55 protein-coding genes and 2 tRNA genes (1 of these 57 only partly in view) are annotated in these 54,300 nt (G+C 45.6%); 17 read left to right on the top strand and 40 right to left on the bottom strand.

Annotated elements, in window-relative coordinates; all coding sequences use genetic code 11:
* Nucleotides 1–23: 23 nt before the first annotated feature.
* From QTO06_RS02715 to mutY, 5 genes are all read right to left on the bottom strand, one after another.
* A tRNA-Thr gene (locus QTO06_RS02715) sits at nt 24–99 on the bottom strand.
* A gap of 51 nt (nt 100–150) precedes the next feature.
* Nucleotides 151–226, bottom strand: a tRNA-Phe gene (locus tag QTO06_RS02710).
* Between the two features lie 109 nt (nt 227–335).
* Complete coding sequence (mltC, locus tag QTO06_RS02705) at nt 336–1,466, bottom strand: membrane-bound lytic murein transglycosylase MltC (protein WP_038863707.1); 1,131 nt, start codon at nt 1,464–1,466, stop codon at nt 336–338.
* A gap of 86 nt (nt 1,467–1,552) precedes the next feature.
* Entirely contained in the window at nt 1,553–1,825 is a 273-nt protein-coding gene (locus QTO06_RS02700; protein ID WP_005425792.1) for an oxidative damage protection protein, read from the bottom strand.
* A 19-nt stretch (nt 1,826–1,844) separates the two neighbouring features.
* Nucleotides 1,845–2,921: an A/G-specific adenine glycosylase gene (gene mutY / locus QTO06_RS02695; protein WP_331406795.1), complete on the bottom strand. Its 1,077-nt coding sequence runs from the start codon at nt 2,919–2,921 to the stop codon at nt 1,845–1,847.
* A 203-nt stretch (nt 2,922–3,124) separates the two neighbouring features.
* Here mutY and trmB point away from each other — a divergent pair, with 203 nt between their 5' ends.
* The 3 genes from trmB (at nt 3,125) to glsB (ending at nt 5,906) form a co-directional block, all read left to right on the top strand.
* Nucleotides 3,125–3,844 (top strand): tRNA (guanosine(46)-N7)-methyltransferase TrmB, encoded by a 720-nt coding sequence (trmB, locus tag QTO06_RS02690; RefSeq protein WP_211915940.1) that lies wholly within the window; start codon nt 3,125–3,127, stop codon nt 3,842–3,844.
* Nucleotides 3,845–3,855: 11 nt separating this feature from the next.
* On the top strand, nt 3,856–4,884 hold the full coding sequence (locus QTO06_RS02685; protein ID WP_331406794.1) for a TRM11 family SAM-dependent methyltransferase: 1,029 nt from the start codon (nt 3,856–3,858) through the stop codon (nt 4,882–4,884).
* 101 nt (nt 4,885–4,985) lie between these two features.
* Nucleotides 4,986–5,906 carry a glutaminase B gene (glsB, locus tag QTO06_RS02680; RefSeq protein ID WP_211915942.1) on the top strand — a complete coding sequence of 307 codons (921 nt, stop codon included), beginning with the start codon at nt 4,986–4,988 and terminating at the stop codon, nt 5,904–5,906.
* A 206-nt stretch (nt 5,907–6,112) separates the two neighbouring features.
* On the opposite strand, the gene hemW is transcribed toward glsB, so the two are convergent.
* The 7 genes from hemW to QTO06_RS02645 all read right to left on the bottom strand — a co-directional run bounded on the left by hemW (nt 6,113) and on the right by QTO06_RS02645 (nt 11,063).
* A complete protein-coding gene (gene hemW / locus QTO06_RS02675; protein WP_331406793.1) occupies nt 6,113–7,285 on the bottom strand; it encodes a radical SAM family heme chaperone HemW in 1,173 nt (390 codons plus the stop codon).
* Nucleotides 7,286–7,303: 18 nt separating this feature from the next.
* A complete protein-coding gene (locus QTO06_RS02670) occupies nt 7,304–7,906 on the bottom strand; it encodes an XTP/dITP diphosphatase (protein WP_005436525.1) in 603 nt (200 codons plus the stop codon).
* 105 nt (nt 7,907–8,011) lie between these two features.
* Nucleotides 8,012–8,443: a DUF4426 domain-containing protein gene (locus QTO06_RS02665; RefSeq protein WP_331406792.1), complete on the bottom strand. Its 432-nt coding sequence runs from the start codon at nt 8,441–8,443 to the stop codon at nt 8,012–8,014.
* A 59-nt stretch (nt 8,444–8,502) separates the two neighbouring features.
* A complete protein-coding gene (gene yggU / locus QTO06_RS02660) occupies nt 8,503–8,793 on the bottom strand; it encodes a DUF167 family protein YggU (protein ID WP_005425805.1) in 291 nt (96 codons plus the stop codon).
* Nucleotides 8,793–9,350, bottom strand: coding sequence for a YggT family protein (locus QTO06_RS02655; RefSeq protein ID WP_005425806.1), 558 nt, complete (start codon nt 9,348–9,350; stop codon nt 8,793–8,795). The genes yggU and QTO06_RS02655 overlap by 1 nt, the downstream gene beginning before the upstream one ends.
* 53 nt (nt 9,351–9,403) lie before the next feature.
* On the bottom strand, nt 9,404–10,222 hold the full coding sequence (proC, locus tag QTO06_RS02650; protein WP_331406791.1) for a pyrroline-5-carboxylate reductase: 819 nt from the start codon (nt 10,220–10,222) through the stop codon (nt 9,404–9,406).
* Between the two features lie 130 nt (nt 10,223–10,352).
* Nucleotides 10,353–11,063, bottom strand: a complete 711-nt coding sequence (locus QTO06_RS02645) for a YggS family pyridoxal phosphate-dependent enzyme (RefSeq protein ID WP_331406790.1) — start codon at nt 11,061–11,063, stop codon at nt 10,353–10,355.
* Nucleotides 11,064–11,091: 28 nt separating this feature from the next.
* On the opposite strand from QTO06_RS02645, the gene QTO06_RS02640 reads away from it, so the two are divergent.
* On the top strand, nt 11,092–12,132 hold the full coding sequence (locus QTO06_RS02640) for a type IV pilus twitching motility protein PilT (RefSeq protein ID WP_005425810.1): 1,041 nt from the start codon (nt 11,092–11,094) through the stop codon (nt 12,130–12,132).
* A 31-nt stretch (nt 12,133–12,163) separates the two neighbouring features.
* Nucleotides 12,164–13,270: a PilT/PilU family type 4a pilus ATPase gene (locus QTO06_RS02635; RefSeq protein WP_331406789.1), complete on the top strand. Its 1,107-nt coding sequence runs from the start codon at nt 12,164–12,166 to the stop codon at nt 13,268–13,270.
* 61 nt (nt 13,271–13,331) lie between these two features.
* Here the strand turns inward: QTO06_RS02635 and ruvX are convergent, their stop codons facing one another.
* From ruvX to metK, 8 genes are all read right to left on the bottom strand, one after another.
* Nucleotides 13,332–13,757 carry a Holliday junction resolvase RuvX gene (gene ruvX / locus QTO06_RS02630; protein WP_005436506.1) on the bottom strand — a complete coding sequence of 142 codons (426 nt, stop codon included), beginning with the start codon at nt 13,755–13,757 and terminating at the stop codon, nt 13,332–13,334.
* Between the two features lie 51 nt (nt 13,758–13,808).
* Nucleotides 13,809–14,372, bottom strand: a complete 564-nt coding sequence (locus QTO06_RS02625) for a YqgE/AlgH family protein (protein WP_331406788.1) — start codon at nt 14,370–14,372, stop codon at nt 13,809–13,811.
* Between the two features lie 129 nt (nt 14,373–14,501).
* Nucleotides 14,502–15,452: a glutathione synthase gene (gshB, locus tag QTO06_RS02620; protein ID WP_005425823.1), complete on the bottom strand. Its 951-nt coding sequence runs from the start codon at nt 15,450–15,452 to the stop codon at nt 14,502–14,504.
* Between the two features lie 14 nt (nt 15,453–15,466).
* The gene (gene rsmE, locus QTO06_RS02615) at nt 15,467–16,198 is read right to left on the bottom strand and encodes a 16S rRNA (uracil(1498)-N(3))-methyltransferase (RefSeq protein ID WP_331406787.1); all 732 of its coding nucleotides are present in this window, start codon (nt 16,196–16,198) and stop codon (nt 15,467–15,469) included.
* Nucleotides 16,199–16,344: 146 nt separating this feature from the next.
* Complete coding sequence (gene endA / locus QTO06_RS02610; protein ID WP_020197218.1) at nt 16,345–17,040, bottom strand: deoxyribonuclease I; 696 nt, start codon at nt 17,038–17,040, stop codon at nt 16,345–16,347.
* 150 nt (nt 17,041–17,190) lie between these two features.
* Entirely contained in the window at nt 17,191–17,688 is a 498-nt protein-coding gene (locus QTO06_RS02605) for a SprT family zinc-dependent metalloprotease (protein WP_331406786.1), read from the bottom strand.
* A 65-nt stretch (nt 17,689–17,753) separates the two neighbouring features.
* On the bottom strand, nt 17,754–18,551 hold the full coding sequence (locus QTO06_RS02600) for a DUF2189 domain-containing protein (protein ID WP_331406785.1): 798 nt from the start codon (nt 18,549–18,551) through the stop codon (nt 17,754–17,756).
* Nucleotides 18,552–18,834: 283 nt separating this feature from the next.
* Nucleotides 18,835–19,989: a methionine adenosyltransferase gene (metK, locus tag QTO06_RS02595; RefSeq protein ID WP_005436492.1), complete on the bottom strand. Its 1,155-nt coding sequence runs from the start codon at nt 19,987–19,989 to the stop codon at nt 18,835–18,837.
* A gap of 369 nt (nt 19,990–20,358) precedes the next feature.
* On the opposite strand from metK, the gene tkt reads away from it, so the two are divergent.
* On the top strand, nt 20,359–22,368 hold the full coding sequence (tkt, locus tag QTO06_RS02590; RefSeq protein WP_047512970.1) for a transketolase: 2,010 nt from the start codon (nt 20,359–20,361) through the stop codon (nt 22,366–22,368).
* Nucleotides 22,369–22,493: 125 nt separating this feature from the next.
* Here tkt and QTO06_RS02585 read toward each other — a convergent pair whose 3' ends face one another.
* The 3 genes from QTO06_RS02585 to aroG all read right to left on the bottom strand — a co-directional run bounded on the left by QTO06_RS02585 (nt 22,494) and on the right by aroG (nt 26,690).
* A complete protein-coding gene (locus QTO06_RS02585; RefSeq protein ID WP_331406784.1) occupies nt 22,494–24,056 on the bottom strand; it encodes a methyl-accepting chemotaxis protein in 1,563 nt (520 codons plus the stop codon).
* Nucleotides 24,057–24,277: 221 nt separating this feature from the next.
* A complete protein-coding gene (locus tag QTO06_RS02580) occupies nt 24,278–25,450 on the bottom strand; it encodes an MFS transporter (protein WP_331406783.1) in 1,173 nt (390 codons plus the stop codon).
* 187 nt (nt 25,451–25,637) lie between these two features.
* On the bottom strand, nt 25,638–26,690 hold the full coding sequence (gene aroG / locus QTO06_RS02575; protein ID WP_009706150.1) for a 3-deoxy-7-phosphoheptulonate synthase AroG: 1,053 nt from the start codon (nt 26,688–26,690) through the stop codon (nt 25,638–25,640).
* Between the two features lie 460 nt (nt 26,691–27,150).
* Between aroG and QTO06_RS02570 the strand changes: the two genes are divergently transcribed.
* Nucleotides 27,151–28,131, top strand: a complete 981-nt coding sequence (locus QTO06_RS02570; protein ID WP_331406782.1) for an OmpA family protein — start codon at nt 27,151–27,153, stop codon at nt 28,129–28,131.
* A 458-nt stretch (nt 28,132–28,589) separates the two neighbouring features.
* Here QTO06_RS02570 and cyoE read toward each other — a convergent pair whose 3' ends face one another.
* The 4 genes from cyoE to QTO06_RS02550 form a co-directional block, all read right to left on the bottom strand.
* Nucleotides 28,590–29,504 carry a heme o synthase gene (gene cyoE / locus QTO06_RS02565; protein ID WP_331406781.1) on the bottom strand — a complete coding sequence of 305 codons (915 nt, stop codon included), beginning with the start codon at nt 29,502–29,504 and terminating at the stop codon, nt 28,590–28,592.
* Entirely contained in the window at nt 29,497–30,462 is a 966-nt protein-coding gene (locus tag QTO06_RS02560) for a COX15/CtaA family protein (RefSeq protein WP_443088827.1), read from the bottom strand. Before QTO06_RS02560 ends, cyoE begins: the two co-directional genes overlap by 8 nt.
* A gap of 66 nt (nt 30,463–30,528) precedes the next feature.
* Nucleotides 30,529–31,065, bottom strand: a complete 537-nt coding sequence (locus tag QTO06_RS02555; RefSeq protein WP_331406779.1) for a cytochrome oxidase biogenesis cluster protein — start codon at nt 31,063–31,065, stop codon at nt 30,529–30,531.
* Nucleotides 31,062–31,829: an SURF1 family protein gene (locus QTO06_RS02550; RefSeq protein WP_331406800.1), complete on the bottom strand. Its 768-nt coding sequence runs from the start codon at nt 31,827–31,829 to the stop codon at nt 31,062–31,064. Before QTO06_RS02550 ends, QTO06_RS02555 begins: the two co-directional genes overlap by 4 nt.
* On the opposite strand from QTO06_RS02550, the gene QTO06_RS02545 reads away from it, so the two are divergent.
* The gene (locus QTO06_RS02545; protein WP_331406778.1) at nt 31,828–32,064 is read left to right on the top strand and encodes a DUF2909 family protein; all 237 of its coding nucleotides are present in this window, start codon (nt 31,828–31,830) and stop codon (nt 32,062–32,064) included. The genes QTO06_RS02550 and QTO06_RS02545 overlap by 2 nt on opposite strands.
* Nucleotides 32,065–32,066: 2 nt before the next feature.
* Here the strand turns inward: QTO06_RS02545 and QTO06_RS02540 are convergent, their stop codons facing one another.
* From QTO06_RS02540 to coxB, 4 genes are read right to left on the bottom strand one after another with little or no spacing between them, the layout of a single operon-like run.
* Nucleotides 32,067–32,951, bottom strand: coding sequence for a cytochrome c oxidase subunit 3 (locus QTO06_RS02540; RefSeq protein ID WP_009706156.1), 885 nt, complete (start codon nt 32,949–32,951; stop codon nt 32,067–32,069).
* 11 nt (nt 32,952–32,962) lie between these two features.
* Nucleotides 32,963–33,568 carry a cytochrome c oxidase assembly protein gene (locus QTO06_RS02535; protein ID WP_039988422.1) on the bottom strand — a complete coding sequence of 202 codons (606 nt, stop codon included), beginning with the start codon at nt 33,566–33,568 and terminating at the stop codon, nt 32,963–32,965.
* 21 nt (nt 33,569–33,589) lie between these two features.
* Complete coding sequence (gene ctaD, locus QTO06_RS02530; RefSeq protein WP_331406777.1) at nt 33,590–35,230, bottom strand: cytochrome c oxidase subunit I; 1,641 nt, start codon at nt 35,228–35,230, stop codon at nt 33,590–33,592.
* The gene (gene coxB / locus QTO06_RS02525; RefSeq protein WP_331406776.1) at nt 35,227–36,390 is read right to left on the bottom strand and encodes a cytochrome c oxidase subunit II; all 1,164 of its coding nucleotides are present in this window, start codon (nt 36,388–36,390) and stop codon (nt 35,227–35,229) included. The genes ctaD and coxB overlap by 4 nt, the downstream gene beginning before the upstream one ends.
* Before the next feature lie 329 nt (nt 36,391–36,719).
* Between coxB and QTO06_RS02520 the strand changes: the two genes are divergently transcribed.
* Nucleotides 36,720–38,414, top strand: coding sequence for a phospho-sugar mutase (locus QTO06_RS02520; RefSeq protein WP_331406775.1), 1,695 nt, complete (start codon nt 36,720–36,722; stop codon nt 38,412–38,414).
* A gap of 95 nt (nt 38,415–38,509) precedes the next feature.
* Here the strand turns inward: QTO06_RS02520 and QTO06_RS02515 are convergent, their stop codons facing one another.
* Both QTO06_RS02515 and QTO06_RS02510 read right to left on the bottom strand, forming a co-directional pair.
* A complete protein-coding gene (locus QTO06_RS02515) occupies nt 38,510–38,929 on the bottom strand; it encodes a GNAT family N-acetyltransferase (protein ID WP_199455348.1) in 420 nt (139 codons plus the stop codon).
* Nucleotides 38,930–39,017: 88 nt separating this feature from the next.
* Nucleotides 39,018–39,650 carry a LysE family translocator gene (locus QTO06_RS02510; protein ID WP_020194801.1) on the bottom strand — a complete coding sequence of 211 codons (633 nt, stop codon included), beginning with the start codon at nt 39,648–39,650 and terminating at the stop codon, nt 39,018–39,020.
* Between the two features lie 250 nt (nt 39,651–39,900).
* On the opposite strand from QTO06_RS02510, the gene QTO06_RS02505 reads away from it, so the two are divergent.
* The 3 genes from QTO06_RS02505 (at nt 39,901) to QTO06_RS02495 (ending at nt 41,851) form a co-directional block, all read left to right on the top strand.
* Nucleotides 39,901–40,728 (top strand): AraC family transcriptional regulator, encoded by an 828-nt coding sequence (locus tag QTO06_RS02505; RefSeq protein ID WP_331406774.1) that lies wholly within the window; start codon nt 39,901–39,903, stop codon nt 40,726–40,728.
* 71 nt (nt 40,729–40,799) lie between these two features.
* Nucleotides 40,800–41,543 (top strand): AzlC family ABC transporter permease, encoded by a 744-nt coding sequence (locus QTO06_RS02500; protein ID WP_331406773.1) that lies wholly within the window; start codon nt 40,800–40,802, stop codon nt 41,541–41,543.
* Nucleotides 41,540–41,851, top strand: coding sequence for an AzlD domain-containing protein (locus tag QTO06_RS02495; protein ID WP_199455346.1), 312 nt, complete (start codon nt 41,540–41,542; stop codon nt 41,849–41,851). The genes QTO06_RS02500 and QTO06_RS02495 overlap by 4 nt, the downstream gene beginning before the upstream one ends.
* 8 nt (nt 41,852–41,859) lie before the next feature.
* Here QTO06_RS02495 and QTO06_RS02490 read toward each other — a convergent pair whose 3' ends face one another.
* Nucleotides 41,860–42,474 (bottom strand): fumarylacetoacetate hydrolase family protein, encoded by a 615-nt coding sequence (locus tag QTO06_RS02490; protein ID WP_331406772.1) that lies wholly within the window; start codon nt 42,472–42,474, stop codon nt 41,860–41,862.
* 206 nt (nt 42,475–42,680) lie between these two features.
* On the bottom strand, nt 42,681–43,706 hold the full coding sequence (locus QTO06_RS02485) for a porin (protein WP_039840311.1): 1,026 nt from the start codon (nt 43,704–43,706) through the stop codon (nt 42,681–42,683).
* 568 nt (nt 43,707–44,274) lie between these two features.
* Between QTO06_RS02485 and QTO06_RS02480 the strand changes: the two genes are divergently transcribed.
* The 3 genes from QTO06_RS02480 to QTO06_RS02470 all read left to right on the top strand — a co-directional run bounded on the left by QTO06_RS02480 (nt 44,275) and on the right by QTO06_RS02470 (nt 47,165).
* Entirely contained in the window at nt 44,275–45,243 is a 969-nt protein-coding gene (locus QTO06_RS02480) for a porin (RefSeq protein ID WP_005435562.1), read from the top strand.
* A gap of 405 nt (nt 45,244–45,648) precedes the next feature.
* Nucleotides 45,649–46,488: a DMT family transporter gene (locus QTO06_RS02475; protein ID WP_078609793.1), complete on the top strand. Its 840-nt coding sequence runs from the start codon at nt 45,649–45,651 to the stop codon at nt 46,486–46,488.
* Between the two features lie 62 nt (nt 46,489–46,550).
* Nucleotides 46,551–47,165, top strand: a complete 615-nt coding sequence (locus QTO06_RS02470; protein WP_331406771.1) for a glutaredoxin — start codon at nt 46,551–46,553, stop codon at nt 47,163–47,165.
* 67 nt (nt 47,166–47,232) lie between these two features.
* Here QTO06_RS02470 and QTO06_RS02465 read toward each other — a convergent pair whose 3' ends face one another.
* The 3 genes from QTO06_RS02465 to QTO06_RS02455 all read right to left on the bottom strand — a co-directional run bounded on the left by QTO06_RS02465 (nt 47,233) and on the right by QTO06_RS02455 (nt 49,163).
* Nucleotides 47,233–47,367 (bottom strand): hypothetical protein, encoded by a 135-nt coding sequence (locus tag QTO06_RS02465; protein WP_009706169.1) that lies wholly within the window; start codon nt 47,365–47,367, stop codon nt 47,233–47,235.
* A gap of 134 nt (nt 47,368–47,501) precedes the next feature.
* Nucleotides 47,502–47,849 carry a hypothetical protein gene (locus QTO06_RS02460; RefSeq protein WP_005435558.1) on the bottom strand — a complete coding sequence of 116 codons (348 nt, stop codon included), beginning with the start codon at nt 47,847–47,849 and terminating at the stop codon, nt 47,502–47,504.
* Between the two features lie 123 nt (nt 47,850–47,972).
* Complete coding sequence (locus QTO06_RS02455) at nt 47,973–49,163, bottom strand: multidrug effflux MFS transporter (RefSeq protein ID WP_331406770.1); 1,191 nt, start codon at nt 49,161–49,163, stop codon at nt 47,973–47,975.
* Between the two features lie 111 nt (nt 49,164–49,274).
* Here QTO06_RS02455 and QTO06_RS02450 point away from each other — a divergent pair, with 111 nt between their 5' ends.
* A complete protein-coding gene (locus QTO06_RS02450; RefSeq protein WP_041056995.1) occupies nt 49,275–50,162 on the top strand; it encodes a LysR family transcriptional regulator in 888 nt (295 codons plus the stop codon).
* Between the two features lie 257 nt (nt 50,163–50,419).
* Nucleotides 50,420–52,240 carry a putative bifunctional diguanylate cyclase/phosphodiesterase gene (locus QTO06_RS02445; RefSeq protein WP_331406769.1) on the top strand — a complete coding sequence of 607 codons (1,821 nt, stop codon included), beginning with the start codon at nt 50,420–50,422 and terminating at the stop codon, nt 52,238–52,240.
* A gap of 34 nt (nt 52,241–52,274) precedes the next feature.
* On the opposite strand, the gene QTO06_RS02440 is transcribed toward QTO06_RS02445, so the two are convergent.
* Nucleotides 52,275–53,561: a peptidoglycan DD-metalloendopeptidase family protein gene (locus QTO06_RS02440; protein WP_038895479.1), complete on the bottom strand. Its 1,287-nt coding sequence runs from the start codon at nt 53,559–53,561 to the stop codon at nt 52,275–52,277.
* A gap of 123 nt (nt 53,562–53,684) precedes the next feature.
* Nucleotides 53,685–54,300 carry the 3' portion of a hypothetical protein gene (locus tag QTO06_RS02435; protein WP_331406768.1) on the bottom strand. It continues 14 nt past the right edge of the window, so 616 of the gene's 630 nt are visible here — the last part of the coding sequence; its start codon lies off the right edge, out of view; its stop codon occupies nt 53,685–53,687.

Below are 54,300 nucleotides of genomic sequence, written 5' to 3'. Positions count from 1 at the left end.
GAGCTATCGAGGCAAAAGAAGAATGGTGCCGACTACCGGAATCGAACTGGTGACCTACTGATTACAAGTCAGTTGCTCTACCTACTGAGCTAAGTCGGCGTACCGTTTTCTTTTTAACTGTTCGTGCTAAGCACCAACAATTTTAAATCGTGGTGCCCGGAGGCGGAATCGAACCACCGACACGAGGATTTTCAATCCTCTGCTCTACCGACTGAGCTATCCGGGCAACGGAGCGCTATTAAACGGATTTTCCCGCTTTCCGTCAACCACTTTTTTTAAATAATTTCAAAAAAGTGGTTGTTCGAACGCTTTTTATTCAACTGTCGGTAAAAAGTTTACCCTGCGTTAAATTCCTTTTTGAAATTTGTAACTTTTTCTAGGTAACGGCGTGCTTCTGCATTCGGATGTTTCTTCGTTAGAGCCCAATAAACTTGGTTTGGCTGTAAAGAATTCAAATCTTGCATCGCACGTTTGCGATCTGTGCGGTGGAAAGTGTTCAAAACACCACCAGTTCCGCCGTTGTAAGCAGAAATCATGCTGTACTCCAACGAGGTTGGGTGTTGTACATCTTTCAAATAACGGTTCTTAAGGATGTAAAAGTAAGCCGTTCCAGTATCAATATTGTTTTCTGGGTTAAACAAATACTCAGGGCTTGGTTGTCCTGAACGATTCTTCACTAGTTTAAACACATCACGACCCGCTGTTTTTGGTACAACTTGCATCAATCCATACGCATTTGCCCAACTTACCGCATATGGGTTAAAGCTACTTTCGGTTTTGATGATGGCGTAAATCAGATCTTCAGGAATATCGTATTTCTTCGAGGCGCGGCGCACGATGTCTGCGTATTGGTAACTACGTTGTGAGAAGTGATCTTCTACCATTGGGATTTCAACATAGTAGGCTTTCTTGAAATCGACATCCTTGGTTTTGACTTGGTTAGCAATCAAATAATCGGCAAAACGATTTGCGCGCCATGACCATTGAATGGGCTTTTTGTCTTGATCAACGACCTGATTGTAAAGAAAGGGTTGGCCTTCCAGTTTGATCTCTTTAGACGAGAATAGGTCGACACTGGCTGGATCGTCCGGTGTCAAAAGGGTTGTGATGATAGCGTTCTTGAGGTGTTTTTGTGGTTCGGTTGGAGAAACCGTCTCGATAGTAATCACACCTTTTTGGAAATCGACTTCGGCACGGCTCAAATAGTTATCGATATATTTGACGTAATTGCTTTTACCCGCGACTTTAACTTCACGTTGGCCCCAGCGCTTTTTAATGTTGCCAGAGAAGCTGCTGATCAGTGCATCGAGAGCATCGGTGTCTTTTTCAAACTGTCCCGGCAGTTCTGCTAGATTGTTGGCAAAACGGTTGGTTGGCTCGTAATTGACATCGTAAATTTGCTCGACGAATTCGCGGCTACAACCTGCCATTAAGAGTGCGGTAGCAATAAAGGCAATTTTTTTCATAACTATTGAGATGGCTTTGTGGGCTCTAATATAAAAATGACACCACAAGGTTGGTTGTGATGTCATTGTTTTAAAACAAGTTTGCTTTATTCGCTTGGTGGCGTGTAGCCTTCGATGTGAACATCTTTACCTTCGAACAAGAAATTCACCATTTCAGTCTCAAGTTGTTTGCGATGTTCAGGATCCATCATGTTGAGCTTTTTCTCGTTGATCAACATCGTTTGTTTGTGTTGCCACTGAGCCCACGCTTCTTTCGAAATATTGTCGAAAATACGTTTACCTAGTTCACCAGGGTAAAGTTGAAAATCTAAACCTTCACCTTCTTTTTTTAGTCGAGCACAAAAAACAGTGCGGCTCATAATGACTCCTTGCAATTAATTAACGAAGTTCGTGGGGTAGTGCTTCCAGTAGTAGTTTTACTGGAGCAGCCAAACCGACTTCTTCAGGTTTAGATAAGTTATACCAAAGACCTTTGTTACCTTCCATTACCACATTGGGTTGCTTTGACAGGTCAATCAAAATCGGAGTGATATCGAGATGATAATGACTGAAAGTATGACGGAATGTAATCAGTGTCTCTTGATGTTTAATATCGCAGGTTGGAATACCACGTTGTTCTATCAGCAATTCAATATCGCTTTCAACATCGATATGCTCGGTTTGCGGGAAACAAAACAACCCGCCCCAAATACCTGTTTGTGGTCTTTGTTCTAGCCACACTTCATGGCCATTTTCATTTTTGTAATGAAGCATGACGAAACGAGTTTGCTTCACTGGCTTGTCTTTCTTCGGCTTCTTACCGGGATAATCAAGTACATTGCCTTGTTTCTTTGCTACACAAAGATCGCTGACCGGACACAATGTACATTTTGGTTTGCTGCGGGTACACATCATTGCGCCCATGTCCATCATAGCTTGATTGTATTTGTCGACATCGGTTTGTGGTGTATGCGCTTCTGCTATTTCCCACAGTTTATTTTCAACTTTCTTTTGTCCCGGCCATCCATCTACGGCAAAGCAGCGTGAAAGTGTGCGCTTTACGTTGCCATCTAATATCGCATGTGGCTGTTTATAGACAGACGACAGAACTGCTGCTGCGGTGGAGCGGCCTATACCCGGCAGGGCATTCATCTGCTCTAGGTCTAGCGGAAACTCTCCATTGTATTTGTGGGCGACCTCTTTTGCGGCTTTGTGAAGATTACGAGCTCGAGCGTAATAACCTAAGCCGGTCCATAGGTGCAGCACTTCATCTTGCTCGGCATTAGCAAGATCGACCACGGTCGGGAAGCGCTCTAAAAAGCGTTGGTAATAAGGAATAACCGTAGTGACCTGAGTTTGCTGAAGCATGATTTCAGACAACCAGACACTGTAAGCGGTCTTGTTTTGTTGCCACGGAAGATCTTTTCTTCCATATGCGCCATACCATTCTAAGATGGCGCTTGCGAAAGGTGTCACGACTTGCTCTGTATTCTATTATTGGTTAGGAGCAAAATTGCACCACAGATTGTGGTGTAAGTACAACAGATAAACTGTGGGGATATTGTGTCTGGTTTGTTTGCTTTTGGGCGGCCATAGTCCGATAGCTCAACAAATACTTGCACCTAAGTGAATTCTTTGGATAATCCCCGCTTTGATTAATCAATGTGCAGGCAAAATCAATGAGTGAAGTAACCACTAACGAATACAACGAAGACGGTAAAATGATCCGTAAAATCCGCAGTTTCGTGCGTCGCGAAGGCCGTCTAACCAAGGGCCAAGAGAATGCGATGAACGAGTGCTGGCCAACAATGGGTATCGACTACAAAGCAGAACTTCTTGATTGGAAAGAAGTGTTTGGCAACGATAACCCAGTGGTACTAGAGATCGGTTTTGGTATGGGTGCTTCATTGGTTGAAATGGCAAAGAACGCGCCAGAGAAAAACTTCATCGGTATCGAGGTTCATAGTCCAGGCGTTGGTGCTTGTCTTGCAGATGCTCGCGAAGCAGGTATCACTAACCTACGTGTAATGTGTCACGATGCGGTAGAAGTATTCGAACACATGATTCCAAATGGCAGCCTAACAACGCTACAACTGTTCTTCCCAGACCCTTGGCACAAAAAGCGTCACCACAAACGTCGTATCGTACAGCTTGAGTTCGCTGAAATGGTTCGTCAGAAGCTTATCCCTAACGAGGGTATTTTCCACATGGCGACAGACTGGGAAAACTACGCGGAACACATGATTGAAATCATGAACCAAGCGCCTGGTTTCGAAAACATCGCAGAAGATGGCGACTTCATTCCTCGTCCAGAAGAACGTCCTCTGACTAAATTTGAAGCTCGCGGTCACCGTCTAGGTCACGGTGTGTGGGATATCAAATTCAAGCGTACTGCTTAAGGAGCCAGTAGATGTACCACTACGCGATATTAGCGAATCCGGGTCATAACCGTATTTACTTTGATAGCGCTATGACGATTGCATGTTCTGAGCTGAAAGCGATTTTGGAGTCGGAAGGTGTTGAAGTAACTGAAATTGGCAACAAAGATGTGGGTCTTCCTGCTGCACTGGTGTTCTCTTGTGAAACAGAACTGAGTGAAGCACAGGCAGGCAAGATTGCTGCGTCATCTATCTATTACGCGCTGTTTGAAGTGCGTGAAGATGGCCTGCTACGTCCAATTCAGGCGCCTGCATTCAATACTTTCCCTGAGAGCATGAGTCAGATCCTGCGTTACACGGGTAAAACAAACGAGCAGTTTACGCGTTTGATGGTGAACCTAGGCGTAAGTGCTGCCAACACGGGCAGTGCGCAATTAACGCTGATGGATCCTATGTGTGGTAAAGGTACAACACTGTTTGAAGGTTTGATCCACGGTTTGAATGTTGTGGGTGTTGAGATCAACCAGAAATGGGTTCAAGAGATCCAAACTTTCATCGTTAAGTTCATGAAGAACGGTCGCTTTAAGCACAAAGTGAGCAAAGAAAAGCGCACTTCTGGCGGTAAAAAAGTGGCAGATGGCTTCGTGGTTGAGGCCGCAGCAGACAAAGATGATTACAGCAAAGGTAATCTGCAAACAATGAAGCTGTACTCGGCAGATACGCGTATTGCAGACCAAGTTGTGAAGAAAAACTCGGTAGATGTTATGGTCTCTGACTTGCCTTATGGTGTGCAACACGGTAGTAAAAACGCGAAAGACAGCAAACTGAATCGCAGTCCACTTGAGCTTCTTAAAGAGGCTCTGCCTGCATGGAAAGTGGTATTGAAAAAGCAAGGTTCAGTGGTGTTGTCTTTCAATGAGTTTACGTTGAAGTGGAAAGACGTCGCCGCTCTATTTGAAGAACAAGGGTGGAAGGTACTTTCCGAAGCGCCTTACATCGGTTATCTTCACCGTGTTGACCAGTCGATTAACCGCAATATCATTGTGGCCATAAAACCATAATCGACAAAGTAAAACAAACTCTATGGAAAAGCCAACGTCTGCGTTGGCTTTTTTTACCTCTGAGTTCTGGTATTTGGGTTCTTGTGACAAGAAGGTAGAAAATGAAACCTACAGCGCAAATTTTGACGGACATTCTAGCGGAAGTTCGCCCTTTGATAGGCCAAGGAAAGGTTGCCGATTACATTCCTGCATTGGCTAAGGTACCGCACACCAAGCTTGGTATCGCGGTGTACACAAATGAAGGAGAAGTGATTCAAGCTGGGGATTCACAAGAACCGTTTTCAATTCAATCAATCTCAAAAGCATTGAGCCTGACACTTGCTATGTGTTTATACAAGCAGGAAGAGATTTGGGCTCGAGTAGGCAAGGAACCGTCCGGTCAAGCATTTAACTCGATGATCCAGTTAGAGATGGAGCAGGGCATTCCACGTAACCCGTTCATTAACGCTGGTGCTATTGTGGTTGCTGATTTACTTCAAAGCCGTCTCTCTGCGCCTCGTCAGCGTTTATTGGAATTTGCTCGTCAGCTGTCAGGCGATACTCATATTGTGTATGACAAAGTTGTAGCGGCTTCTGAAATGATGCATGGTGACCGTAACGCGGCGATTGCTTACCTGATGCGCTCGTTTGGTAACTTCGAAAATGAGGTGATCCCGGTATTGCAAAATTACTTTCATGCCTGCGCACTGAAGATGAGTTGCGTGGATTTAGCTAAGACGTTTAGTTACCTAGCTAATAAGGGCACGTCTGTTCAAACGGGTAAGTCAGTGGTGACGGCAATGCAAACGAAACAGCTCAACGCGCTGCTTGCCACGTGTGGTTTGTACGATGGTGCTGGTGAGTTTGCGTATCGTGTTGGGATGCCGGGTAAATCAGGCGTGGGCGGCGGTATTATCGCTGTTGTACCGGGGGAGATGACAATAGCGGTTTGGTCACCAGAACTTGATGCATCAGGTAACTCTCTTGCGGGCACGAAAGCGCTTGAATTACTTTCCGAGCGCATTGGTCGTTCGATTTTTTAAAAGCGCTTTGCACTTGGATATGGGAACGGACTTCGTCCTTGTGGATTCGGGACTTAGGAACGCTTCGCTTTAGATAAGTGTTGTTACGAATAAAAGAAAGGGTTGGCGTTTGAGCGTCAACCCTTTTTGTTTCTATCTAGGTAAATGTTGTCATACATCTCGCTTCTCGAAGGACGCAGTCCGCTCCCGAATCTCGATTCTGTTACCTATTCTTCTTCCGCCATAAAGGCTTCAAGCAAATCATTCAAGAACAGTTTACCTTTCTCGGTAATTTGCCATTGGGTCTCTGTTTCACTCAGGAAACCCATCTCAAGCGCCCAATCGATAGTCTCTTGAATTGAGCTCAACGGCAGACCTGTTGTATCGATGTAGTCTTGTTTCGGGCACGCTTCCATTAAGCGGAAACGGTTCATAAAGAACTCAAACGGACGATCTTCATCAGCCACAAGCTGTTCACTATCCAAGTACGGCTTCACCATGTTTTGGTATGCCATCAGATAGCCACGCGGGTGCTTGACCTTAGTGGTGCGAACGATGCGGCCATCGGTAAAGCTCAGCTTACCGTGTGAGCCGCAACCAATGCCAAGGTAGTCACCAAAGCGCCAATAGTTCAGGTTGTGCTGGCACTGATAGCCCGGCTTGCTGTAACCAGAAATCTCGTACTGAACGTAACCTGCCGCAGCAAGTTTCTCATGTCCTTGCTCGAAGATATCCCACAAGTCATCGTCATCTGGCAGAGTCGGTGGCTTGTAGTAGAACATGGTGTTGGGCTCGATGGTCAACTGATACCAAGACAGGTGTGGCGGCGCCAACTCAATCGCTTTGTCCAAATCAGCTAAGGCTTGTTCGATGCTTTGATCTGGTAAGCCGTGCATGAGATCGAGGTTAAAGCTGTTCAAACCGATTTGGTGCGCCAGCTTAGCAGCATTGACAGCTTCGTCTTGACCGTGAATACGCCCCAAACGCTCAAGCTTCTGTTGCTCAAAGCTTTGCACGCCGATAGAGATGCGCGTTACACCAGCCTTGCGATAGCCAACAAAACGCTCAGCTTCAATGGTGCCTGGGTTGGCTTCCATGGTGATTTCGATTTCAGGCTTGAACGGAATACGCGCTTCAATGCCCTTAAGCAGACGCTCGATACCTTCTGCCGAAATCAAACTCGGCGTACCACCACCAATGAAGATTGAATGCAGTGGACGTGGCGCTTCGTTAAGACGGTATTTATCAATGTCAGTATCCAAGTCTTCAAGAAGGGCATTGATGTACTCTTCTTCTGGGATCTCGGCTTTAAGTGCGTGAGAGTTAAAGTCGCAATATGGGCACTTTTGTACACACCACGGGATATGTACATACAAGCTCAGTGCTGGGGGCGTTAACATGGTCTAATTCGCTCGCGATTACTGAGACACTTGCTCAGACAGCTGAGCAAACAGCGACTTGAGTGCTTTACCGCGGTGAGACAGTTGCTTTTTACGTGCTGGCTCAAGTTCGGCAGACGCGCAGTTGTCTTCGGGTACGAAGAAGATTGGGTCGTAGCCAAAGCCATTTTCACCGTGTGCTTCAGTTAGAATGCGACCTTCCCACTTACCGTGACAAACGATAGGGGTTGGATCGTTCTCGTGACGCATCAAAACCAATACGCAGTGGAAACGAGCGGTGCGCTCTGCTTCTGGTACGCCTTCCATTGCTTTAAGTAGCTTCTCTAGGTTCTCTTGGTCAGAGGCTTTTTCACCTGCATAACGCGCAGAGTAAATGCCCGGAGCGCCTTTCAAGAAATCGACTTCTAAGCCAGAGTCGTCCGCAATCGCAGGAAGACCTGTTTCTTGTGCTGCATGGCGAGCTTTGATGATCGCGTTTTCGATGAAAGTGGTGCCAGTCTCTGCTACTTCAGATACGTTGAATTCACTTTGCGCCAATACTTCAAAACCGAAGTCAGACAGCAGATCTGCCATCTCACGAACTTTGCCTTGGTTGCCTGTTGCTAGCACTATCTTTTTCATGGTCGTCTCTTTCTGTAGCGATAAAGGGAGAACGCAGTGTTCTCCCTGATTAAATTGGTTCTAGAGTTATGATGTTCTAAAAGCTTTTAGATCATCACAACCTAATTACTCTTCGACATAAAATTTCTGGGTGAATTTAAGCTTACCTGAGCCTTTGTTTCCAGCTTTAACGTCAATATCGAAGGTAAAAGTTTCTTCGTTAGTAATACCGAGCTCAGCTAGGTAGTAAATCGCATCACCTTCTTTCACTTCACGGAAGGTGAGCTTTTGCGTTTGACCGATAAGGTTCTTCGCCTGACCACTGATTTTAGCTTCAACGGCAGGTTTACCCAGAGAGGCGCTGTCGAGCACACTGATGTTCAGTACGGCATTGTAGCCATTACGCTTGATGTCGTAGCTACGGGCGATCTTGGGAGTTAAAAAGGTCGAGTTAAACGCGATGTAGTGGACCTCGATGTCTTTCATGGTTTTGAACTGACCTGCCATGCCTGGTAAAGACAACAGGCTGATCAGTAGGGCGGTAATCCATTTGCTCATTATCACTTCCTCGAATCGGGCGTTTTATTATTGGTACGAATTTCGTAAATAAAAAGCCATCAAATGATGGCTTTAATTTCTGTTGGTATTTGTACTGGGGATTCTATCCGAATTTGTTTATGACGTCCCAGTTCACCTTTTTCTATGTGAACCAAACCTTTAGCAACTTTAAATTGTTTGGCTAAAAACTTGGTAAGGTGTGCATTCGCTTTACCATCGACAGGCGGTGCGGTGATGGCAATTTTGAGCTCTTCACCATGCAAGCCGACGATCTTGTCGCGGCTTGCTTTTGGTTGGATGTAGAGCCGAAGCACCACATCCTCGCCATCATGCCAAACTGCTTCTGACATTATAGTTGGTACCAGATAGGACCAATCATGTCGCCCATCAGGAAGTTAGCAAATTGCAGACCAATGAACAGCACAAGAACGCTCAAGTCGAAGCCACCCATTGCAGGGATGATGCGACGGATTGGCGCTAGCATTGGCTCAGTTAGCTGATGGAATACGTACTCGATAGGGCTGCGACCTTGGCTAACCCAGCTTAGGATTGCGCGGATCAATAGTACCCAGAACAACAAGCCGCCAGCGGCTTTAATCAGAGACAATAAGCCTAGGAATAGGAAATCCATGCTGAATGACACCGAACCACTAGAAGCGATCAGGATCAGTGCAACAAACTTAAGCACACACAGTACGTAAGCGAACAGTACCGTCGCTAGGTCGATGCTGCCGATGGATGGGATCACGCGGCGCAGCGGTCCTACAACCGGTTGGGTTGCTTTGACGATGAACTGCGAGAATGGGTTGTAAAAATCTGCACGAGCAGCTTGCAACCAAATACGCAAAATCACGACCATGATGTACAGGTCAAATAGGGTTGAGATGAGAAAACTCATAGAATTCATAAGGTACCCTTAACAAGTAAGTGAGTGACACAGAGTGGGTGCCACTCAAGTCATTAAAACAGTTTTTCCATTTCTTCAGCACGAGCAACCGCAGCTTGCATTGCTTTTGCCACAATATCAGACAGTTGGTGCTCGTTGAACGTACGTAGCGCTTCTGCCGTTGTGCCACCTTTTGATGTCACGTTCTCGCGTAGCGTTGAAAGCTCAGTTTCTGGATTTTCCACTACCATGCTTGCTGCGCCAAGTGCTGCTTGCTGAACCAACGTGCGAGCCGTGTCTTTATCGAAGCCTTGAGCAATCGCTTCTGCCTGCATCGCTTCCATAAACAGGAAGAAGTAAGCCGGTGCGCTGCCTGCCGCTGCAATTACGTTATTGATGCCAGATTCTTGCTCAACCCAACATACCTTACCGCAGGCTTGCATTAGCTCTGCCGCGAAAGCTTTATCTTGTTCTTGCACATGTTCAGGCGCGTAAAGCCCACTCATGCCCAAGCCAAGTTGCGATGGTGTGTTTGGCATCACGCGAACCAAGTTGAGCTTAGTCGCTAGCATGTCATCCAAACGTGAACAGTTGATACCAGCCGCAATAGAGATAACCAGTTTATTGCTGAAGTCGATAGATTGCAGTGGTTTACACACTTCTTCCATCATTTGTGGCTTCACAGACAATACCACAACATCCGCTTCTGTCGCGGCTGCGATGTTATCGCTGGTGGTACGGATACCAAAGTCTTGCTCAAGAGGTTGGCGACGCGTCTCAGATGGTGCAGTCGCAATGATGCTCTGTGCAGGGTAGTCATTTGCTACAAGGCCAGAAACAATCGCTCGCACCATGTTTCCCGCGCCGATAAAGGCAATCTTTTTATGTTCCATATGTCTGATTTCCAAATATAAATTCTTACAATTTGTTGTGCGCTCAGGTGTATAATTGCGTCACTTTATTCTGGCTACCGAAAGAGACGGCAGTCAGACTCAAATTCACAGTGTCTAACAACGATTCGCTTTATTGCTGTTTGCTGTAGTCGCGCGCGCCAAAAATCGCTGTGCCGATGCGCACCATGGTGCTACCTGCTTCGATTGCTGCATCCATGTCGCCGCTCATTCCCATCGATAGCGTATCGACATGAGGGTATTGCTGAGCTAGCTTTTGCTTTAGCGCTTCAAGTTGCTTAAATGCACGAAGTTGTGATTCGTAATCTGGTACGTTGGCAGGAATCGACATCAACCCTCTTAACGTGAGGTTTGGAAGGCGAGAAATCAACTCAGCCAGCTCGAATATTTCTGCATCGCTGACGCCTGATTTTGATTCTTCACCACTGGTGTTTACTTGAATCAGAACTTGCAGCGGTTTTAGTTCGCTAGGACGTTGGTCATTGAGGCGCTGAGCGATCTTAGCGCGATCAACGGTGTGAACCCAATCGAAATGTTCAGCAACAGGACGTGATTTATTGGATTGAATTGGACCAATGAAGTGCCATTCGATTCGATTATCTGGATAATGCTCGGCAAAGTGCTGAACTTTACTGACGCCCTCTTGGACGTAGTTCTCACCAAATGCCAGCTGGCCACCTTGGTAAGCTTCGAGAATTGCCTCGACAGGTTTAGTTTTGCTTACTGCTAGAAGTTGCACGGACTCTGGAGAACGACCGCATTTTTGTTCGTCGTGTCGAATTTGAGAGGTGATATGTTCAATGTTTTGTTGAATACTACTCATAGCTGTACTTTAGACTTAAGGATTTTAAATGGATATCACTGAGTTACTGGATTTTAGTGTAAAACATAATGCTTCGGATCTACATCTTTCTGCAGGTGTACCACCAATGGTTCGTATTGATGGTGATGTGAGAAAGCTGGGCATTCCAGCGTTTACACACCAAGAAGTGCACCGTTTGGTTTTTGAAATCATGAACGATGCGCAGCGCAGTGAGTTCGAAGAAAAACTCGAAGTCGATTTCTCATTTGAATTGCATAACGTTGGCCGTTTTCGTGTCAACGCTTTCAACCAATCTCGCGGTTGTGCGGCTGTGTTCCGTACCATCCCAAGCAGCATTCCAACACTGGAAGAGCTAGAAGCTCCTGAGATCTTCAGAAAAATCGCTAACGCCGAGAAAGGTCTGGTACTGGTTACTGGCCCAACGGGTTCTGGTAAATCGACTACCTTGGCTGCCATTGTTGACTACATTAACCGTAATCACAATAAGCACGTCCTAACAATTGAAGATCCGATTGAATTTGTTCACACCAACAATAAGTGTCTGATCAACCAACGTGAAGTACACCGTGATACACACAGCTTCCAAAACGCGCTACGCAGCGCGCTGCGTGAAGACCCGGATGTGATTCTAGTTGGTGAGATGCGTGATAAAGAAACCATCAGTTTGGCGCTGACGGCTGCTGAAACGGGTCACCTTGTTTTCGGTACACTGCACACTAGCTCGGCAGCGAAAACCATCGACCGTATTATTGACGTCTTCCCTGGTAGCGACAAAGACATGGTGCGTTCGATGCTGTCGGAATCATTGCGTTCGGTTATCGCGCAAAAACTTCTGAAACGTAACGGCGGCGGTCGTATCGCGTGTCATGAAATAATGATGGCAACGCCTGCGATCCGTAACCTTATTCGTGAAGATAAAGTCGCGCAGATGTATTCGATCATTCAGACTGGTGCGGCGCATGGTATGCAGACCATGGAGCAGAATGCTCGTCAATTGATGGCGCAAGGCATGGTATCGCGTGAAGAAGTGGATAAGAAAGTTGAAATTGAAGCGCAGCAATTCTCGTAACGAATTACTCAGGAAATAGCGAATACGGACGATGGATCTGAATAAATTTCTCGAAGGCATGTTGGCGCTAAAAGCGTCGGATCTCTACATCACTGTTGGTGCGCCGATCTTGTTTCGTGTCGATGGCGAACTGCGCCCGCAAGGCAATAAGTTGACTGAAAATGATGTTGCTCTATTACTCGATAGTGCGATGGATCCGGAGCTACGTCAGGAGTTTCGTAAAAGCCGAGAGTCGAACTTTGCCATTGTCCGTGATTGCGGTCGTTTCCGTGTCAGTGCCTTCTTCCAACGTGAATTACCTGGCGCGGTGATTCGTCGTATCGAGACCAATATTCCGACTTTTGAAGAACTTAAACTTCCTTTGGTTCTACAAGATCTTGCGATTGCAAAGCGTGGTTTGGTGCTGGTGGTTGGTGCAACAGGTTCTGGTAAATCAACCACTATGGCCGCGATGACTGGCTACCGTAACAGCAATAAAACGGGGCATATTCTTACGGTAGAAGACCCGATTGAATTTGTGCACGAGCATAAGCGTTGTATTGTGACTCAGCGTGAAGTGGGCTTGGATACAGACAGCTATGAAGTGGCGTTGAAGAACTCATTACGTCAAGCGCCAGACATGATTTTGATTGGTGAGATCCGTAGCCGAGAGACGATGGAATATGCAATGACCTTCGCTGAGACGGGCCACTTGTGTATGGCGACACTGCACGCCAACAATGCAAACCAAGCGCTTGAGCGTATTCTGCACTTGGTGCCGAAAGACCAGAAAGATCAGTTCTTGTTTGATCTATCGATGAACTTAAAAGGTGTGGTTGGTCAGCAGTTGATCCGTGATAAGAACGGTCAAGGTCGTCATGGCGTGTTTGAGATCTTGTTAAACAGTCCACGCGTTTCGGATCTGATCCGCCGTGGTGATCTGCATGAGTTGAAAACAACCATGGCACGCTCGAATGAATTTGGGATGCTGACCTTTGACCAATCACTCTACAAGCTAGTGATGCAAGGTAAGATCAGTGAAGAGGATGCATTGCACAGTGCTGATTCCGCTAACGACCTGCGTTTGATGTTGAAGACGCAGCGCGGTGAAGGCTTCTCAACGGGTACGCTGGCGAACGTGAAGATCGATATGGATTAATCCATTCCAGAAACGAAAAAGGTTGGCAGATGCCAACCTTTTTTCATTGTGCTTGAAGTGCTTACTCACCCCAAAGGCTTTCAAACCAGCTCTCAAGAATCACGACCGCTGATTGGCAGTCGATATTGCCTTTCGATAGTGCTTTGTAGCCACCCATACTGAATAGCTCTGAGCGTGCTTCGGCTGTCGATAGGCGCTCATCATGCAATTCAACGGGTAAGCCGTAGCGACCTTGTAGGCGATTAGCAAACTTCTTCGCTCGTGGCGTGATGGTTTCTAGAGCTTTACCGTGCAAATCGGTAGGCAAGCCAACGACCAATAAATCCGGTTGCCACTCTTTAATTTGCTTCTCGATATCATCCCAGTTTGGAATGCCGTCATTCGCTTTGAACGCTTTGAGCGGGGAAGCGGTGCCTGTGATTTCTTGTCCGATGGCGCTACCAATGCTCTTGGTACCGAAATCGAAAGCCATAATAGTGCGTGACATAAGGTGTCTCGAATCTAAATCAATAAAAATAGGTTGTCGTGGGAGAGCGCGTTACGCGTGTCCAGCATCGGAAGATAATTGGCTTGGATCGATACCCAATTTCTCAACGGCTTTTTTCCAACGGTCGATGATAGGTGTCTCAAAGATGATCTCTGGCGTCGCCTCAATGGTCAACCAAGAGTTCTCTACTAGCTCTGCTTCTAATTGTCCTGCACTCCAACCGGAGTAACCCAACGCCACGAGGTAGTCACTTGGTTCCGCTTCAGTTCCAAGTACCGACAAGATGTCTTTAGACGTGGTAACCGTTAGCTCATCAGTCATTTGAATGCTTGATTCGTAGTAGTCTTTTGGTTTGTGCAGGATGAACCCGCGATCTTCAGAAACAGGTCCACCATTGTAGACGGGTTTATCTAAACTTGCTTCGAACAATCGAGGGTGCACGGGTTGCACTTCTACTTGTTTGAGCATGTTACCAACCGTGATATCGACGGGTGCATTGATCATTAACCCCATCGCGCCCTCTTCGTTGTGTTCACAGACGTAGATAACGCTATTCTGGAAGTAGGGATCTTTCATTCCCGGCATCGCAACTAAGAAATGGTTTGTGAGGTTCATTCTCATCTCGACCTTAATTAGGCTATTAGAAACACTTAAGCAAACACCATGCTTGCAACCCTAGGGTATGTGCATGAGTTTGCTTAAGTTAATGCACAACGCTCTCTATTAACTGTAATACAGTTTGAGTTATTCGCCTTTTACGCGACGCTCAATTGCGTCCATTAGCTTGCCAGTGATGGAAATATCAAAAGCTGCTTCGATTTCGCGAATACAAGTTGGGCTCGTTACGTTGATTTCTGTTAGCTTGTCGCCAATCACGTCAAGGCCAACAAAGATAAGCCCTTTTTCTTTCAGTGTTGGTGCGACTGCTTGAGCGATCTTCATATCCGTTTCGCTTAGTGGACGAGCTTCACCTGTACCGCCTGCCGCTAGGTTACCGCGCGTTTCGCCTTTTGCAGGGATACGAGCAAGGCAGTAAGGCATTGGCTCACCGTCAACCACTAGGATACGTTTATCACCGTTGCTGATGTCTGGCACGAAGGTTTGCGCCATTGCGTAGTTCTGGCCGTGGTTTGTGAGTGTCTCGATGATTACCGATACGTTTGGATCGTTCTCTTTCACGCGGAAGATAGATGCGCCGCCCATGCCATCAAGTGGTTTTAGGATCACATCACCGTGTTCTTCACGGAAAGCTTTAATCTTCTCTGCTTTACGCGTCACGATGGTGGTTGGCGTTAGCTCTGGGAACCAAGCGGTGAACAGTTTTTCGTTACAGTCACGTAGGCTTTGTGGCTTGTTCACGATCAGTGCGCCTTGCTCTTCAGCACGCTCAAGGATGTACGTTGCGTAGATGTACTCTGTGTCGAACGGAGGATCTTTACGCATTAGCACGGCATCAAGCTCAGACAGTTCGATAGTCTGCTCTGATTTGAATTCATACCAGCCGTTTGGATCTTCTTTAAGCTCAACCACTTTGGTGTCTGCGATTGCTTTACCTTGGTCTAGGTGCAGATCGTTCATTTCCATGTAGTGGATTTCGTAGCCGCGGCGTTGCGCTTCAAGCATCATGGCAAAGCTAGAGTCTTTCTTGATGTTAATGGACGAGATTGGGTCCATTACAATACCGAGTTTGATCATTATTTTTCTCCGTTTTAACCAAGATCGCCGAAACGAACTTGTAAGGCTGTAATTGCTGTCAGAGCCGCAGTTTCGGTGCGCAGAACGCGAGGGCCGAGTAGCGTCTCTTCAAATTGGTATTCGCGAGTCATGTCGATTTCGTCAGGAGATAGACCGCCTTCAGGGCCAATCAATAGACGAACTTTTTCAACCGGTGTTGGCAGGGTGTTGATTGAGTATTTCGCTCGTGGGTGTAGGTTAAGCTTCAAGCCATCGTATTCTTCCTGACACCACTCTTCTAAGCTCATGATAGGGCGAATTTCAGGTACTACATTACGGCCACATTGCTCACAAGCACTGACCGCGATTTTTTGCCACTGAGCAAGTTTCTTCTCGAAACGTTTTTGATCCAGTTTTACACCGCAGCGTTCAGAGATAAGCGGTGTAATCGTATTTACACCAAGCTCTACGGATTTCTGGATGGTGAATTCCATCTTGTCGCCACGCGAAATCACCTGACCAAGGTGAAGGTCAAGTGGTGATTCAATGCTGCTTTCTACGCGTTCAGAGATCTCAACCATCACATTCTTTTTGCTGACTTCGCTGATGACCGCTGGGAATTCTGCGCCGCTGCCGTCAAAGAGCAGGACTTCTTGACCTTCTTTCATGCGAAGTACGCGACCAATGTGGCCAGCTGCATCGTCGCTAAGAGCAATAACGCCAAGTTGTTGAATGGTTTCTGGATGATAAATTCGAGGGATACGCATTGTGTTTCGATTTCCTGCATACGCGAGTGTTTAGACACTAACATGGATGCTTTCCACCGAAAAAACAAGGGGCAAGAGGCGTTTCCATTACAGTAAATGACAACGCCCCGAATAGCTGAGGTGCACTGCGGTAATTACGGGAAGAATTACAGCGCGCGACAAGCCTCTTGAACGAATGGGTTGTGGTTGCCTTGAATCTTAGCAATGCGTTCATCACGCTCACATTCCCACTTGTCTACAGGGTAGGTTTTGTTCCAAGCACTCATCAATTGAGTTTGCTGCTTCGAAAGTTTAAAACCGTATTCTTTGCTCATGTACAAGTAAGTGCGAGCAATCGAACCACGTGCGCGATCAGGCGGCATTACTTTACGTTGCTTAAAGTTCACTTGCATTTCACAACGACCGTAGCTGACGCCATCCATGCCATTCCACTGACTGAAGTTGTAGTTAGAGCGGTCACCGTTTACCTCTCCGATAGCTGGAGTCAGGTTGTGGAGATCGGCTTCCATAGATTTGAAGACTTTGTCGTTTCTTGTGCAGTTTTTGCGGCCACCATTTTGCCAACACTGACGCTGGTGGCCGAACTGCCATGCAGGAACCACGTGCTCCCACTCGATGCGTGATGCGCGCTTTTCTTGCTTGCGAACTTGATAGCCACAAGAAGAGAGATCCGGCACGCCCTTTTTGCCTTGCCATTTAATGTCACAACCACAGTAGAAGCTGGTTGGGTGATCGGCGTAGATTTTTACCGCTTCCCGCTTGGCCGCGGAAAAAGAGCTTGGAGGTGCAGCAATCGCTGCACTAGAAAGTGCAAGCAGGAATAAAGAGAAAAGATATTTCATGATTAAAGTCTTTATAAAGTATGACTTTATTTATTCTAACACGCACAAATTAGCTTTAGTGATGAGCAAACCAACAATAACAGGCAAAAAGAGACACTTTGAGAGCGAATGTCTCTCTTTCTGGAATAGAAAAGTAGGAAATTTGTGCAGTTAGGAGAGCTGAGTTCCCGTGAAGTTCAGCGGTTGGCGGCATTTTTGGCATGAGTATAGCGCTTCTTTACGCTGCACTTTGTTGTGACGACGAATTGAAAGTGGGTAGGTCATACAACCACATCGGTATTCAAAGGTTTTTCCTTGAACAGAGGCCACATCAAAGCTGTGAGTGGTTTTGGCTGGTACTTTGAATACCGCCTCCATAACACCTTGCCACTCTTTTCCGTGCGGGCGAACGCGACCGTAAACTTGGTAGGTAATCAAGTGGGCAACTTCGTGAGGAATAACCTCTTGGATAAACGCTTGTGGATTTTCGCTGAACAGTTTTGGATTCAAACGGACTTCATTCAATTGCAAATACGCTTTACCCGCAGCTTTGCCACGCACATTGAAAGTCAGAGAAGGAATTGGAAAAGAACGCTTGAAAGCTTGCTCTGCCATCGCGATGCAATCTGCCATCACTTGCTTGGTTTTGTAGCTCAGTTCTATATCCACAACTCACCCCATTTACTCAATAAAAGCCCCCGCGTTTGCGAGGGCTGGATCATAGCATCAGTTTTCTAAGGCGTGTGTTTTTTCTTAATCGTTGCGTGGTAAGCATGCCATGTACCGTACCCGAGGATTGGCATGGTGAAGAGCATACCAATACCGTACGTCGCAAAGCCGATTAAGATACCGCCACAAATAATGGCAGCCCATACAATCATCGCTGGAATGTTGGATTTTACCGCGTTAAAGCTGGTGAAAACGGCGGTCATCATATCAACGCGGCGCTCCATCATCAGCGGGATGGAGAAAGCAGAAATGCTGAAGACCACACAAGCCAAGACAAAACCAACGAGTGAACCGATCACTAAGAAAGGTAAGAATTCAGTCAGCGGAGCACCTTGTACAGAAGGGTATAGCGCATGAAGCAGTGCAGCAATTCGCATCCAGAAAATCATACACACTGCGAGCAATACGGCGAATGCCCATTGAGAGGTCGAGTTACGCCCAATGGCTTTCATTGAGTGGAACAAGCTTGGTTTGTGCCCACGCTCTCTTTCCCAGCTTGCGTCATATAAGCCAAGTGCTAGAAATGGACCGATCAGCATGTAAACAATCAAGCTTGGCATCACGACGAGATGCGTGCCTTGCCACTGAACCAGAAGCACAATACCAATCGCAGCAGCCATAAAACAGATGCCGTAAAAGGCACTGATGAGTGGCATGCGGACAAAGTCATGAAGACCCAACGCGAGCCAATGGAATGGTGCCGATATGCTAACGGTATTGCATGGAATGGTTCTGGCGTATTCATTATCTGGAACTTCCTTTCGTTTACCCTGGAAGTCAGACGGGTTCACGGTACGAGGCATAACTCCTCCTTGATTTATTCCCACGGTGGCACCTAGGCCATATAAAGATGTTTGGCTGACGTTTTTCATGACTTTTTTAGCCACGTGAGCCTGCATCATAGTTCTTTACGTTATATACATCGAAAAGTGCATTTAACATTATGTTAACTATTGGCGGAGATGGGGCAATTTACAAATAATTGCTGAATTTTTGTTCAAGGAAAGAGTGAGAAGGCTGAGAGGGGGGCAGAAACAAAAGCCCTCGCCAGAGGCGAGGGCTTTATCGATTCTTTGCGTGGCTTGATTACTTGATGCCAGCGAAATCGCGTAGGATAGCTGCTTTATCTGTAGCTTCCCATGGGAACTCTTCGCGACCGAAGTGACCGTATGCTGCTGTCTGCTTGTAGATAGGTTGAAGCAGGTTAAGCATTTCTTGTAGGCCGTATGGACGTAGGTCGAAGTTTTGACGAACCGCTTCAATGATGATTTCGTGTGATACTTTCTCAGTACCGAACGTTTCAACCATGATAGACGTTGGATCAGCAACACCGATAGCGTATGAAAGTTGGATTTCACAACGGTCAGCCATGCCAGCTGCAACGATGTTTTTCGCTACGTAACGTGCTGCGTAAGCCGCGCTGCGGTCTACTTTCGATGGATCTTTACCAGAGAATGCACCACCACCGTGACGAGCTGCGCCGCCGTAAGTATCTACGATGATTTTACGACCAGTTAGACCACAGTCACCCATTGGGCCACCGATAACGAAACGACCGGTTGGGTTGATGAAGAAGTTAGTGTCTTTAGTGATCCACTCTGAAGGTAGTACTGGCTTGATGATCTCTTCCATTACTGCTTCACGTAGATCAGGTGTTGTTACTGAATCACAGTGTTGAGTTGAAAGAACAACAGCATCGATACCAACAATCTTACCTTGGTCGTATTGGAACGTTACTTGAGATTTCGCATCTGGGCGAAGGAAGTCTAGTTTACCGCTCTTACGAACTTCAGCTTGTTTCTTAACAAGTAGGTGAGAGTAAGTAATTGGAGCTGGCATTAGAATTTCAGTTTCGTTCGTTGCGTAACCAAACATGATGCCTTGGTCGCCTGCGCCTTGCTCTTTAGGATCAGCTTTATCAACACCTTGGTTGATGTCTGGAGACTGCTTACCGATGGTGTTTAGAACTGCACACGAGTTCGCATCAAAGCCCATGTCAGAGTGAACGTAGCCGATTTCACGAACTGTTTCACGAGTGATTTCTTCGATATCAACCCATGCAGAAGTCGTTACTTCACCGCCAACCATAACCATGCCGGTTTTAACGTAAGTTTCACAAGCAACACGTGCTTTTGGGTCTTGCTCAAGAATAGCATCAAGAACTGCGTCAGAGATTTGGTCTGCGATTTTATCTGGATGACCTTCTGATACCGACTCAGAAGTGAACAGGTGCTTAGCCATGATAGCTCCAATCTTAAGGTTTACTCATGGCTAACTAACGCAGCTTGCCACGAAAAATACAATACAGTTTGTAGGTGTTTCTACATCTAGACGTCTATTTTAATTTCCCACAGTCGAATTACAAGCTCTTTTTCGATTTGAATTCGCCTAGCTTATTTCCCAATCGTTTGCTTTTGATGGGGTGAATTTCTAATAAATTACCTATTAAGTGCGAAAAGATTGAGTTAAAACCGCAAAAATGGTGAGTAAAACGTTTGCAGTCGGATTTTGGCTTTGAGAGAATGTTGTCCGCACTTTTTTATGCCCAGTTTACTCGGTTAATGTGCCCACATTCCTTTATCAATTCGCTTAATGCACTCAGGAGCAGACATGTCTTCTCGTAACGTTCTTTCAAACAAAGAGCTCGCAAATGCAATCCGCGCTCTTAGCATGGATGGTGTTCAACAAGCTAACTCTGGCCACCCAGGCGCACCTATGGGTATGGCTGATATCGCTGAAGTTCTTTGGCGTTCTCACCTAAACCACAACCCAGCTAACCCAGAGTGGGCTGACCGCGACCGTTTCGTACTGTCTAACGGTCACGGCTCTATGCTGATTTACTCTCTACTGCACCTGAGCGGTTACGAGCTATCTATCGACGATCTTAAGAACTTCCGTCAGCTTCACTCTAAGACTCCTGGTCACCCAGAGTACGGCTACGCACCTGGTATCGAGACTACAACGGGTCCTCTAGGTCAAGGCATCACTAACGCTGTTGGTATGGCGATGGCTGAGAAAGCACTAGCGGCTCAGTTCAACAAAGAAGGCCACGACATCGTTGACCACTTCACTTACGTGTTTATGGGCGATGGCTGTCTGATGGAAGGTATCTCGCACGAGGCATGTTCTCTTGCTGGTACGCTAGGTCTTGGCAAACTGATCGCATTCTGGGATGACAACGGCATCTCTATCGATGGTCACGTTGAAGGTTGGTTCTCTGACGACACGCCTAAGCGTTTTGAATCTTACGGCTGGCACGTAATCCCTGCTGTAGATGGTCACGACTCTGAAGCGATTAACGCAGCAATCATCGCTGCGAAAGCAGATCCACGCCCTACACTTATCTGTACTAAAACTATCATCGGTTTTGGTTCACCAAACAAATCTGGTTCACACGACTGTCACGGTGCACCACTAGGTGCTGAAGAAATCGCAGCAGCGCGTGAATTCCTAGGTTGGGAACACCCAGCATTTGAAATCCCTGCGGACGTATACGCTGAGTGGGATGCTAAAGCGGCAGGTTCTGAGAAAGAAGCGGCTTGGAACGCGAAGTTCGAAGCATATGCAGCGGCTTACCCTGCAGAAGCAGCAGAGCTTAAGCGTCGTCTAAATGGCGAACTTCCTGCGCAGTGGGAAGAGAAAGCAAATCAAATCATTGCAGACCTTCAAGCAAACCCTGCGAACATCGCATCACGCAAAGCATCTCAAAACGCACTAGAAGCGTTTGGTCAAATGCTTCCAGAATTCATGGGCGGCTCTGCTGACCTAGCGCCTTCTAACCTAACTATGTGGTCTGGTTCTAAGTCTCTAGAAGCGAACGACTTCTCTGGTAACTACATCCACTACGGTGTACGTGAATTCGGTATGACAGCGATCATGAACGGTATCGCACTACACGGCGGTTTTGTTCCTTACGGTGCAACATTCCTAATGTTTATGGAATACGCTCGTAACGCTATGCGTATGGCTGCTCTGATGAAAGTTCAGAACATCCAAGTTTACACGCATGACTCTATCGGTCTTGGTGAAGATGGTCCAACTCACCAACCAGTTGAGCAAATCGCGTCTCTACGTCTGACTCCAAACATGAGCACATGGCGTCCATGTGACCAAGTTGAGTCTGCAGTTGCATGGAAACTGGCGATTGAACGTAAAGATGCACCATCTGCACTTATCTTCTCTCGTCAAAACCTTGCACAACAAGAGCGTACGGCTGAGCAAGTAGCGGACATCGCGAAAGGTGCTTACATCCTGAAAGACAGTGATGGCAAGCCTGAGCTAATCCTAATTGCAACTGGTTCTGAAGTTGAACTAGCAGTGAAAGCGGCTGAGCAACTAACCGCTGAAGGTAAGAAAGTGCGCGTTGTTTCAATGCCATCAACAGATGCATTCGACAAGCAAGACGCAGCTTACCGTGAGTCAGTACTGCCATCAGACGTAACGGCACGTATCGCTGTAGAAGCGGGCATTGCTGACTTCTGGTACAAGTACGTTGGCTTCGACGGTCGCATCATCGGTATGACAACATTCGGTGAATCTGCACCAGCTGACCAACTGTTCGAAATGTTTGGTTTCACTGTAGAAAACGTAGTGAACACAGCAAAAGAACTGCTAGCTTAATCGCTTAGAATTATCAGTTTTCTCTATTGCGAATTTGAAAACTGAAAAGCCCCGCTCTCTGTAGCGGGGCTTTATTTTATCTGTTCATTTTGAACGACGATTCAACGATCTAGTTCTAGTTCGTATCACTTCTCTTCAAACTGATTCGCAAGTCGGTAGAAGTCTTGAACCTGCTCTTTTAACTGCTTACTGTTTTGCTCTACAGAATATGTCGCGGCCAAGTTCTGCTCCGCGGTAGAAGCAATCGAATGAATGTGTTGATTCACATTGCTAGACAGTTGCAGTTGCTTGTTAGCAGAATCCGCGACATTCACCATCAACCCACTCATGGTTTGCATCATCTGCTCTACTTCAGATAGTCGCAACGCACTTTGCTCTGCAACTTGTGAGCATGTATCCGTTTGATCTTTGTTAGCGATAATGTCTTTCTGCCAGCCCTGAATCGTCATCAACATGGTTTCAATGGATGCTTTAATTTGCTCAGTAGCATTCGAAGTACGTCCAGATAGCGCTCTCACCTCATCGGCAACCACAGCGAAGCCGCGACCTTGTTCACCCGCTCGCGCTGCCTCAATTGCAGCATTGAGCGCTAGCAGGTTAGTTTGATCGGCTATTCCACCAATCTCTTCCATTAATTGACTGACCTTTTGTGCTTGGTCACTCAATTGATACGTTGTTTCTGTCGCCTTCTCAGCTTGCAAACTCAGTTGCGCTAGGTTGGTATGGGTTTGATCGATGGTCTCTTTCGCCATTAAGCAGGATTTCAACGTATCATCAATCAGCAGATGAGCATCGTGAGTGCTGGATGAAACCGAATTCGCTGATGCCTCCATCGAGTCAGCAGCATCACGAACTTCATGAATGTCTTTGTTCTGCTGCGTCAAAGCAGTAAGTACTTCTGCTGTGGTATTACTTAACTCTTCGGCGCAATTTTGGAGCGGTCTTGCAGAGTCCGTCATACGCCCCAAAACGGTGCGAATACGAGCGGAGAGCATTTTGATGTGAAAGTCCGCGATAGAGAATGGTTTATTACCGGAATACACCAAGCGACTCACACTGTCGAATTGCGCTTGCAGTTTTTTAAATTGCAGTGGCGTATCAATAAGCTCTTGACGGAACAACATTGCAAGCACCCCAGCCGGGAGCAATGCTGCAAGCCAAGCCAATGGTCCTTCAAGTGAAAAAGCGAAGCCAGCTGTTGGTGCCGCAAGTGCACCAAGTAAAATCGCATAACGCAACGTATCACTCAGTTTCAAGGTCCAAGCACGGCCAGATTTTTCAGACTTCAATAAGCCCTGATATGCTTTAGAAGCAATGTCCACCCACTCTCGCTTTGGCTTTACACGAACCGACTGATATCCCACAACTTGGTGGCCTTCATAAATGGGCGTTACATAAGCATCCACCCAGTAATATCCACCCGACTTCGTGCTATTTTTTACAATTCCGCGCCACGCTTTGCCTTGTTTTAGACGAGCCCACATATCACCGAATGCCGCTTTAGGCATGTCACCATGGCGTACGACATTGTGGTTTTGTCCGAGCAGTTCATCGTGACTGTATTCAGCGATTCTGCAAAATGCATCATTGCAATAAGTGATAACACCTTTGAGATCGGTTGTTGAGACCAGCTCGTCGGAATCTCCTACAAGGGTTTCTTGAGCTTTATTGGAAGTTAAGGCTGACATAGATGAGGCTTCTATAGTTATTATTAAATTGCGACAGGATATATACACGATTGTTATATTTATTACAAAATGCTAGAGAAAAAACCTTACTGATGCGACATTTCAAGCTCGAAAAACTTACTTAGATAACAATAATTAACCAATTATTTTGTGGGTTGTGAGCCGATAGACAAAAAAGACCCAGCGTACATAACTGGGTCTTATAAAATCTTGAAGTTGATTTATGCAACTTGAGATTCAGAGTTATTATTTGCTTTGATAAAAAATATTCCCATTACCAATAGTACAAAAGGCAGGACATACAAATTCAAGTTCTGCCATCCTACGGTAGATTCCAACCAACCAGACAAAAGCGCAGTAACGGTGACGCAGCTAAAAACGAAAAACTCATTAAACGCCTGTGCTTTACTCTTGTTCTTTGCTTCATAACTCTGACTAAACAAGCTTGTGGCGGCGATAAACATGAAATTCCATCCAACCCCGAGTAAGATCAACGCGGTACTGAAATGCCAAATAGAAAGCCCATGCATGTTAATTGCGATACACGCAATAAATAGAACTCCACCAGCCAATATCATCCTCTTCGCGCCAAACTTCTCAATCAAGCTGCCAGTAAAGAAAGCAGGAACAAACATGCCCAAGACATGCCATTCAATCACGCCAGCCGCTCTGGTGAAGTCAAAGCCACAGCCAATCATCGCTAACGGAGTTGCGGTCATTAAGATATTCATTACGGCATAAGCAACCATCGCAGCTAGAACTGCGATCATAAAATTTGGACGACGCACAATCACATTGATCGAGTCTACTTTTGCACGAGAGCTCTGAGTATGCGCAGCGGGAAATCGAATAGTTTGGAGTAGAATTAGCGCAACAACATACAAGACAATTAATACGGCAAAGGCGCTAATATATAAACCATCACTTGACCACTTCTGTGAGTAGACAGCAAGGTTTGGTCCCAGTACCGCCGCCAATACTCCCCCCGCCATAGAGATAGAAATTGCGCGGTGCCTCGCAGATTCATCACAAACTTCAATCGCAGCAAATCGATAGAGCGTACCGAATCCAATCCCTACACCTAATAAAAAGGTAGAGGCACAAAACAAAGTGAAGTTTTCTAACGAAAGCGCATAAGTTGCTAATGAAGCGCCAAAGATGCCAATAACGTTACCCAAGCTAAAACCTAGACGACGCCCTAGTTTTCCCATAATTAAGGAAGCAGGAATCGTCGCTGACATCAAACCAAGAAACTGCAGCGCCACAGGGAGAGTGATCATACTGGATGAGGGCGCAATTTGTTTGCCGATCAACGCAATGACGGAAATCAGCAGTATGTTCCCTGTCATCAATAAAGCTTGGCAAAGCGATAGTAGCCAGACGTTTCGATTCATCTCATTCCTTGAGTGTTTTTTAATCTATGCCCACACCATAACGAATTTAAAACTAAAACACATGACTTATGTGCAACACATTTATTCTTGTTTGGTTTATTTGGATATAACCGATTTCATTCTATGTTTTCAGAACATTAAAAAAGCCAGCGAGTTGCTGGCTTTCATGAACACGAAATATTGATGCTTATTTAGCGCGACGAGCTTTTACAGCATCTGATAACTGACGTAGAACGGTTTCCGTATCTTCCCAGCCAATACATGCATCTGTAATAGATTGGCCGTAGTTAGCGACTTTGCCGTCTACCAAGTCTTGACGACCTTCAACAAGGTGAGACTCAATCATTACACCGAAGATTGCGTCTTCGCCGCCAGAAATCTGCTCTGAAACATCATCAGAAACCAGCATTTGACGCTTAAACTGCTTAGAGCTGTTTGCGTGGCTGAAGTCGATCATGACTTTCTTCGGCAAGCCAGCAGCATCTAGCTCATCTTTGATTTGTGCTACATGAGACGCGCTGTAGTTTGGCTCTTTACCACCACGTAAAATGATGTGACAGTCAGGGTTACCTGCCGTTTCTACGATTGCAGAGTGGCCGTATTTTGTCACTGATAAGAAGTGGTGAGATGCGCTTGCAGAGCGGATTGCGTCGCTAGCGATCTTGATGTTGCCATCAGTACCGTTTTTAAAGCCAACTGGGCAAGACAAGCCTGACGCTAGCTCACGGTGTACCTGAGATTCAGTCGTACGTGCACCGATAGCACCCCAACTAATAAGGTCAGCGACATACTGTGGCGTGATCATATCTAGGAATTCACTTGCTGTAGGAAGGCCCATGTCAGTGAGGTCAAGCAACAGCTTACGACCAATACGAAGACCATCATTCAGCTTGTAAGTATCATTTAGGTACGGGTCGTTGATTAGACCTTTCCAACCAACCGTTGTACGCGGCTTTTCAAAGTAAACACGCATGACCACTTCAAGTTGCTCACCTAATTCATCACGAAGCACTTTGAGCTTTTTGCCGTACTCGACAGCCGCTTCTGGATCGTGAATAGAACATGGACCAACGATCACAAGCAGACGGTCATCTTTACCTTCAAGAATATTGTGGATGGCATTACGACATTCAAAAGTGGTTGTGGAAGCAGTTTCGGTTGCCGGAAATTTCTCAAGCACTGCAACAGGTGGCAATAGCTCTTTTACTTTATTAATTCTTACATCATCAGTTTGAAACATTACTTCTACTTCCTAATTACTATCCCAGACCCACTAATTTGCCCAAACTTTACTCAGTGCAACATTGTTCACAAAGCAAGAAATAATAAGGGCTGTAGGCTTATTTAATTGTGTCAATGCAAGTAACTTATCGGCTTAGAAGAACAGTTGCAATCACTTTTTTTAAAAAAATGCAAATTAACACTCAACGTTCAAAACAAAACACAGTGTAAATTTTAATGTACAGAAAAAGTTCAAAATAATCATATATTTTCCTGTAACTTTGAAAAAGTTGTCTACAATGTAAGAAATATCAGAAGTTTGTGAGGGAGTTCGCGACTAAAAGTGTAGCAAGATCTAAGATATTGTTGCTTGATGTTAAATTAAATGACTATTAAACTAATCTCTTATAACTACCTAGTTTTACTCAAATTGTTAAAACAAAGTAGAAATTAATATGCAATCAATACAAGGAAACACTATGAAAAAAGTAGCAATTGCAGTAGCAGCAGTGGTAGCTGGTGGTTTAATTAACTCTGCTCAAGCTGAAATGTATATCGGGGGCAAAGTAGGCATGACTACACTAGATGATGCTTGCTATTTGAACAGCCCTTGTGATGATGATGCTTTCGGTGCCGGAATGCACATCGGTTACGACTTTACCGATATCATTGGTCTTGAGTACGGCGTTGATTACTTAGGTAACTACGAAGCTAACTTCAAGTCAGGGGCTAATACAGTTGATACGATTGACGGCGATCTGTGGGCACTAACGCTTGCACCTAAATTCAATTGGCATCTAAACGATACGTGGAACCTATTCGCGAAAATCGGTGGTGCTTACATGATCTCTGGTGACGAGAAAGACATCGTTCCTACAGGCTCGTTGGGCGCGGAATACACTATCGATAGAAACTGGAGCGTTCGTGCAGAGTACCAACGTTACCAAGATATTTCTGACGACGTTCTAGATGATATGGACGCGAACTTCTTCGGCATCGGCGTTAACTACAAGTTTGCAGCAGCACCTGTTGTAGCGGCAGTAGTAACAGAAGAGGTGATGGAAGAAGAACCAGTAATGATGACGAAGACGCACAAAGAAGAGTACGGTACAGGTACGTTTGAATTCGACAGTGCAACACTTACTGATTCAGTATCTGAGCGTCTAGACAACTTTGTGAACTTCTTGAACGAGTACCCACAAGCTCAAGTTGAAGTCACTGGTTACACAGATAGCTCTGGTCCAGCAGCATACAACCAAAAACTGTCTGAGCGTCGTGCTCAAGCTGTTGCAGATTACCTAATCGCAGCAGGTATCGATGCAGACCGCTTCACAGTTAAAGGTATGGGTGAAGAGAACCCTGTAGCTGACAACAGCACTCACGAAGGTCGCGAGAAGAACCGTCGTGTTGAAGTTGTAGTTCCTGAGTTCCAATACGAAGAACTAGTTCAACCAGAATAAGAGTTACCGCTCTAATTTCTAGTCTAAGGGATGTTTCGGCATCCCTTTTTGTTTGCCTCTTATTTGTTCACTTCAGTACCATTTGCCGCTACGCTTCTCTCAACTAGACCACTGCCTAAATCAAACTTCTTATTGGCTCCCTCATAACACTTCTGGTTCTAGCTCTTATATCAAAGGCGACAGTTTAAGCTCATAGATTAAGGATTTGTTCAGCAAGACTCGATGGAGTTCAACGGAAAGCCGTGAGGCAGTTCTTCATGAGTTCTCCTCCTCTCTCTCGTTACTTACTAAAGCGCGATTCATAAATCCTCAGCTATTGGTACAAGCGCTCAGAAAGGTATTTATCAAACGGTTTGGCTCGCACCACTAAGCAGTTACACCGCAAAATTATTAGATATAAAGACCAACAAAAAACCGCACCTGGTCAGTGCGGTTTGGAGAAACAAAGAAGAGAGTATCTATAGCGAGAAGAGCAAACCAAGATAATGGTCTGCCAACAAAGCAACAAACAAAGCGAGCAAGTGATAAATGGAGAATTTGAATGTTTCCATAGCGCTGTTTTGTTCAGGTGAGAACTTCAATTTCCACGCGTGATACATAAAATCAATATTAAGAAACAAAGAAGAGAAAAGATAAACCGAACCGACCATCCCCACCAGCACAGGCAGAATACAAACGAGCGTGAGTAGAACTGTGTACAGAAGAATCGAAGTTTTGGTGTACTCAATACCGTGAGTGACCGGGAGCATTGGAATATCCACTTTTCGATAATCTTCAACACGATGAATCGCCAATGCCCAGAAATGAGGTGGCGTCCATATAAAGATAATCATCACCAAAAGCCAAGCATGGGCGTGTAACTCTCCTGTCACTGCAGTCCATCCTAAAAGTGGCGGCATAGCACCTGCAATTCCGGCAATTACAATGTTTTGTGGAGTCGCTCGTTTAAGATACATGGTGTAAACCACCGCGTAACCGAGCAAGCTTACAAACGTCATCCAAGCTGTTAACGGATTAACCAGTGCATACAGAAGTACGAAACCAACAACACCTAACGTAACAGCAAACAACGCGACTGATAACGGATTCGCGTCACCAGAAGGCAGAGGACGCTTGTGAGTTCGGGCCATTCTCGCATCAATTCGGCGATCGATGAGGTGATTAAACGCTGCCGCAGAGCCAGCCATTAAGCCAATACCGATAAGACCAATGGCCGCTTGTAGCCAAGGAAAACTTGCCACCGGTGCTAAGCTCATTCCGACAATGGCGGTAATCAACATAAGCGCGACGACTTTGGGCTTTGTTAGTTTTAAATAAGTTGACCCGAGCTTTTTCTTACCACTTTCTAGAGGTAACGCGATTTCTTTACTCATAGCGAACTCCTTTCGCTTGATGACTCCAACGAGCTTTACCCTGCCATAGGTAGAACTGACTAACACAGATAAGTGAAAGCATGACCGCAGCACCTAAATTGTGCGCGACTGCCACATAGATAGGAAGTTGGAACACAACATTGCTTACGCCTAGTAGGATTTGGCAAAACAAAGCTAAGCCAATCCATACACCCAAGCGCTGAGAATGGTGTGAGTCTTGTTTTAATAGTAATACGCAGTAAATCAGCACAACACATGCGGTAATGATGGCACCAATACGATGGCTGACATGAATTGTCATTCGAGCTGGGTAATCTAGAACACCAAATTCATAGTTATCAAACCCTGTTTGCCAGAAAGAAAACGCCTCTTTCCAAGATAAGTAACTGGTCCAGTTCCCCTCACAAATCGGTAAAGCGGTGCACATAAGAGCAGCGTAGTTGGATGATGTCCAACCACCAAGCAAGATCTGTGTTAACACTACGCCAAAAGCGATCAAGGAAAAGGTTCTTACGTTTTGGGAAGATGGCGAAAAGTAAAGGCTGTTCTGAGACTTTATCTGACAATAGAACATCGCTTGGAGAGCAAGTAATGTAAATCCGCCCAGTAGGTGCAGCATAACAATTACTGGCATGAGTTTTAAAGTCACGGTCCACATCCCCAATGCTGCCTGACCAATAACTAAGACGCAGAGTAAAATCGGAATCGTCGCGTCAACACGTTCAGCCCTAACGGCAACAATCGCCATCATCAAAATCACGAGCCCCAAGGTGCCCGCGAAATAACGATGAATCATCTCCAGCCAAGCCTTTCCCTGTTCTACTGCACGTTCTGGAAATAATGCATTCGCTCGAGAAACTTCAGCATCGGTTTGAGGAACCAGTAACTGACCGTAACATCCAGGCCAATCTGGGCACCCTAAACCTGCATCAGCAAGGCGTGTGTATGCGCCCAGCATAATGACGACGAGGGTAAGACAAAGACTGAACTTAACTAAACGTTCTAACGCCATATCACTCTCTCCCTAACCTACACGTGATAACTTCAATAGTTTTCGTAGATCCGCCAAAACGTCTTTACTTAACTGCACTAAATCCTCGTTGGCTTCCGGTGTATAAGCCATCACAAGCTGCCCTAATGGATCAACGATCAACATTTGCCCTGCTTGGACTTTTTCCGACAACGAATCATTCATTTGCATCACTATCATCGTTTCGCTCGCACTTGCTGACGGCTTTGATGTCCAAATAACTGGGACGACTCGCTCTTGGTACTTGCCAAGAGCAATATGACTCTGCTGCATGAGGTGAAGTTGTTGCTGACACTGTTCTTGGCAATCAGAAGGCAACACATAAGCCAGTTGCCACCCTTTTTCACTAAGAGGTGATGTCTGCCCCAATTGTTCAAACGTGGTATAGGGCTCCACCAGCTCACCTCTATTGGTCACACCCGTTTCATACCAGCCTTGACTAAGCACCACTTTGGCAATAATTGCCGGGAGAGCAAAAAGGACAATTAGCGACAACAGTACAATTCTTCCTCTCGTGACCGCTGATGTCATACCTCACCTCCTTGTGAGCGTGAACTTTTGAACCATCGAATGCAAATCATCACAGTGATAAGCAGAAATACACCCGCCATAGCAAACCATTGAAAGGAGTAACCAAAATGCTTAGCACTGGTTAATGGCAAAGGATTCCATGGGAAAGAATACGGCCATCGGACTAAATTGTTTGGCTGTACGACGGTCGGCATTAATTCGACATTGAGTAACTGGCTCAGTTGATTGATGTTGAGGTTTTGCACGCGTATCGTATCGCTAACTTCTGCCATTAAGTCAGAACTCAAAGGGTTCATTGATTTACGATATAAACGCCCAGTAACCTCGTAAGGAGCTTGTAAAGTTTCCACTTTAGGTAGCACAGAGCGTGAAGCTCCCCCTTTGACAAACCCTAACTCTAGGAGGGTCAATGTGGTTGGGTCTTGGGTCAAGGAAACGACTTGAAACGCTAAATACCCCACTGTCCCCTCAAACGTCTGGTTATCTAAGAGGATGACCGGAAGTGCCTCCGGAGTCACATTGGCTTTCACCTTAATGCCAATCACACTCTCCTCACGCCAATCATTGTTCTCCAGTACAGCGCGTATATCCTGATAAGGTGCATTCGCTCTTGCCAAAATAGCTTGTTCTAAAAGCTGCTTTTCGTTACCACGTTCGAGCTGCCAGAAGCCCAGTTTGACCAATAGAGAAAACACGACCACAGTTAAACAAACAGCAATCCAAACCCATTTCGATAACATCAAAAACGAAACCGGAGGTGCCATGTCCACCGTATTTCTGTTCAAATTAACGCTTGTCCTTTTGCTGCTTTTCATCATATTTAACCTCGCAAAAGCGCTTATCGAAATGATTCGCGAAGACCCAGAGGACTCATCGAGAAAAGGCAAACCAATGAGCCATTACCTCGGTCGTCGTGTCATGTTTTCTGCGTTAGTCGTGATACTCCTTCTGATTGCTCTAGGGGCAGGATGGATCGCCCCTAACCCTCGTCCTTACTAGTTTTACAGGACATAAACGAAAACAAATAAACACAGCCAAACCACGTCTACAAAGTGCCAATACCAGCTGCCCGCTTGGAACGCAAAATGGTTTTTAGGTGAAAAGTGATCCTTGGCGATGCGAAACAGCAATACGATGAGGAAAATGGTACCGAGGCACACGTGCAAGCCATGAAAGCCCGTGAGCATAAAGAAGGTATTGCCATAAACGCCCGATTGCAGTGTCAGACCAATATCTTGATAAGCATGAGCATACTCAACCGCTTGGTAATAGAGGAAGAAACCCGCTAAGACGATGGTGATCTCCAACCAGACAATCAGCGCCGTTCGCTTATCTTGTTCTAAGCTGATGTGTGCCATATGTAACGTAATCGAAGACAATAGCAGCAAAATCGTATTGGTTAATGGAATGCCTTGCCACGGCATTGCTTGAGTCGTATCACCACCCGGCGTGGTAGTGAGCGGCCATATCGCCTCGAAAGCTGGCCACAGCACTTCATGAGTCATGGCATTGTTATCTGCGCCACCTAACCAAGGCACGGAAATCATTCTTGCGTAGAACAGAGCACCAAAGAACGCACCAAAGAACATGATTTCTGAAAAGATGAACCAGCTCATCCCTTGTCGAAATGAACGTGTAATTTGTGCGCTGTACTTTCCGGTAAGGGATTCGGTGATGACGTTACTGAACCACCCGGCCAACATGTAAAGCAAAAACAGCATACCAACCGCAAGAATAATGCCGCCTAGCGTCCCAACCGCACCGTCACTTTGAGTGCCTTGAACGGTCATTCCAGCACCGACAGCGACAAGGAATAACGCAAATGCCCCTACAATAGGCCAGCTGCTTTGTGCGGGAACATAATAGGTATCAGGCTTGTTACTCATGAGTTCTCTCCTTACAGACGCGCTTTGGTTTGAGGCGTTAAGGTCTGTTTCTCACTCCCTGAGAGGCTAGCTGTCGAAGACTCGCCCGATTGAGGAGGAAATTTGTAGAGTGTGTAAGACAAGGTCAATGTATGAATTGAATCCGGCACGTCCGGCTCAATGTAGAAAATCAAAGGCATACTCGCTTGTTGCTTACCTTCCAATGGTTGTTGATTAAAGCAAAAACACTCGATCTTATTGAAGTAAGCCGCACCAGTACCCGGCGATACGGAGGGCACAGCTTGTCCTACTAAATCTTCACCGCTTTGATTAAAAGCAAGATATTCAGTTTGAATCACTTCGCCGGGATGAACATCCATGGATACAACTTTTGGTTTGAACTCCCAAGGCATGTCTGGACTGACGTGCGCCATAAATTCCACACGAATCGTTCTACTGATGTCCGCTTGCATTCCTGTGGGTTGAATCGCTGCGACCTCACTGGTTTTACCGTTAATACCCAATGCATCGCACATAATGTCGTAGAGCGGTACGAGGGCAAAACCGAAGCCGAACATCATTGCTGTCGCTAACAGCAACTTGATAGTGAGTTTCTTATTGGATGAATTACCCTGCATCTCGCTCACCTCACTCTTTTCTTAATCGACTTTTGGCGGCGTTGTGAACGTGTGGTGTGGCGCTGGACTTGGTACTGTCCACTCTAGACCTTCCGCCCTCTCCCATGGCTTGGCTGGCGCTTTTTCACCGCCACGGATGCATTTAATCACTAGCCAGAGGAAGATCAGTTGGGAAAGACCAAAGGCAAAGCCACCTATCGACACAATTTGGTTTATGTCAGCAAACTGGATGGCGTAATCGGGAATACGTCGAGGCATCCCAGCTAAACCCAAGAAGTGCATTGGGAAGAACAGTACATTTACCGAGATGATGGAACACCAGAAATGCCACAGACTCAGCTTGTGGTCATACATATTGCCTGTCCACTTCGGTAACCAGTAATACGCCGCTGCCATAATCGAGAACACCGCACCGGATACCAATACATAATGGAAATGTGCGACAACAAAGTACGTATCGTGGTATTGGAAGTCCGCAGGCACAATTGCCAGCATCAAGCCTGAGAAACCACCTATCGTGAATAGGACAATAAAGGCGATGGCAAACAGCATCGGTGTCTCGAACGTCATTGCACCTCGCCACATGGTCGCTACCCAGTTAAACACTTTCACCCCGGTTGGTACAGCTATCAACATGGTGCAGTACATGAAGAAGAGTTCGGCGAATACTGGCATCCCTGTGGTAAACATATGATGTGCCCATACTAGGAATGAAAGCAGCGCAATACTACAAGTTGCGTAAACCATCGAATGGTATCCGAACAACTTCTTGCCACTAAACGCCGGAATGATTGCCGAAACAATACCAAACGAAGGCAAGATCATGATGTACACCTCAGGGTGACCGAAGAACCAGAAAATGTGTTGGAACATCACCGGGTCACCGCCACCAGCGGCATCAAAGAAGCTGGTACCGAAGTATTTGTCGGTCAAAACCATGGTCACCGCACCGGCTAATACGGGCATCACAGCTATCAGCAAGAACGCCGTGATGAGCCAAGTCCAGACGAACATTGGCAACTTGAACCATGTCATACCTGGTGCACGCATGTTTACGATAGTCACGATGACGTTGATAGCACCCATGATGGAACTGATACCCATGATATGGACAGAGAAAACAAACAACGCCGTGCTATCAGGACCGTAGGTTGTAGAAAGGGGCGCGTAGAAAGTCCACCCAAAATCAGGACCACCACCCGGTAAGAACAAAGAGCCGATCAAAATGAGGAAAGCAAAAGGTAAGATCCAAAAACTCAAATTGTTCATTCGCGGTAACGCCATATCCGGCGCGCCAATCATCATTGGAATCATCCAGTTGGCTAAGCCGGTAAACGCAGGCATGACGGCACCAAATACCATCACCAAACCATGCACGGTCGTCATTTGGTTAAAGAACTGAGGGTCAACCAATTGCAAACCCGGTTGGAACAACTCAGCGCGAATGATCATCGCCATCGCACCGCCAGTGAGGAACATGGCAAAACTAAACCATAAATAAAGCGTACCGATGTCTTTATGACTAGTGGAATAAAGCCAACGCGCTAGCCCTTTTGGTGCGTGATGATGATCGTGCTCGTCTTCAATCGCAATGGTAGTGTTTGCGGTAGTTTGCGCTTCTGCAGGAGCAGACTTCACCGCTTTTTCAATTGGCTTACTCATATTTCCTCCTTGGCACTTTCTTGTGCCTTAAAGGCGTTAACATCGGATGCTTGAACGGTATCACCGGTGTCATTTCCCCAAGCATTTCGTTGATAGGTAATAACAGCCGCAATTTCTTGGTCGCTAAGTTGGTTAGCAAAAGCTTGCATCGCTGTCCCTGCACGACCGTTTACTAGTACATCGATGTGAGCCATAACCGGTCCTTTAGCAATTTCACTGCCTTTGATAGCTGGGAATGCGCCCGGAATACCTTCACCATTCGCTTGATGACACACGGCACAACGCGCGGTGTAAATGGACTCGCCTTGTCCCATCAAGTCTTCCATTGAAAGGTCTTGTGTTAATGCTTCTTGTGCCGCCGCTTTTTGTAATGCAATTTCTTGTTTCTTGTCTGCCATCCATTGGTCGAAATCGTCTTCCGACATCGCATGAACAACAACTGGCATGAAACCATGTGCTCGACCACAAAGCTCTGCACACTGACCGCGATACACACCCGGTTCGTCAATCTTAGTCCAAGCTTCATTGATAAAGCCTGGAATCGTATCTTTCTTAACTGCGAAATCAGGCACCCACCAAGAATGGATTACGTCATCAGACGTCATTAAGAAACGAACTTTACGGTTGATTGGCAAAACGAGCGGGTTGTCCACTTCGAGTAAGTAGTGCGCCCCTTTCGCTTCAATGCCATCAATTTCTTTCTGGCTGGTAGCAAGTAGGCTGAAGAATTCGACGTCCTCACCAAAGTAACTGTAGTGCCACTTCCATTGAGAGCCTGTGATCTTCACAGTGAGGTCAGATTGACTAGTATCCTCCATCGCCACCAACGTTTTCGTAGCAGGAATCGCCATGGCAATGAGGATAATGACGGGGATGATGGTCCAGATAATCTCCACTTTGGTGCTTTCATGGAAATTTGCCGCAACTGCCCCTTTTGACTTGCGGTGTCGGAAGATGGAATAGAACATCACACCGAATACAACGAAGGCGATGGCACAACAGATGTAGAAGATCAGCATATGTAATTCATACACTTGCTCACTGATCCCTGTGACACCTCTCGTCATGTTGTAATCGTTTTGCTCTGACCAACTGTACGAAGAAAATGTGATAAAAATCACATTCATTAATAAGGCTAGAGTAGTCGCTAATCTTTTCAAAAGATCTCTCCTCTGCTCAGCCGCTGCGCTTGCGCGAGCTTCCTTGTTTCCCAATGCAAATATCGAACAAATTTACAAAAAATCACAAAAACTACGATTTCAATGCACTTTGTTATATTTATGTTAAAAGGCTAGTTATAGTTCAATAGTTCTTCAAGAAATAAAATGTGAATAAATTCTGTACAGAGAGAAAAATAAATTCGGTTTATCGATTGCCCTCTTTGAAATGTAATTGAGAACCATTTACATTGATATTAAGAAAACATTGGGACACTTTCCTGATAAAAGTGTCTAAACAAGCGGGCTCCCCCTGCTAAGGAAAGATGAATATGACAACACAAATTACTCAATGGCTAGCACGAGATCCTGACCCAAAAACTCGTGAAGAGCTTCAGCAACTGGTCGATGCGAATAACGAACAAGAACTGACAGATCGATTTGGCTCGCGCTTAGCATTTGGTACGGCAGGTCTGCGCGGTAAAGTTGGTGCTGGCCCAAATCGCATGAACCGTTTGGTGATTCAAGAAACAGCAACTGGTCTCGGTCACTATCTGATTGAACAAGTGAAAGACGCATCGTCTCGCGGTGTTGTTATTGGTTACGATGGTCGCCCTGATTCTAAACAGTTCGCACACGATACAGCTTCCGTGCTTACTGCTTTAGGCATCAAGGTTTACCTAACCTATAAAGTAGCGGCAACACCAATTGTTGCTTTCGGTGTTCGTGAGTTAAATGCAGCTGCGGCTGTGGTGGTTACCGCAAGCCACAACCCGCCTGAGTACAACGGCTTTAAAGTGTACTGGGAAAATGGCGCACAGATTATTCCACCGCACGATTCTGGTATTGCTGAAAAAATCGATGAAGCAACAACAAAACCGCTTCCTCTGATGTCACTGGACGATGCGAAAGAAAAAGGGTTGTTAGTTTGGCTAGAAGATGAGTACTACCAAACATACCGCAAAACAATGAACGACAATGCCCTGCTGACACCGGACAGCAACACAGATATCTCGATTGTTTACACGGCAATGCACGGTGTTGGTGCGGACATGGCAGAAACGTTGCTCGCAGACGCTGGCTTTAAAAAAGTGGCAAGTGTTCCAGAACAGCGCGAACCGGACGGCACGTTCCCTACCGTAAACTTCCCGAACCCTGAAGAAGCGGGGGCAATGGACATGGTGATGGCGCTAGGTAAATCTGTCGATGCAGATATCGCTTGCGCGAACGATCCTGATGCAGACCGTTTTGCTGTGGCTGTAAAGCGTCCAGATGGCGAATACCAGATGCTAACGGGTGACCAAGTGGGCTCATTGTTTGGTGATTACTTACTGCAAGCTCAACCAAACGCGCTTGTTGGTAATACCATTGTGTCTTCTCGACTATTGAGCAGCATTGCTAAAGCACACGGTGCAGAATACTACCAAACGTTAACTGGCTTTAAATGGATAACCAACGTAGCAATGACACAAGAGACAGAAGCAAATCCGTTCCTATTCGCTTACGAGGAAGCACTGGGCTACACGGTAGGCAACAAGGTTTGGGATAAAGATGGCCTGTCAGCGCTGGTCGCTTTCTCTCAATTGACAGGTAAATTGAAAGCACAAGGCAAAACGCTGTGGGATAAGTTAGAAGAGTTATACCGCCAACACGGTTTCTACTTCAACGCGCAACGCAGCATTGCGCTTGACCCTAAATCACCACCAATCGGTGACAAGCTTCGCGCAAACCCACCGACAGAGATCGCGGGTAAACGTATCGAAGTGATCGAAGATCTGAAGTTATCACTTCGCTTTGTGACCGATGGTCCAACAGAAGCGATTGACTTGCCTGCAAGTGACGTATTGGTTTACCACCTAGAAGACAAATCACGCGTGATTGTTCGCCCTTCAGGTACTGAGCCGAAGTTGAAGTGTTACTACGAAGTGATCAGCGACTTCCCAGCAGAGATGGATTACGCGCAAGCCAACCAAGTAGCAGAAGCGAAGATGAACGCATTGATCGAAGCACATCAACAAAGCTTGTAATTCGGGTTTGAAACATCGATTCTGTGACGATAGCAAATCGCAAATAGTGAAAGAGGCGCATCGTGCGCCTCTTTTTTTGTTCAATTCAAACCAAATCAAGCAATCTGTTTTTGCAGGAAATGTTTATCAATACCTGCTGCTGGGTAACCTGAATACTGCCCTACTTTTTCAAAACCCAATTTCAAGTAAAAATCGAGTGCTTGAAAGCTATAAGTATCAAGATACAAGTGCGTCACCCCATGTGGTTTCACTTGTTCTTCCAGTAGAGAAATCAGTTTGCTTCCCAATCCCGAAGTGCGTGCCTCTGCATCTACCCAAAGATATTCAACGAACACGGTGTTATTGAACATCTCTCCCGTAAGTCCACCAATCACTTTGCCCTCGTCATTACGGGCAAAACAACCAATGGCGTTTACATCACCATCCGGTAAATGCATGCGGTTATATGCTCGGATGCCATCACGGATAAAGTCGAGATCGTTTTGTTCTGGATTGAGTTTAAATTCAAGTTTCATACTGCCACTCCTTGGAAATCAGTGTGATACTAAAACAAAAAGCCAGCGAGTGCTGGCTTTTGTTCAAAAATCTGATTGTTCCTACACTTTACATTGCGAAGCTACTGAGCATCCATACCGCAAGGATCACGAACACCAAGCCCATCAGTTTGCCTTGGTACATGCGGAATTTATCGTTTTCCAGCAACCCTTTGCCTAATGTCCCCGCCAATGCAACTAACAAAATATTGAATAGCAAGCCTAATACGTTTAGCAGCAAACCAAGCGCGAGCATTTGCTCACCCGACGATGCGGTAATGTTGCTAGAGACGAACTGAGGTAAAAACATCACGAAGAACACCAAGGCTTTCGGGTTCAGCAGGTTACTCATCAAAGCGCGTTGATAGTAAGTCGATGCCATTTTGTTTTTCTGGTCCAGCTCTGGTGCAGCAGAAACGTCCGCTCGTAGACAGTCCCAGCCCATTTTTAGTAAGTACGCGCCCCCCAGTAGATGAAGTACTTTTAATGCGATTGGACTCATTGCAATTAAGGTCGACACGCCCATTGCGGCCAATAAGGTTAAGATCACACCGGACGTCGCGTTGCCCAAGCTCGCAAACAGACCAACTTTCTTACCATAGCTCATGCTAGAACTGGCAATCAACAACATGTCAGGTCCAGGTAACAAAAGAAGTGCAACAACAGCAGTGAGATAAACAGGGAGTACAGATAAATCGATCATGATGGAACTGGCTTTCAAAAACAGGCGGCGGATCTTATACCAATGAATAGATAACAACCAGACCAAATATCTTTCTACGAAGCAATATTCAGAAAATAGAAAAGGTTTAATGTTCAATTTAAAAACAATTAACCTTTTTGGTGTTTATTTTTAATACCGATAGCAATTTTGTACAAAAATAAGCAGGATGGATCCGGTAGACTCCAAATGATGTAGTGCCACGATTAATACTTGAGCAGTTCGGAACGAGATGAAAGAAAAGAATAAGGAAATCGCGACTTTTAAGATTGCTCAAGAGCTCGGTGGCTTGGAGCTGCTCGACGCAAAGTACGAAAAGCAAAACTTCTCTCGTCATAGCCATGAAGGCTACACCATCGGTGTGATTGAAAAAGGTGCACAAAAGTTCTTTCGTACTGGCGGCAACCACATTGCCCCACAAGATAGCATCATTCTTGTCAACGCCGACGAGGTGCATAATGGTCATTCAGCATCAGAAGGTGGCTGGGAATACAAAGCCATGTATCCAGTACCTGAGCAGTTTCAAACGCTTGGGGAAGAACTTGGCGCACCCAATGTCGCACAGCCCTACTTCCCCCAACCCGTGGTTTACGATCCAGAGCTCGCAAACCAACTGCGGTTGGTGTTCGATACTCTAGAGAAGTCCGATAACCGCTTATTAAGAGAGACACTTGTCTACGGTACGTTGGTCAAACTTGCCAGCAAGCACAGTACACATCGAGCTCCTCTTCAAGATGCAACCAAAGCGCAAAAGCAAGTACATCAGGTCAAAGAGTTTCTTGAAGACTTTCCTCAAGCCGATGTCTCTTTAGAAGAACTGGCGAAATTAGCGGGATTAAGCCCTTTTCATTTGTTGCGTGAGTTTCAAAAGCAGTTTGGTTTCCCACCGCACGCATTTCAGATTCAACAGAGGCTCAGAGTGGCGAAAAAACTGCTCAAACTAGGACAAAAGATTTCCGACGTTGCTCAAGAGTGTGGCTTTCACGATCAAAGCCATTTGCATCGTCACTTTAAAAAGGCCATGGGCGTAACGCCTGGGCAGTACATCAAGCATTTTTAGCAATTTTGTACAAGGCAGCGTGCAGAGGTCAGCCTACCTTAACAGCATGTTTTTCTATTTAAGTTGAAGTTATGGATACTACTTTGCCAACTCATCAAGACTCAAAATCCTCGCTCTTTTTACAAGGCACCATCGCAATGATGCCATTAAGCATCGCCGTACTGCCTTGGGGATTACTTGCGGGCTCATTTGCCATCGATACTGGCTTACACCCGCTGGAGGGTCAGGCACTTTCCGCCATTCTGTTTGCAGGCTCCGCACAGCTCGTGGCTATGGGGATGATTAAAGCAGGCGCTGGCTTGACGACTATGTTGCTGACTACCTTTTTTATTACCTCTCGCCATTTTCTTTATAGCGTTTCAATGCGCAGTAAAATTTCGTCATTGCCATTAAAGTGGCGTCTTTCACTTGGCTTCTTACTCACTGATGAGCTATTTGCCATCGTCGGGCACCAATCCGATAAACAATTTGATCGGTGGTATGCCCTAGGCGCTGGATTAAGCTTCTACTTATTTTGGAACTTCGCAACGCTTGCTGGCATCGTCGCCGGCAGTTTGATACCTGAATTGAATGAGCTCGGATTGGAATTTGCCGTTGCTGCCACCTTTATCGCGATTGTGGTGCCAACGATAAAAAGCATTCCCGTGTTATGCAGTGTGTTGGTGGCATTAGTTAGCTCAGTGGCGCTGAACTACTACCAAGTGGAAGGGAGCTTGATGTTCGCGAGCATTCTCGCCATGTTAACGGGCTATTTTGTGGAACAATTTACGACGAAAGCACCAAACCTTGAGAGTACACCGGAGGAGCGCCAATGATCTTTTTGTCTATCTTAGCCATGACAGCCTTGGTGTTCACCAGCCGTTATCTGTTCTTAGAACCGAAATTACCGCTTAGGTTGGGGGTAAGAACTCAGAAAGTATTGAGCTACGCAAGCCCTGCAGTACTCACCGCAATTTGGGCTCCAATTGTGTTTATGCCAGAAGGTGAAGTTAGCGTGACATGGCAAAATCCATTTCTATTGGCTGCTCTATTAGCCGCTGCGATTGCGTACCTCACCAAGAATGTCTTGCTCACCACCATAGTGAGTATGGTCGCGTTCTTATTGCTTCGAATTTGGTTGTAAGCTCACGGCTAAGCAGCTACCCACTCAATCTCTAACAAGGTGATGTCTCCACACTTCAAACGCCCAAGGAAGACATCGCCTTGATGCACTTCGCCTACACCTTTAGGTGTCCCAGTCATCACGACATCGCCATCTTCTAGCGTTGTATAGCTCTTTAGCTCATCTAGAATATTCACTGGTGGGTAAAGCATCTGTTTAACGTGCCCTTTCTGAACATGAACACAGTTAATCAGAAGCTCTAAGTTAAGGTCATCTATATTGACACCTTGGAGAGAGCGGAAACGGCTGAACACTGCAGAACCATCAAACGCTTTGGCGCGCTCCCAAGGTAATCCTTGCTCTTTGAGGGTAGATTGTAAGCCACGTTTGGTCAGATCCAGGCCGAGTCCAACCGCGCTGTATTGACCATTTTTGATCAGAAAGCAGATTTCTGCTTCGTAATGCAAAGGCTCTTGATGGAATGCGATGAGTTTGGTTGAAACGGAAGTCGCCGGTTTATTAAACACGACCATTTGCTCTGGCATGGCATTATTGAGCTCTTGAATATGCTCAACGTAGTTACGCCCAACACACAGAACTTTACCAACTTTGACTTTCTTCTCTTCAACCTGAATGACGCTCATTGCTCTTCCCTGCAAAACAAAACGCACATGATAATCTAACTGATTGACTTGCCCACACTAGTTCCCACTCTTGAATGTTAAAAACAAGACATTCAGCCCGTTTTTCTCTTGCACTCTTCAAGGCGAAACGCTCTCGTTGATCAGACACTAGATATGAAAAAAGCCAGCACGAAGCTGGCTTTTATAGTAACTAGGACAGGTTACTATTATAGGTAGTAACGAGCACCAAGTGCCCATTTGTCGTCTGTTTTACGATCGTTAGCATCGTTTAGGTCGAACTGGTAACCAGCGTAACCAACAAACTTAGAAGTGAAGTTGTATTCAGCTTGAACAGCCATCTCTTCACGTGCTGTTTCAGTCTTAGCACCGCTGCGTACCTTACCTTCAACCATCTCGTAGTTGATGCTTAGGTTTAGGCTGCTTGGAAGAGCGTAAGCTAGAAGTGCTTCGTACGCATCACTTTCTGCTAGACGTTGTGATGGAGTTTTTCCATCAAAGTTCATGTTCTCGTTTGAACCGTATACTGCAGCAATGTATAGGCCTTGACCGTATGAACCGTATGCCGCAGATACTAGGTGAGATTCAGCTGACTCTGAACGTACACCTGTGTTGATATCGCCACCGTTGTACGTGTAACCGATTTTCGCGCCCATGATTGCGTAAGAAAGTGCAACTTGCATACGGTCATCGTATTCAGCGCCGTCTTCTTTAGCACCTTGCCAACCTAGACCGAAGTTGATTGAACCAGCTTCACCTAGCTCGATTGCGTTGCGGTAAGAAAGCATCTTGTCCGCACGACCAGTACCTAGGTTACCGTGGTCATCGTAGATAAAGTCGTTCGCAAACGCGATTGGCATATCAGCAACACCAGCTACGTCGTAGTAAGGTGCCCATTGAGTACCACCAACTGCACGGCCGTATACGTCGTGAGTTAGACCTAGGTAGCCAAGACGAGTTGTGAAAGAGTTGTCGCCACCGTCTAGGTAGTTAAGAGCCCACTCACCACGAGCGTCAGCTGTGAAGCCGTTGCCTAGGTCTTGAGTTGCTGTGAAGTTGATACGTGGAGAGTTAGTACCTACATCTGTGTCGCCTTGCTCAGAACCGTTTAGGTTAACTGAAACGTGACCACCGATAGAGAAAGTAGTGCCGTCGTTGTTGTAAAGCTCCACTGCTACTGCTTGTGTACCAAATGTTGCTGCTGCGATCGCTGCTGCTAGGAATTTTTTGTTCATTATAAAATCCGTGTATTTATGCATTAGTTTATAAGTCAGTCTTATACAAAAGTGGATTGGGGCATCTCTTCCACCAATGTCGCGTCACTTTTGCTTAACAACTGCTAATCAATGTATTTCAGAAGTTCCCAAGAGCAGAGTGAAAAGATGTAATAAAAAAGAAAAATGGCAAACGTTTAGCTCGAATCAATACACAAATTTGGAAAACAACACCTAAAAACAGAAACATTTTGTTACATCTATGAAGAAACACCAAGCATAAGTTATTGTTAAACGGTCAGATAGTCGAATATTTAAGAAACCCAATGTTACATTTCGGGTAAAGAAATATGATTAGGAACTTTTTTAAAAACACACTGTCAATTAGGTAAGACAGAAACATCAAAAAAGATAAAAAGCCCTTTCCTCTTATTTTCATGAATAGGAGCGCATTCATGCATTTGAAATAAAAATGCAATGGAATCATAACTTAACAGAAATCTATCTTTCATTTTCGCGGTTTACCTTAAGCGTCATCGACACAAATCGAGCAAGTAAGCTCATCGATTACAACTAGGGTAATAAGAAAATGAAAAAGGCAGCACTAACTACTGCAGTTCTAACAGCATTGGTATCATCACCATCTTTCGCAGCAACAGTTTACAAAGACGACGGCACTGAATTAAAAGTTGGTGGTCGTGTTGAATTTCGTGGTGACTTCATCGGTTCAGACGGTGCTGAAATCGATGGCTCTATGGAAGATGCATCACGTGCACGTCTAAACCTAAAAGGTAAGACAGACATCGGTAACGGTCTTTCAGCTTTTGGTGTTTACGAAGCAGAACAAAAAACAGGTAAAAGCGAGTTTAAAAACCGTTACATGTACGCTGGTGTGAGTGCTGATGCAGGTGATTTTTCGGTAGGTCGCCAAGACATGGCTGCTGTTATCATCTCTGATATGACGGATATCACTGAGTTCTCAGGTGTTCAACAAGTTATTGATTCATCCTCTGATAAGCAAGACAGCGTATTCGCTTACCGTGGCGAATTTGATGCTCTGCAAGTTCAAGCAACTTACCAAGCTAACTCTGGTGACAGCCAAGACAAATACGGCATCTCTGGCCTTTACTCTCTACCAATGGGTCTAGACCTAGGTCTTGCTTACTCTGGTGGCGATGTAGATAAAGATAACTCAGAAGACCAAATTCTTGGTGGTATCGCTTACTCTCTAGAAAACCTTTACCTTGCAGGTACATACTCACAAGGTGCACTAGATGATTCTGAAGACTTCACCGCTTACGAAATTGCAGCAAGCTACAAACTAGCAAGCAAGTTCACTGTTGTTGGTCTTTACACATACCAAGAAAACGATCCAAACGGTGGCGCAAAATACGATGCTCTTGATGGTTTTGAGCTAGTTGGTTACTACAAGCTTAACAGCAACTTCCGTACTTACCTTTCTTACTACATGAACCAACTCGACGAAGAGAAGGATGCAGAAGGTAAAGTGATTCAAGGCGAAGACACGCTACGTCTAGGCGTACGTTACGACTTCTAATAAAAACTTGTCCTAATAGCGAGTCTTTTGGCCGGCACTATTGTGTCGGCTTTTTTGATCGCATTAACTGACGAAGAACTTGCCCTCTTTTAATGCACCAGATCCCGAAGTTAGTGCATTTCCTCTAGTTTATCTCAAGCAATACCGATCTAGCCCTTTAAAATCAATAAATTAAAAGTTGGCACACTAGCTGCAATACTTAGATCGAGCAAATGCATGGCAGCGTTTGTGCTTCTCGTTCTTTGTACCTACTTCGGTAGGCACGTCCTTTGAATTGGTAATGTCGCCTCCCTCTGGGAGGCATTTTTTTATTGGCTACCTACAGATTAGGACGTATGATTCTGATAATTCTTTAAAACCGGAAATATCCAATTGAATCATCATCCTGTCCAAGGGGCATCTTGGATGCTTACCGCAGGTTTGGCATTCGCCATCGTCAATAGTTTTGCTCAAATTGCGAGCATTCACTTTGGTGTGTCATCCACCACATTTGCACTGTTTCAATACGCAATAGCTTTCTTTGCTATCTTGCCGTATCTACGAACATTAGGAATTCGTCAGTCTCTACGTACTAACCACTTTGGGTGGCACGCTTTGCGCATCTTCTTGGCGGTTATCGGTATCCAGCTCTGGTTGTGGGCGCTCGCTTACCCAGTGCCAATTTGGCAAGGTATCGCGTTGCTAATGACCTCCCCTCTTTTTGCTACCGTTGGCTCAGGCCTGATTCTTAAAGAGAAAGTGGGAGTCGCTCGTTGGATTGCGACACTAACAGGTTTTATTGGCGCGATGATCATCCTTGAGCCATGGTCAGACTCCTTTACATGGGCAACCTTGCTTCCTGTTGGCGCAGCGTTTTTCTGGGCTTCTTATTCTTTAATGGTGAAGAAACTATCAGTGAACGATCCACCTTCCACTATGGTGGTTTATCTGCTTCTACTGATCACACCATTTAATATCTTGCTCGCCGTTCCGACTTTCGCAATGCCAGAAGGTTGGAGTATCTGGGGAATTTTGGTTGCTGCAGGTGTACTGACTGCTCTTGCACAGTGGGCGGTTGTTAAAGCTTATGCCGTAGCGGACGCCTCTTTTGTACAACCCTTTGACCATGCAAAGTTACCACTTAACGTGTTCGCTGGCTGGTTAGTGTTTAACTGGGTTCCACCGGGTCGACTCTGGCTTGGTGCCGCAATCATTATCGGCTCGATTGCTTTCATTACTCATTGGGAAGCAAAAAAAAGAAAGTAATTTGAAAGAAATATTTGGGTTTTGGGTTCTATATTTTCAGGAAAGGAAATGAGGAGCATCTTATGACACAGCCAATCAAAATTACATTGTATCGTTGGGCAGGCAGCTGGGGACCGTTTAAAGTAAACATCCCATGTGGCGAATGCACACTAACAAAAGACATTCTTGCAGATACGTTTGAGAACGAATTAGCAGACGTACCTGTCGAGCTTGAAGTGAAAGATTGGTTGTCTCACTGGTGGGAACCGTTGAAGCTTGGTGCTTGGCACGCCCCTATCCTAGTTGTTGAAGGCAAAGTCGTCAGCCAAGGGGAAGCGCTAAACAGAGGTGTGCTTGTTCAGTCTGTTATTGCTGAATGGACCAAACGAGACCAACTTCAAGGCAACATCGTTTATGGTAAAGCGACCTGCCCTTACTGTGTAAAAGCCAAAAAACTGCTTGATGAAGCGGGTGTGGAATACAAATACCATGACGTTGTAAAAGACAGTGCAGCACTTTATCGCATGATCCCAGAAGTAAAAGCGATCATCGGAGAGAAAACTCCAGTCACTGTCCCACAAATTTGGTTAGATGGTCAGTACATCGGAGGCGCCGATAACTTGGCAAAGTGGTTAGCGGAAAAGGGATTGGATAGTGTGCCAGATAACGTGGTTGAGATCCCAAGCCAAACAGCTTAAAGCTCCGAATTCAAAAACCGATACCTAGAATGCAAAAAGCCCCGACATGATGTCGGGGCTTTTCTTATTAATTCGCTAGCTTTTTCATAACGCGAGCAAACATAGAAGGCTTTTTCTTCTTCGCTTTACCGTAAAGCGCTTTGTGCATCGCATCTTTGGCAATCATTTGGCCAAAGTAAACACCACCAAGTTCGTAACCCATGACCTTCTCCTAAGAAGTAATTGACTGGTTTATGTTGTAATTTTACACCATAAAAACCACAAAACAAGACTTAGGTCACAATTATTTTGTAATTTACTTACAGAATTTTTTATCCTAACGAATCAGAACGGTAATTAACGCTTAGGCTGTTGGTACGTTTTACCTGCTGCTTTGTACGTGTCTTTTGGTTTGATTTCAAAGAAAGTCTCAAAGAACCAAGCTGCGAATTTGATCAGGTGATCACCTTCATTCATTACATGTTCAACGAATTCTTTCTCTTCACCCGATTCATCGGCTTGAACCGTGATGTGGTAGATACGTTTTTCGCCTTCTACTTCAGCAAGACCAAATTGACCAGTCAGTGATTCAGCCGCTTGCGCCACTTCCTCTTCCTCACACGCTTTTAATAGCTCTAGCGCTTGAGGTAGGTTTTCTTTTTGACAGATTTCTTTTAGCAGTGCTTCAAATTCGTTTTGTTGCATGATTTCACCTAACGATTAACGGGTGTTGTCGAACGCTCACTTCCATAAGCCAAGTGTAGGTAACGACACAATAATTGGTTGCGCATTTTAGAGAGGAGCTTAAGTGCTTGCAACCAGATTTAACTATGAACGTTCCGGTTGAACCAAGCCGCTTGAAGGCGTACGAAACTGCCCGAGCAGCAAAACAACGCAAGAAATAACAGCGACTAAAACGTAGAACACTCCTAATTGATGTTGAGTTGTTACCCAACTTTCAACGAGGTAACCACCAAACAAACCCGCCAAACACATCTGGATAGATCCTGACAAAGCAGACACAGCGCCCGCTTGCTGCTTGTGTGGAGACAATAAGAGGCTAATTGACACAGGAAAAGACATCCCTTGTGCAAAGCTCAAGCAAGTGAACGCCACTAATAACGACACAACGTTAAACGGCAAACAAAGTAACATAACGCCAGAAGCCGCGACGATGACAAAGCTCATCAGTAAAATCTGTTGTTCTTTATAGCGTGAGTTGATGAAGTTAAGCACCAAACTGCCCATCAATAAGCCAGCCGAAGGCACGATCATTAGTGTTCCGTAATCAGCAGCGGTTAATCCAAGCTCTTGTTGCATCAAAAATGGATAAAGAGACAAGGTAACCAAAGCAGATAAGTAGCTAAGCCAGTTGTAACTTGCGCTGCCAATCACTTGTTTATTGGTTAGTAATTCAAGGTAGTTCAGCATTACACGTTTTGGTTCAAAGCGTCGCTTGGGATACGGCAGTGTTTCATGCAGCACAGCAAAGCCCAATGTAAAAATCGCTAACAGATAAACAAGCACGAAAACAAAAACTGCATGCCAACTGATGTGATAGGCAATCCAACCACCAAACAAAGGAGCGACTATCGGCATCACGGACGCCGTGACTGATATGTAAGAAAGCGCTTTGGTTAACTGCGGTCCATCATAACTATCACGCAAGACGGATCGTCCAAGCACGGAGGCACTACCCGCCCCAAGTCCCTGCAACAAACGTCCGGCTTCAAGGGCAACAATATGATCAGCAAACACAATACAAATGACCGTACCAATCAAGTAGACGCTCTGCCCCAAGAGAAACACCGGTCTTCGCCCAATGGCATCCGATAAAGGCCCATAAAACAGCTGCGAAACACCGAAACCAACAAGGAAAAGAGTCACTAGGTTTTGAACGGTATGCTGTTGCAAAGCGAGGTCATGACTGATCAGAGGCAAAGAGGGAAGATAAATGCTGACGCCTACTTGACCAGTCGCGATGGTCATCATCGCCAATAATAATGGTGTTTTACGCAATATACCCTCCTTACAACATGACAGTTTCACGACAGACAGTGTATATTTGTTACTCAAAGATGATAATCAACCAAAATGGAAAGGGATTATTTCCCCTGAGGATGGAATTGAATGGATTGGATACAGAGTGTTAATAGCTACATTCGCGTTGTTGAAGAAGGCAGTTTCAATGCAGCAGCACGTAAACTCAATACCACCAGTTCCGCCATCAGCAAACGCATCCAGTGGTTGGAAGATAAGATCGGCGTCCAATTACTAAAACGAACGACGCGCTCCATTAGCCAAACCGAGGCAGGCGCTTTGTTTTACGAGCGCGCTAAAGTGCAACTCGACTCTTGGCAGTCCGTACTCGACGAAACCCGTTCCGTTAACCAATCTCCTGCAGGGCTCCTCAAAATTGGCGCTACGCTTGCCGTCGGCTCTAAGTTCTTAGTGCATTATCTTGATGACTTTCTGGAAAAATACCCAGACATAAAACTGCAATTGATCACAACCCTACCTGGTCAAATACCTGAACTCAGTTTAGATTTGTTCATCAGCCGCGAGTTAGAGCAGTTGAATTCGCTTAGCTTTAAAGCCAGTCCTCTGTTCGAACACAAGGCTCAGTTTTATGCTGCGCCAAGTTACCTAGACAAACATGGCACACCACAAAGTGTTGAAGAACTGTCACAACATAACGTTTTGATTTGGGGTGAAAAACCCGTAAGAGAAATAAAGACCAATCGTGGGAAACGCATTAGCCTTTCAGGGAATTTCGCTACCACTAATCCAGAAGCTCTGTTTCACGGCGCAAAACGTGGCATGGGTATCTTGCTATCAAACAACGTGATGATAAAAGAGGACCTGAGATCCGGAGCCTTAGTGCCGATTCTTCCAGACATCACAGCTGATGAAGCCACCGTCTATGCGTATTACCCTAAGCTCGATTACCAGCATACTCGAACCCAGCTCTTCTTGGACTATTTAAAGAGTCGTTTAGAAGAAGAAAAGCGCGCTTGAGCTCATGACTCTCTGGTGATTTCAGTACTAGAGAGTTAATACCCTTCCCTCTATGAACTACCACTTTGATGAGAGGTTACTCCTATCCTCTCTAACCCTATGGTTGAAATTTCCTAATAATGCTCTTGTTGAGTTTGAAAAATCACGTGAAGTAAACAATAGTTAACGTGATGCATATCGATTAAATGAGAAAAGATCGTGTAACAAAACCAACATAAACACGATATGGCAAAACACAACGTCGGGTGAAATGTTCAATGGATCATGAACAAAACAGTATCCAATTGCTTGATGAAATTCTGAAACTCAATGGCAGCGCATTACTCGACAGAGTAACACTTGAGCTTCATCAGCAATTTCAAAGCTACTGTACTTGCGTAGTTGAGATAGCCCACCTACAACATTGTGCGGTAACGCTTTCTAACTCTAGCGGTGGAACCATTGCGGACAGTATTTGCTATGGTTTAGCGGGCACACCTTGTGAGCAAGTCGCACAAGACATTGGTGAACTCATCTTCTATCAAGATGAAGTTTACAAGCTCTTTCCTGAAGACCAAATGTTTCAAGACCTCGGCATTCAAGCTTATATTGGACTCCCTTTAAAAACACATACAGGAGAAGTGCTGGGGATCTTAGTCTCAACATTTACCCACTCCATCAGTGAAACTGAAGCCGAAGAGATTATCTTCCATCACCGTTTCTACGCCAACGTGATCATCCACAGCTTGAGAGAGAAATGGATCAGCGAACGCTCTGACAAACTGCTTAACCAACTGAGTTATGAAGTCTCGCATGACAACCTCACTGGCTTACTCAATCGCAGTTGCTTGGCAGACACACTAGAAACACTCACACAACAAGCAACGCGCCCTTTTAGCCTCGCCTATTTAGATATCGATAATTTCAAATCGATCAACGACATTAACGGTAACTACATTGGCGACCAAATTATCAAGTTCACCGCAAATGCGATTCAGCAGAGCTTAACGTCACCAAATAACGCGTTCCGTGTTGCAGGAGACGAGTTTGCCTTCATCACTTATGACGAAGACCCTGTCGCGGTTTGTCAGGAAATTCTAGATAAAATTGAAGCGGGTTATTCAGATAAATCCAACCGTATTTCCTTTACGGTCAGCATTGGTATTGCTCGTGCTCCTGTCCATATGCTCAACAGTGACGACCTAATTCTCAATGCAAGCCTGGCGCTCAAAGATTGTAAAAAGCACCGGGATACGCGCATACAGCACTACGACACCCATTTAAGTGCGCTCTATCATCGCCAAACACAATTGATTGAAGCACTACGCGAACAGCTGCGTTTGAGTATCGATGAAAACGAAGAGTTGTACGTCGTCGTTCAACCGATTGTGGACATCACCAGTGATCGCTGGGATTACTTTGAAATCCTAGCGCGATGGAACAGCAGCGTTTACGGCAGTGTCTCTCCCGTAGAGTTTATTGAAGCAGCCGAACAATCCGGGTTGATCATAGAGCTGGGCGAGCGAATTGTTGAACTGGCCTGCCGCGCGAAACAAGATCTTGAACGACAGCTTGGCTACAAGGTGAAGCTTTCTATCAACTGTTCGGCACACGAACTGGTTGATTCAAACCGTTACATGAACTTTTTGACGCGTATTTTAGAGAAATACGATCACCAAGCGACTGACTTTGTTATTGAGCTCACCGAAACGGTTTTATTATCGCAAAGTGGTCGCGAACAGATGGTTCTGAACTCACTTCGTTATCTCGGCTTTAAAGTTGCACTCGATGATTTCGGTACGGGTTATTCTAGTCTGAACTACATCCATAACTACCCTATCGACAGCATTAAAATTGATGCCACCTTTGTGAGAAATATGTTGGCGAACACTACGTCAGAACAAGTGGTGCTGCTCATTGCCCAATTAGCACAATTGTTAGAAGTGGATTTGATCGCGGAAGGGGTTGAAGACGACAGAGCCTTACAGAAACTGATAGAGATGGGGTGCCATCATATCCAAGGTTATTTCTATTCGAGGCCACACAACGTCAATGAACTGATAAGTATCATCAACGAAAAACAAGTGAAAAGCGCATAAAAAAGACCAAACAATGTTTGGTCTTTTTTGTATTTTATAAAACTGCTTTTTCTTTGTCTTTCAGCAGTTTGTCCATCTCGTCTCGATTAGCGACAAAGCTTGCCATTTCCTTCTTAGGCACTGAGCTCGCCATAGGAATGTTGGCACGCATTGCGTTCACCGGACGACCGTATTCGATCAACTCATAGTGAAGGTGCGGACCTGTCACACGCCCTGTTTTACCAGATAGGCCAATACGTTGACCACGAGAAACCTTTTGGCCTTTCTTCACGAGGATCTTGCTAAGGTGCAAGTAACGCGTTTTGTACTTGCTACCGTGCTCAATCACCACGTAGTTGCCCGCATATGGGTGTTTACGCGTCATGATAACAGTACCGTCACCGGTCGCCTCTACTGGTGTACCAATAGGCACAGCCCAGTCCGTACCGTTGTGCGGTGCAACACGGCCAGTTACAGGATGAAGACGTGTCGGATTAAAGCCAGAGCTGATACGCCAGCTACGGCTGACAGGATAACGTTGGAAGGCACGCTGTAGGCTCTCGCCTTTCGCGTTATAGAATTGACCATCGGTATGAAGATAAGCGGTAACTTCACGACCACGGTTATAAATTTTGATTGCTTCTATTTCGTTCTTGCCAGTGGGTACGCCATCAATGCTTTGAGATCGGCGAACCACTTCGAATCGGTCACCAGCACGTAAATCTTTACCGAAGTTCACTTGCTCTTTTAGCAGGTTAACTACTTGGCTGATTTCAGCTGAGCTCAAGCCTAAGCGATTTGCAGATGACGAGAAACTGCCTCGAATCACACCAACCAATGGCTCTTGTTTCCACACACCTGGGATTGAGATGTCTGAGAAATCGTAGCTGCCATCGTCATTACGGTGGTAAACCACTTTATCGGCAATGGAAAACTGAAGCTCCATCTTTTGTAGCTCACCTGTCGATTCATCACGCCAAAAACGCAATGTGTTGCCAGGTTTCAGGGTATCAAGAGCAAGGAAGTTCAAATCCGTTTCCATCACTTTCATCAACGAGCTGTAGCCGAAGCCCAGTTGGCTGAAAATGGTACTCAGGTTATCACCTGCCTGGATTTGGTATTCAAAATTGGGTGGAGTGACAACTTCTGCTGTTGTCGCATCAAGAATATTTTCGACAACCTGCGATTCTGGCAGGTTCAATGCGATGGTTTTGGTAAGGGAAGACTCTTTGAGAGAGTTGGAAACACCAATCGCAACTAATACTGGCAAGGAGTACAACAGTAGCGCTTTACGACTTGTCAGATTCGGCAACCGTCTTGTTGTAATTTCATTTGTAGACACGGGAATTACTATCTCCTTTATAACAAGGCTCATAGCTTATGCATTCCCGCATAAGAAATCACTATGAAATTACGAGATCTAGCGCAGAAAACACTTATTTTTTACAGAAGACAAAAAAATTCATTACTGTTGCATATGTAGGTTATTACCTACACGTTTAAGCGTCGCTGAATTCAATTGATTTGGTTGTTCTGCCATCGCTTGATCTTCGCCATGTTGAAGATAAGAAAGCGAAATTTGCGTATCACTCTCCCACTTCAAAGAAGACATCTGAATTCGGTCACCAATGAAAACACTGTTCAATAGCACTACTCGGCTTGGCACAGCATCAAATTTGAACAAACCGATGTAATAAAACGCCCCAGAGCCTTGTGTCGTCACAATCATCGGCGCGACAATCCAAGGGGTTTCATTGATGTCGCGTTGAGCAATAAACTCGGTAGGAACCAGCACTTCACCTCTGGTGCCGCCAGCGTCGTATTGACCTTTTAGGAAGCCGTTCTCTTTATCCCAATCTTCTAGAAACGTTACCGCACCTTGCTCAGGAACTTGAACCGTCCACGGATTTCGTGACTGAATCCCCAGAACTTCGGCCACGATAGGATTGGATTGTGCCTGCGCTTGAGGAAACTTCGCCATAATCTCTTCATCGGACAGACTAAATCGGTAAATGCCCGCAATGATCACCACGGCTAACAGTACGATTGGGATCAGTAGAATGAGAGGGATTGGTAGGATT

The sequence above is a fragment of the Vibrio sp. M260121 genome (genome assembly GCF_036533715.1).
GTDB lineage: Bacteria > Pseudomonadota > Gammaproteobacteria > Enterobacterales > Vibrionaceae > Vibrio.
Note: the sequence above shows the minus strand (reverse complement) of the source record. Positions and strands in the feature narration are given on the sequence as shown.

What these genes read in the sequence shown, in the direction of transcription:
- QTO06_RS02460 (WP_005435558.1), bottom strand. Translation starts at nt 47,849, where the DNA reads ATGCAACAAAACGAATTTGAAGCACTGCTAAAAGAAATCTGTCAAAAA.
- QTO06_RS02515 (WP_199455348.1), bottom strand. Translation starts at nt 38,929, where the DNA reads ATGAAACTTGAATTTAAACTCAATCCAGAACAAAACGATCTCGACTTT.
- QTO06_RS02465 (WP_009706169.1), bottom strand. Translation starts at nt 47,367, where the DNA reads ATGGGTTACGAACTTGGTGGTGTTTACTTTGGCCAAATGATTGCCAAA.
- QTO06_RS02685 (WP_331406794.1), top strand. Translation starts at nt 3,856, where the DNA reads ATGTACCACTACGCGATATTAGCGAATCCGGGTCATAACCGTATTTAC.
- QTO06_RS02445 (WP_331406769.1), top strand. Translation starts at nt 50,420, where the DNA reads ATGGATCATGAACAAAACAGTATCCAATTGCTTGATGAAATTCTGAAA.
- hemW (WP_331406793.1), bottom strand. Translation starts at nt 7,285, where the DNA reads ATGTTAACGCCCCCAGCACTGAGCTTGTATGTACATATCCCGTGGTGT.
- trmB (WP_211915940.1), top strand. Translation starts at nt 3,125, where the DNA reads ATGAGTGAAGTAACCACTAACGAATACAACGAAGACGGTAAAATGATC.
- mltC (WP_038863707.1), bottom strand. Translation starts at nt 1,466, where the DNA reads ATGAAAAAAATTGCCTTTATTGCTACCGCACTCTTAATGGCAGGTTGT.
- QTO06_RS02505 (WP_331406774.1), top strand. Translation starts at nt 39,901, where the DNA reads ATGAAAGAAAAGAATAAGGAAATCGCGACTTTTAAGATTGCTCAAGAG.
- QTO06_RS02560 (WP_443088827.1), bottom strand. Translation starts at nt 30,462, where the DNA reads ATGCTGGGCGCATACACACGCCTTGCTGATGCAGGTTTAGGGTGCCCA.
- QTO06_RS02450 (WP_041056995.1), top strand. Translation starts at nt 49,275, where the DNA reads ATGGATTGGATACAGAGTGTTAATAGCTACATTCGCGTTGTTGAAGAA.
- proC (WP_331406791.1), bottom strand. Translation starts at nt 10,222, where the DNA reads ATGGAACATAAAAAGATTGCCTTTATCGGCGCGGGAAACATGGTGCGA.
- QTO06_RS02645 (WP_331406790.1), bottom strand. Translation starts at nt 11,063, where the DNA reads ATGAGTAGTATTCAACAAAACATTGAACATATCACCTCTCAAATTCGA.
- ctaD (WP_331406777.1), bottom strand. Translation starts at nt 35,230, where the DNA reads ATGAGTAAGCCAATTGAAAAAGCGGTGAAGTCTGCTCCTGCAGAAGCG.
- QTO06_RS02570 (WP_331406782.1), top strand. Translation starts at nt 27,151, where the DNA reads ATGAAAAAAGTAGCAATTGCAGTAGCAGCAGTGGTAGCTGGTGGTTTA.
- QTO06_RS02625 (WP_331406788.1), bottom strand. Translation starts at nt 14,372, where the DNA reads ATGAACCTCACAAACCATTTCTTAGTTGCGATGCCGGGAATGAAAGAT.
- QTO06_RS02600 (WP_331406785.1), bottom strand. Translation starts at nt 18,551, where the DNA reads ATGCCTCGTACCGTGAACCCGTCTGACTTCCAGGGTAAACGAAAGGAA.
- QTO06_RS02480 (WP_005435562.1), top strand. Translation starts at nt 44,275, where the DNA reads ATGAAAAAGGCAGCACTAACTACTGCAGTTCTAACAGCATTGGTATCA.
- QTO06_RS02580 (WP_331406783.1), bottom strand. Translation starts at nt 25,450, where the DNA reads ATGAATCGAAACGTCTGGCTACTATCGCTTTGCCAAGCTTTATTGATG.
- aroG (WP_009706150.1), bottom strand. Translation starts at nt 26,690, where the DNA reads ATGTTTCAAACTGATGATGTAAGAATTAATAAAGTAAAAGAGCTATTG.
- QTO06_RS02640 (WP_005425810.1), top strand. Translation starts at nt 11,092, where the DNA reads ATGGATATCACTGAGTTACTGGATTTTAGTGTAAAACATAATGCTTCG.
- QTO06_RS02635 (WP_331406789.1), top strand. Translation starts at nt 12,164, where the DNA reads ATGGATCTGAATAAATTTCTCGAAGGCATGTTGGCGCTAAAAGCGTCG.
- metK (WP_005436492.1), bottom strand. Translation starts at nt 19,989, where the DNA reads ATGGCTAAGCACCTGTTCACTTCTGAGTCGGTATCAGAAGGTCATCCA.
- rsmE (WP_331406787.1), bottom strand. Translation starts at nt 16,198, where the DNA reads ATGCGTATCCCTCGAATTTATCATCCAGAAACCATTCAACAACTTGGC.
- QTO06_RS02540 (WP_009706156.1), bottom strand. Translation starts at nt 32,951, where the DNA reads ATGAGTAACAAGCCTGATACCTATTATGTTCCCGCACAAAGCAGCTGG.
- gshB (WP_005425823.1), bottom strand. Translation starts at nt 15,452, where the DNA reads ATGATCAAACTCGGTATTGTAATGGACCCAATCTCGTCCATTAACATC.
- endA (WP_020197218.1), bottom strand. Translation starts at nt 17,040, where the DNA reads ATGAAATATCTTTTCTCTTTATTCCTGCTTGCACTTTCTAGTGCAGCG.
- QTO06_RS02510 (WP_020194801.1), bottom strand. Translation starts at nt 39,650, where the DNA reads ATGATCGATTTATCTGTACTCCCTGTTTATCTCACTGCTGTTGTTGCA.
- QTO06_RS02585 (WP_331406784.1), bottom strand. Translation starts at nt 24,056, where the DNA reads ATGTCAGCCTTAACTTCCAATAAAGCTCAAGAAACCCTTGTAGGAGAT.
- QTO06_RS02545 (WP_331406778.1), top strand. Translation starts at nt 31,828, where the DNA reads ATGTCCACCGTATTTCTGTTCAAATTAACGCTTGTCCTTTTGCTGCTT.
- QTO06_RS02475 (WP_078609793.1), top strand. Translation starts at nt 45,649, where the DNA reads ATGCTTACCGCAGGTTTGGCATTCGCCATCGTCAATAGTTTTGCTCAA.
- ruvX (WP_005436506.1), bottom strand. Translation starts at nt 13,757, where the DNA reads ATGTCACGCACTATTATGGCTTTCGATTTCGGTACCAAGAGCATTGGT.
- QTO06_RS02550 (WP_331406800.1), bottom strand. Translation starts at nt 31,829, where the DNA reads ATGGCACCTCCGGTTTCGTTTTTGATGTTATCGAAATGGGTTTGGATT.
- yggU (WP_005425805.1), bottom strand. Translation starts at nt 8,793, where the DNA reads ATGTCAGAAGCAGTTTGGCATGATGGCGAGGATGTGGTGCTTCGGCTC.
- QTO06_RS02670 (WP_005436525.1), bottom strand. Translation starts at nt 7,906, where the DNA reads ATGAAAAAGATAGTGCTAGCAACAGGCAACCAAGGCAAAGTTCGTGAG.
- tkt (WP_047512970.1), top strand. Translation starts at nt 20,359, where the DNA reads ATGTCTTCTCGTAACGTTCTTTCAAACAAAGAGCTCGCAAATGCAATC.
- QTO06_RS02535 (WP_039988422.1), bottom strand. Translation starts at nt 33,568, where the DNA reads ATGCAGGGTAATTCATCCAATAAGAAACTCACTATCAAGTTGCTGTTA.
- QTO06_RS02520 (WP_331406775.1), top strand. Translation starts at nt 36,720, where the DNA reads ATGACAACACAAATTACTCAATGGCTAGCACGAGATCCTGACCCAAAA.
- cyoE (WP_331406781.1), bottom strand. Translation starts at nt 29,504, where the DNA reads ATGAGTAAAGAAATCGCGTTACCTCTAGAAAGTGGTAAGAAAAAGCTC.
- QTO06_RS02700 (WP_005425792.1), bottom strand. Translation starts at nt 1,825, where the DNA reads ATGAGCCGCACTGTTTTTTGTGCTCGACTAAAAAAAGAAGGTGAAGGT.
- QTO06_RS02470 (WP_331406771.1), top strand. Translation starts at nt 46,551, where the DNA reads ATGACACAGCCAATCAAAATTACATTGTATCGTTGGGCAGGCAGCTGG.
- glsB (WP_211915942.1), top strand. Translation starts at nt 4,986, where the DNA reads ATGAAACCTACAGCGCAAATTTTGACGGACATTCTAGCGGAAGTTCGC.
- QTO06_RS02665 (WP_331406792.1), bottom strand. Translation starts at nt 8,443, where the DNA reads ATGAGCAAATGGATTACCGCCCTACTGATCAGCCTGTTGTCTTTACCA.
- QTO06_RS02495 (WP_199455346.1), top strand. Translation starts at nt 41,540, where the DNA reads ATGATCTTTTTGTCTATCTTAGCCATGACAGCCTTGGTGTTCACCAGC.
- QTO06_RS02490 (WP_331406772.1), bottom strand. Translation starts at nt 42,474, where the DNA reads ATGAGCGTCATTCAGGTTGAAGAGAAGAAAGTCAAAGTTGGTAAAGTT.
- QTO06_RS02555 (WP_331406779.1), bottom strand. Translation starts at nt 31,065, where the DNA reads ATGACATCAGCGGTCACGAGAGGAAGAATTGTACTGTTGTCGCTAATT.
- QTO06_RS02485 (WP_039840311.1), bottom strand. Translation starts at nt 43,706, where the DNA reads ATGAACAAAAAATTCCTAGCAGCAGCGATCGCAGCAGCAACATTTGGT.
- QTO06_RS02655 (WP_005425806.1), bottom strand. Translation starts at nt 9,350, where the DNA reads ATGAATTCTATGAGTTTTCTCATCTCAACCCTATTTGACCTGTACATC.
- QTO06_RS02500 (WP_331406773.1), top strand. Translation starts at nt 40,800, where the DNA reads ATGGATACTACTTTGCCAACTCATCAAGACTCAAAATCCTCGCTCTTT.